Raw genomic sequence first — 51171 nt, 5'->3', positions numbered from 1 at the left:
CAGCAGGGCGCCGAAGCCGACGGCGCCCTCGGCGCTCTGCTGGCCGGTCTCGGCACCGAGCGGGCCGAAGCCGGTGGCACCGACGCGTTGCACGGTCATCGCTCTCCTCGCAGGTCGGCCATGATCGCGGCCACGTAGTTCTGGGTCTCCCGGTACGGCGGGATGCCGTCATGGCGCAGCACCGCACCCGGTCCGGCGTTGTAGGCGGCCAGGGCGAGGTCGGTGCGCCCGAAGCGGTCCAGCAGGTCCGACATCAGCCGGGCGGCGCCGTCCACGGCCTGCTTCGGGTCGAACGAGTCGCTGACGCCGAGGCCGCGGGCGGTGGCCGGCATCAGCTGCATCAGGCCTTGGGCGCCGGCGGAGCTCACCGCACGCGGGTCGTAGCCGGACTCCTGGCGGGCGACGGCGGCGAGCAGCTCGGGGCTGACCCCGTACTTGGCGCCCGCGGAGTTGAACAGGTGCGCGTACGGGGTCCCGAACGCGACCTGGTCGGTGCCGGTGGTGCGGGCCAGCGCCGAGGTGGCGCCGACGGCGGAGTCCGGCAGGATCCGGCGGATCACGTCCGGCGTGCTCGGCACGTCCACGACCCGCACGTCGAGACCCGTGCGCGGCGCCTCGATCATCTTGCCGTCGCCGATGTAGATGGCGATGTGGTCGACGCCGTTGTTGCGGCTGGAGTTGTCCCAGGCGATCAGGTCGCCGGGCTGGGCCTCGGCCATGCTGGCCACCGGGCGACCGGCGGTCGCCTGCTGGTTGGAGACCCGCGGCAGGTCGTAGCCCAGGTTCTTGTAGACCAGCTGCACCAGGCCGGAGCAGTCGAGGCCCTTGGCCGGGTCGGTGCCGCCCCACACGTACGGCAGGCCGAGGTACTTCTTCGCCTCGTTGACGACGTCCTGGCCGCGCACCGTGCCGTCGCCGGAGCCGAGCTCGGCGCTCGCCGTCTGCAACGCGGCGCTGAACTCGGTGCCGGAGGTGGTGGCGGTGCTGTTGTAGCGGGCGTCCAGCGCACTGAGCTGCTTGAGCTGCAGCTGGATGTGGCTGATCCGCTCGGTGACCTCGCTGATGCTCATGCCGGCTCACCTCCTCGGCGGAACTGCCAGAGCCGGGCCGCGACGTCGTCGAGCTCGCGCTCCTCGCGGCGGGCCAGCTCGGCGCGACGCTCCTCGGCGCGACGCTCGATCAGCGACTCCACCGCGGAGAGCCGGGAGTGGTCGAGCTGCCAGTGGGCGCGGGCAGCGTCGGCCACCACGCGTGCGGAGTCGGTGGCCTGCTCGCGCTGGCTCAACGTCTGGCACCAGGCGGAGAGCACCGAGCGCTGGTAGACGAAGTCGCGGGCCGTTGCGGTGCCGGGCGCCGGTGTGGTGGCCAGCAGGGTGCGGGCCTCGTCGACGGCCTGCGCGCAGGCACGCTGCTCGGCGAGCGCGGTGCTCAGGCCGAGCCGGCTGTCGCGCTCGCGGACCTCGCGCACCCGGGCCACGGCCTGCATCGGGTCGCGGCTCATGCGGCCTCATCTCCGACCAGCGTGGCCAGCGAGCTCCAGCCTTCGGCCAGCGTGCTGGTCTGCTCGATCGGCTGGCACAGGAACGTCTCGATCGCGTCGAGCCGGGCCAGTGCTCGGTCGGCGTCACGGTCGGCGCCGCTGACGTAGGCACCGATCTCGACCAGCTCGCGGACGTCGCGGTGCGCGGCCAGCATCCGCCGCAGCGCGACCGCATCGGTGCGCTGCTCGGTGGTGGTGACCGCGGAGGTGACCCGGGAGATGGACTCCAGCACGTCGATCGCCGGGAAGTGCCCGGCCGTGGCCAGCCGACGGCTCAGCACGACGTGGCCGTCCAGGATCGAGCGCGCGGTGTCGCCGACCGGGTCCTGCAGGTCGTCGCCCTCCACCAGCACGGTGTAGAGGCCGGTGATGCTGCCGACCGGGCTGGTGCCGGCCCGCTCCAACAGCTGGGGGAGCAGGGCGAAGGCGCTCGGCGGGTAGCCCCGGGTGGCGGGCGGCTCGCCGGCGGAGAGCCCGATCTCGCGCTGGGCCATCGCGACCCGGGTCAGGCTGTCCATCATCAGCACCACGTGGCGACCGGCGTCGCGGAACCACTCCGCGATCCGGGTGGCCACGAAGGCGGCGCGCAGCCGCTCCACCGGCGGTGCGTCTGAGGTCGCGACGACGACCACCGAGCGGGCCAGGCCCTCGGGGCCGAGGTCGCCCTCGATGAACTCGTTGACCTCGCGGCCACGCTCGCCGACCAGGCAGATCACCGAGACCTCGGCCTCGGTGCCGCGAGCGATCTGCGAGAGCAGGCTCGACTTGCCGACGCCGGAGCCGGCCATGATGCCCAGGCGCTGGCCGCGCCCGGCGGGGATCAGGGTGTCCAGGGCGCGCACGCCGAGACCGAGCTGCTGGGTGATCCGCGGCCGCTGCAGGGCGGCGGGCGGGGTGTTCGAGACGGGCACCTGCGGCAGGTCGAGGGCCGGGCCGCCGTCGACCGGGCGGCCGATGCCGTCCAGCACGCGGCCGAGCAGCGCCTCGCCGACGCCGATCCGCAGCGGGCCTCCGGTGTGCCGGACGCCGGCTCCGACGACCAGGCCCTCGGTGCTGCCCAACGGCAGGCAGACCACGTGGTCGGGGTGGGTGGCGACCACCTCGGCGGGCACCAGAGGCTCGCTCTGGATCTCCAGCAGGTCGCCGACGGCGGCGCTCAGCCCGGTCACGGACAGGCGCAGGCCGACCACCTCGGAGATCCTGCCGAGGAAGCGGGGAGCGGCCGCGGCGTGCGCGCGCTCGATCAGCGCAGGGGTGAGGCGGCTCATCGCAGCACCGCCTCGATCCGGGCCATCGCGGCCGAGATCCGCAGGTCGAGGACCTGGGTGTCGGTCTCCACCACGGCGTCGCCGGGGTGCAGCGCGGGGTCGGCGACGATCCGCACCCCGCGCGCCGCGAGGTCGGTGACCACGGGCTCGGAGGCCAGGCTCGGAGCCAGCCGGACCTGGGCGGTCGGGTCCTCGGGCATCACCGCCAGGACGCGGCGCACCGTGTCCACTGCCGGTGTCGCAGCCAGCTCGCGCTCCATCAGCTGACGGGTCAGCGCGACGGCGAGCTCGGTCGCCTGCTGCTCGATCCGCTCGCAGCTGGCGGCGATCTGGGCGCGGAGGTCGTCGGCGGCCTGGGCCAGCGTGGCCAGGGCGGCGCAGTGCTGTGCCTCCCGGCGCGCCTCGGCGATCTGGCTGCGCTCGGTGGTGGCGGCGGCCTCGACGGCGGCCTCCTCGGCTGCGCGTCGCCGTCCCTCGGCCCAGCCCACGCTGTAGCCCTGCGCCTGCGCGGCGGCCGTGGCGGAGGTGGTCAGTGCGGCCAGGGTGTGCTCGGTGACGGTGTCGCCGAGTGCGGCGCTGGCGCCGTAGCGGGTCCAGTCGCCGGCCCGGAAGTCGGGGGCCGGGAGCGCGGCGACCTCGTCGGCCGCACCGCCGCGCAGCACCACGGCCTCAGTCGACGAACTCATCGTCGTTCCCTCGCCGGACCAGGATCTGGCCCTGCTCCTCCAGCTGGCGGATGGTGCGGATGATCGACTGCTGGGCCTCCTCCACCTGGGTCAGGCGGACGGCGCCCAGGAGGTCGACCTCCTCCATCAGGTTCTCGGCGGCACGCTCGGAGAGGTTCTTGGTGATCTTGGTGCGCACCAGATCGCCGACGCCCTTGAGGGCGAGGGCGAGCTCGGCGGTCTCGACCTGGCGCAGCACCTGCTGCACCGAGCGGTCGTCGAGCATGACGATGTCCTCGAACATGAACATCCGGCTCTTGACCTCGTCGGCGAGCGCGGAGTCGAAGGCCTCGAGGCCCTCCACGATCTGGCGCTCGGTGGAGCGGTCGGAGCGGTTGATGATGTTGACCAGGGGGTCCACGCCGCCGACCCGGGAGAGCTCGGCGGGCTGCAGCATCGAGGAGAACTTGCGCTCCAGGGTGCTCTCGACCATCCGCACGATCTCCGGTGAGGTGCGGTCCATCACCGCGATCCTGTGCGCGACCCGGGCCTGCAGGTCCGAGGGCAGGCCGGAGAGCAGCAGGGAGGCCTTGTCCGGGGTCATGTGCGCCAGCACCAGGGCGATCACCTGCGGGTGCTCGCCGACGATGAAGGAGCGCAGCTGGGCGGGGTCGGCGCGGTGCAGGAACTGGAACGGCAGCTGGACCGCGGCGGCGTTGAGGCGCTCCATGATCTCGGCGGCGCGCTCGGGGCCGAGCGACTGCTCCAGCAGCTGCTGGGCGAAGGTCAGGCCGCCCTGGGCGATGTGCGCACGGGCGCTGACCATCGCATGGAACTCGGTGAGCACGGCGTCGCTCTCCGAGGCGCTGATCGACTCGAGGCGGGCCACCTCGGCGGAGACCCGCTCGACGTCGGTCTCGCTCATGTGGGCCATCACCTGGGCGGCGCGGTCCTTGCCGAGCTGGATCAGCAGGATCGCGGCCTTGCGGATGCCGGCGGTGGAGGTCAGGGTGCTCACTTGGGTGCCACCAGCCATCCACGCAGCAGGGCCGCGACCTCTTCGGGTTGACGCTCCACCAGATCCACCAGTTCGTTGTGCAGGCGCTCGGCCTCGTTCTGCTCGGTGCTCTCCAGGGCCAGCAGCGCGGTGCTCGGCTCGACGGCCGGGACGGCGGCACGGGCCGCGGCGTCCTCACGCAGCTGCTCGACGACGTAGGAGGTCGCCTCGGCGCGGGCCCGGGCCCGGCGGCGCTGCTGCCACCAGGCGAAGAGCACCAGCAGGGCGACGAAGAGGACCAGGCCGACGTCGCGGATCAGCTCGTTGCGCTTGTCGGCGGCGGCGGCGTCCTCGGCGGCCTTCAGCTCCGCGTCCATCGCCTCCTCGGCACTGCGGTCGAAGGGCATCGTGGAGACCCGGAGCTTGTCGCCGCGCTGCCGGTTCAGGCCGGCCAGTGCGGAGATGTTGCGGCCCAGCTCGGCGGTGTCGAGGGCACCCGCGGCACGGGAGTCCAGCATCACGCCGACGTTCACCGACTTCACGCCGCCGGGAGCCACGACCCGCTTCTCCACGGTCTGGTTGACGGCGTTGTCGCGGGTGGTGGACTCCTTGTTGTAGGAGGAGTCGGCGCCGGGCGCGGCGCCGAAGTCGTCCATCTGGCCGTCCGGGCCGACCACGCCGTTGGTGCCGGTGGCGTCGCCGGGGCCGGTGTAGGTCTCGGTGTTGTTGGTCTCCGACAGCGGCGGGGTGTCCTCGCCGGAGGAGGTGAAGGTGCGGGTCTCGGACTGTGCCTCGTCGAAGTCGAGCTCGGCGGTGACCTCGACGGTCGCGTTGTTGGGTCCGACCACGCGGTCCAGGGTGGCCTGGATCTTGTTGCGCATCTTCGCGGTGAACGCGTCGCGCTGCTCGGCACGCGTGTTCGCCGCACCGGAGGCGTCGTCGTTGGTGGTCAGCAGCTTGCCGGAGGCGTCGGTGATGGTGACGTCCTCGGGCTTGAGGTTGTCGATGCTGGAGGCGACCAGGTGCACGATCGCCTGGACCTGGTCGGAGCTGAGCGTCTCACCGGGGCCGGTGCGCAGCAGCACCGAGGCGGTCGGCGGCGCCTGCTCGTCGGCGAAGACCTCCTTCTCCGGCAGCGCGAGGTGCACGACGGCGTCCGAGACCGGGTCCATCGCGGAGATGGTCTTGGCGAGCTCGCCCTCCATCGCGCGCTTGAAGGCGGTCTGCTCCCCGAACTTCGAGGTGGTCAGGTCCTGGCCGTCGAGGATGTCGTAGCCGGTGTCGCCACCGGTCGGGATGCCCTGGCCGCTCAAGGAGATCCGGGTCGCGTAGACCTCGTCCTTGGGCACCATCACCGTGCCGCCGTTGTCGGCGAGCTGGTACTTCACGCCCTGGGTCTCCAGCTCGTCGACCACCGCCGAGGCGTCCTCGGCGGTCAGGTTGCTGTAGAGCGGCGAGTAGTCCGGCGTGGACGCCCAGCGGAAGACCATGAAGCCGGCCAGCAGCAGCGCCAGCGAGCCGATCACCGCGACCACCTTCTGGCCGACGGTGAACTCGGTGAAGGTGTCGCGCAGCCGCGTCCAGACGTTGGTGAGTCCTTGACGCATCAGAGGGGCATCCGCATGATCTCGGTGAACGCCTCGACCGCCTTGTTGCGCAGGGCGACGGTGAGCTGGGTGGTCACCGCAGCCTCACTGGCGGCGATCGTGTAGTCGTGGATGTTCTCCAGGTCGCCGGTCGCGGCCTGCACCGCCAGGGAGTCGGCGCGGTTCTGCACCGCCTCGAGCCGGTCGAGTCCGTCCAGCACCAGGTCGGCGAAGCCGCTGGTGCCGTTGACGCTCGCACCGGGGTCGGCGGTGGCGACGGGCGGGACGTAGGGGGTGAAACCGAGTGCTTCGATTCCCGAGACGCTCATCAGGCGCGGCCGATCTGCAGTGCGCTGGCGTAGTTCTCCTGCGCGTTCTTGGTGGTCTGGACGGAGGCCTGGTAGCCGCGCTGGGCCATGATCAGCTGGCTCATCTGGCTGGACATGTCGATCTCCGGCATCCGCACGTAGCCGTTCTCGTCGGCCAGCGGGTGGCTGGGGTTGTGCACCATCCGGCCCTCGGGGTCGCTCTTGGCGAGGCCGCTGACCTCGACGCCGCCGCCGGCCCGGGAGCTGGTGATCAGCATCTGGGCCTGGAAGGCGTCCTGGTCGGTCGAACGGGCGGTGTTCACGTTCGCGATGTTGTGGGCCAGGGTGTCCAGCCAGGTCTGGTGGACGCCGAGGCTGGAGCCGGCGATCCGCAGCGTGTCGAAGGCGCCCATCACATGCCGCCCGCAGCGATCTTGATCAGCGAGTGGTGGTCGGTGACCGAGCGGGTGACGACCTGGTACTGGTACTGCGACTGCATGGCCGCCAGGACCTCCTTGCGCAGGTCCACGTTGTTGCCGTTGGCGCCGACCGGGGTGTCGGTCGCGGTGGCGCTGATCGCCAGCCCCTCGAAGCCGCCGTCCGCGAGCGCGCTGCGCAGCGAGGACTCGAAGTCCACGCTGGTGGCGATGTAGTTCGGGGTGTCGACATTGGCGATGTTGTCGGCGATCACGTTCTGTCGAACGGAGATGCCGGTAGCCGCGGCGTGCAGCAGAGTGCTCACCGCGTCTGACACTGAGAGTGACATGACGGCGCGACCTTTCGCGGGGCTGCCAATCCATCGGCGGTGTCGAGCCATCCATTGCTCGATGGACCTGTTCGGCAGGCGCGGAGGGCAGTTGAGACTTTTTCGGCGAAAGCCCTTGTCAGACAAGGGCTTTCGCCGCAGTTGCCCGGCGAGCGGACTAGACCAGGACGATCGAGACGCGGCCCGATCCGTAGCCGGCGATCTCCAAGGTGGCGTCCTCGCGCTGGCCGAGGGTGAGGGCACGGGCCAGCAGATTGACGTCGAGGGGGCCGCCCGCGGGATGCAGGTCGTAGAGCCGCAGGTGGGTGGCACCCGGGGCGTTGAAGAGGGACGCCGCGATGTTCAACACCTCGTAGAGGTTCTCGCTCAGCGTCTCGCTCAGCCGACCGTCGGTGACGGCCTCCTGGGCGTTGCCCACCGGGATCAGGCCGAGCGCCGCGCCGGCGAAGGCGGAGAGCGACAGGTCGCAGACGATCAGCGCGCTGATCTCCAGCGAGTCATCGACGTAGACCGCGACGCTGCACGGGTTGGCCGGTCCGGGCGCCAGCGGGGGAGCGGTGGAGAACTCGACGTCGCGACCGAGTAGGTCGGTGAAGAGGTCCTTGATCTCCTTGGGCAGCGGCAGGTGCTTCACGAGGTGATTCCCACTGCGGCGAGGGCGTCGGCGAACGTCTCGGCGTTGAACGGCTTGGCGATCAGGAACGAGGCGCCGGCGGCGTTCGCCTTCTGCCGCATCTCGTCCGATCCCTCCGAGGTCACGAAGCCGAAGGTGATCTGCGAGCCCATGGCGCGCAGGTTGATCAGCAGGTCGATGCCGTTCATCTCCGGCATGTTCCAGTCCGACAGGATCAGGTCGGGCGTCTCCTGGGCGGCCAGCTCCAAGGCTTGGCGCCCGTTCTCGGCCTCCACGATGTCGTGGCCGCCGAAGCCGGCTTGGCGGAGTGTGCGCACCACGATCTGGCGCATCACCCTGCTGTCGTCGGCGATCAGGATCTTCATGCTCGCTGGTACTCCCTAGTTGCTGGCGATGAGTTGGACGTGAACGGTGACCGGCTCGCCCTGCCAGGCCAGGTCGAGTCGGCAACGGGGGGCGGCGTCGTCGGCGGGTGCGGCGGGGCTGTGCTCGACGACGGGCAGCGAGAGCACGCTCGGCTCGGGCATCAGGCTCTTCAGGTTGCCGCCGAGGATGTTGGCGAGCTCGCCGATCGCGTCGCGCAGGTCCTCCTCGGCGAGCGCCGCCGGTGCGGCGGGGTCGGCGGCGATCACGCTGGCCAGCATCCGGCCGGCGATCAGCTGCGCGCCGGCGTCGCTGAGGTACAGGGTGATCCGTCCGCTCCAGGCGCCGTCGACCGAGACCGACGTCGACCAGTCGTGGGCCGGCGCGGGGGCCGCAGGCAGTAGGGGCATCGGCGAGACGAAGGAGTCCCACATCTGCTCCAGCAGGGCCATCAGGTCGTCGGTCGACGGCAGCAGCTGCTCGCTCGACTCCAGGGTGCTCATGCGGGTGCTCCGTCCCGGACCAGCCCGAGCAGCTCGAGCTTCTCGATGATCGCCTCGGGCGTGAACGGCTTGATCACGTACTCGTGGGCGCCGGCCGCCAGGGCCTTGACGATGTTGTTGTGCGAGCTCTCGGTGGTCACCATCATCAGCGTGATGTTGCGCCACTCGGGGATCGCGCGGACCCGGGTCACGAACGTGTAGCCGTCCATCACCGGCATGTTCCAGTCGATCAGGCAGATCGCGGGGGTCGGTCCGTCGGCCAGGGCGTCGAGCGCCTGCTGGCCGTCGCCGGCCTCGGCGACCTCGAAGCCGACGTCGGTGAGCACCCGTCGCAGGATGCTCCGCATGGTGCGGGAATCGTCGATGACCAGCGCACGCATGGCTCAGGCTCCTGTCAAGGTGGTGGCGGGGACGGCTGGGGGGATTCGGGTGGCACTCGGTGCCGGACGCAGCAGCTGCATCCGGCCCACGCTCTCGCGGCCCCAGTGCTGCTCGGCCTCGAGGCCGGTCTCGGCGGTGCCGAGCATCAGGTAGCCGTCAGGTGCGGTGACGGCGTGCACCCGGCGCAGGATGTCGCGCTTGGTGTCGAGGTCGAAGTAGATGAGCACGTTCCGCAGCAGCACCAGGTCGAAGCGGGGCAGCGGTGGGAACGGCGCGGCCAGGTTCATCGTGCGCGCCTGCACCATGTCGCGCAGTCGCGGCGAGATCTCCCACTGTGCGCCGACCCGGGTGAAGTGCTTGATCAGCTGGGTGGCGGGCAGGCCGCGGTTCATCTCGACCTGGCTGTAGCGGCCGGCGGTGACCCGGGCGACCATCTCGGTGGAGACGTCGGTCGCGGTGATCCGGGCGGTCCAGCCGCCCGGCAGGTGCTGGTCGAGCAGCATCGCGAGGCTGTATGCCTCCTGGCCGCTGGAGCAGGCGGCAGACCAGATCGAGATCTGCCGGGTCGCAGCGCGTGCCTTCAGCAGCTCCGGCAGGATCACGTCGGTGAACGCCTGGTACGGCGTGTTGTCGCGGAACCACGAGGTCTCGTTGATGGTCAGCGCATCGAGGGCGCGCTGCCGTTCGAGGTGGTCGCTGAAGATCCGGGGCAGGTAGGAGTCGACGTCGGCGTAGCCGGCCGCCCGCGCGAGCGGGAGCAGCCGTGCCTCCATCAGGTACTCCTTGCCGGGCTCGTAGAGCATCGCGGTCTCGCGGCGTGCGAGATCAGCGACGCGCTGAAAGCTCTGAGCGGAGATGGGCACGTAGCGACCATCGGAACCTGGGGCGCGAATCTGAGGCAACGCCGCGGTTTTCTCACGGTGAGCCTGCTCTCGCGGCCGACCTGGTCGAGATCGTCTGGACATTCCCCTCAGCGCTGGGTGGCTGGTGCCGATGGGTCTGCAGTGATCAGGGTTCTTCTTGTGGACGACTCGGCCTTGGTGCGACGCCTGGTCACCACGGCGCTGCAGGCCGACGCGGAGATCAGTGTCGTCGGCGTCGCGGTCAACGGGCGTGACGGCGTCGAGCAGGTCAAGGCGCTCGACCCCGACCTGGTCGTGCTCGACATCGAGATGCCGGAGATGGACGGGCTGACCGCGCTGGACCGGATCCGTGAGGACCGCCCGCGGCTGCCGGTGATCATGTTCAGCACCTTGACCGCGCGCGGTGCTCGGCAGACGCTCGACGCCCTGGGGCGCGGCGCCTCCGACTACCTCGCGAAGCCGTCCGGCGCCGGCAGCCTGGGCGCCTCGATCGCCGCGGTGCGCGACGAGCTGGTCCCGAAGATCAAGGCGCTGGTCGGCGCCCGCCGGGTCGCCGGGCTCCCGTCGGCGAGGCCGGCCCCGGTGACGCAGCCGGTGCGGCGCCGGCTGGTGCGCACCGCCCCGGATGCGCTGCTGATCGGCTGCTCCACCGGCGGCCCCGATGCGCTCGCCCAGGTGCTGAGCCAGCTGCCGGCCGCCTTCGGCCTGCCGATCGCGGTGGTCCAGCACATGCCGCCGGTCTTCACCGGCATGCTCGCCCAGCGCCTCGATGGCGTGAGCGCGCTGCGGGTGCGCGAGGCCGCCGAGGGCGACGTGATGGAGCCCGGCCAGGTGCTGGTGGCCCCGGGGGACCGGCACCTGCGGCTGCGCAGGGTGGGCGCCAAGGTCAGCGTGCGGCTCACCGAGGAGCCGCCGGAGAACTTCTGCCGACCGGCCGTCGACGTGCTCTTCCGCTCGGCGCTGGAGGTCTACGGCGGCAACGTGATCGCGGTGATCCTGACCGGGATGGGACAGGACGGCCTGCGCGGCACCGAGGCGCTGGCCGCGCGCGGTGCCCAGGTGCTCGCCCAGGACCAGGCCAGCTCCGTGGTCTGGGGGATGCCCGGTGCCGTCGTCGGCGCGGGCCTGGCGAACGAAGTGCTTGCGCTGCCGGCGATCCCGGCCCGGCTGCGCGGCCTGGCCGAGGGCTGAGCGCCGAAGGCTGAGAGCCGCGGGCCGAGGGCCGAGCTAGGCCTGGATGTCGAGGTAGACGGGGCGCTTCGGGCCGCCGTCGAGGAGCTTCACCACGGCCTGCTGGCTGCGTGCGCTGCGCATCCGCTGCACGATCGCGGTCTGCGCCGCGAGCTGACGCTCGGCGACCAGCTCGGCGCGCTCGCGCAGCTCGGTCGGGACCGGACCGCTGACCTGGGGCACCGACCAGGCCCGTTCGACGTCGTCGGGCAGCGCATCGCTGCCGCCGTCCAGCACGGCCTCGACCGCGGCGAGGTCACGCTCGAACTGCTCGAGCACGGCCAGCCACTCGACGACCGGGTCGAGCTGTGCGCTCGCGTCGGCGCTCATCCGGCGACGGCCTGACCGGTCGCCGTCGCGGCCTGGCGCCAGGTGGTGGCCAGGTCGCGGGCCAGCGCCAGGCAGTGCCGGGTCGCCTCGACGTCGCGGTGGATGTTCGCCTGCACCAGCTGCGTGTGCAGGTGGGAGTAGAGCGCCTGCAGCGCCGCTGCGCCCTCCCACAGGTCGACGCGCAGGCTGGAGCTCAGCTCGCTGACCACGTCCTGCGCGTGCACCAGGTGGTGGTGGGCGTCGGTGAACTCCGCACCCTCCTGGAGACCGAGGGCGCGCTCGATGTCGAGCACCATCCGGTCGCACAGCATCACCAACAGCCGTCCGGGGCTGGCGGTGCCGATCGAGGAGGAGAGGTAGGTGTTGCGGGCGTCATTGAACATGGTGGGTTCCCTTCGGCACTCAGCTCGACGACGAGGAGCTGAGCGAGCTGAGCTGGCTGGCCAGCCAGTTGGACTGGCTCTGCATCTTGCCGAGCGCGGTCTCCAAGGCGGTGTACTGGCGCTCGAGCGAGGTGCGCCGGAGCTCGAGGCGCTGGTCCCAGGCCTCGATGCTGTCGGTGAGGCGGGTGATCGAGCTGTTGCGACCGTTGACCGATGCGGTCAGCGTGCCCTTGACCGAGTCGCTGGCGGTCTCCGCGACCTTCTGCACCCGCGACGCGAAGCCGCCCGGGCCGGTGATCGCGGCGGCGACCGCGGCCGGGTCGGCGGCGAGCTCCTTGGCGAAGACCTCCTCGTCGAAGGTCACCTTGCCGTAGCGGTCGGTCTGGATGCCGAACTTCGCCAGGCTGGTCAGGTCGGTGGGGTAGACGGCCTCCTGCAGCGAAGAGCCGACGCCGCGCACCGTCGGGTCGCCGGCGAGCAGGCCGGCTCCGGTGGAGCTGCTGCTGTAGGTGGTCAACGACTGGGTCTGCCCGATCACGTTGTTGAGGGCGTCGACCAGTGCCTTCACCGAGGCCTTGGTGGAGGTGGCGTCGTTGGTCGAGGAGACCTCCACCGAGCTGCCCGCGACAGCGGCCGAGACGGTCATCGTCAGGCCGGGGAGCACGTCGGTGAAGGTGTTGGAGGCCGAGTGGATCGTGCGGCCCTCGATGGTGATCGCGGCGTCCTGGGCCGTGGTGACCGCGGCACTGCCGAGCAGGGCGGAGCCGTCGCCCTGGGTGAGCGTGAACTGGTTCGCCTGACCGGTGTCGGCCGACGAGACGAGCAGCGCGAAGGTGCCGTCGTCCAGCTTGAGGGTGGAGGCGCGCAGGCCGGTGCCGCTCGCGTTGAGGGCGTCGACGACGCCGCGCAGGGTTCCGTCGCCGGTCTCGATGGTGGTGGTCTGGCCGCCCCGGGTCAGCGAGAGCGTGGTGCCGCCGGTGACCACGACGTCGTTCATCGCCGCGGAGTCGGCGAAGTTCAGCCGGTGATGGGTGGCGACGGCGTCGACCTGGACCTGCCAGGAGCCGGCCACGCCGCCCTTGCCGAGGGCCACCGTGAGACCGGTGTGGGAGCTCGTCGCCTTGAGCGCGTTCCAGTCGGTGCCGTCGGCCAGGGCCTTCGCCTTGGTCGCGAGGCCGGCCACCTGGCTGTTCAGGGTCTGCAGACTGCTCAGCGCGGTCTTGGCGCTGCTGAGCTGGGTCTTCAGCTTGGTCTGGCTCGCGGCCTCCAGCTGCATCAGCTGGTTGATGATCGTGGCGGTCTCCAGTCCGCTGGAAAGGCCACTGATGCTCGAGCTCGGCACTTGCTACTCCGTTTCGGTCCTCGGCGAGAAGGGTGATGAACGCACGAAGGGCGGCTCCGGTAGACCGGAGCCGCCCTCCGGACGGGGTGGATCAGCCGCGGAGCAGCTGCAGCACGCCCTGCGGGGCGGAGTTCGCCTGCGCGAGCATCGCGGTACCGGCCTGCGACAGGATCTGAGCGCGCGTGAAGCTCATCATCTCCTGGGCCATGTCGGTGTCGCGGATCCGGCTCTCGGAGGCCGACAGGTTCTCGACGGCCACGTTGAGGTTGTTGATGGTGTGCTCGAAGCGGTTCTGCAGAGCACCCAGGTTGGCGCGAGCGGTCGAGATCGTCTGGATCTGCGCGTCGATCGAGCCGATCGCGGCCTGAGCCGAGGTGTGGCTGGCGAACGAGATGCCACCGGCCACGGCAGCGCCGGCAGCGGCGCCGGTGCCCGGAGCGGTCACGGCCAGGGTGCCACCGTTGGTCGCGTTCACGACAAGCTCGTTGCTGTCGTTGACCGTGGCCTGGAAGTTGGCCGAGAAGGCAGCGTCCGAGTTCAGCTTGTCGGCAGCCTGCTGCACGGTGGTGATGGAGCCGGCGGCACCCATGTCCACGGTGACGCTGGCGGTCGCGGAGCCGGTGGTGGAGAACGCCCAGTTGCCGGCGACCAGGGTCGGGGTGGCAACCGCGTAGGAGTTGCCGCCACCGGCGGTCAGGGCGGTGGCCACGGCGTCCACGTTCGCGGTCGACATGTTGACGTCGATGCGGCTGTCCGCGTTGCCGTCGGCGCCGACCTGGAACGACAGGGTGCCGGCGGAGCCGTCGAGCAGCTTGGTGCCGTTGAAGTTGGTCGACTCGGCGATCCGCGAGAGCTCCGACTGCAGCTGGTTGGCCTCGGCGGTGATGTTCGCCCGCGCGTTGCCGTTGTTGCTGTCGTTGGAAGCCTGGACGGCCAGGTCACGCATGCGCTGGAGGATCGAGTGGACCTCGGTCAGGGCGCCTTCTGCGGTCTGCACGACCGAGATGCCGTCCTGTGCGTTGCGGGCAGCGATCTTGAGGCCGCCGACCTGGGAGCGCAGGCCCTCAGAGATCGCGAGACCAGCGGCGTCGTCAGCGGCACGGTTGATGCGGAAGCCGCTGGACAGCTTCTCCAGCGACTTGCTCATCTGGCCCTGCGTGACCGACAGGTTGCGGTACGAGTTGAAGGCGTCGATGTTCTGGTTGATGCGAAGACTCATGATGTCCCTCCTGGATGTGAGTCTGAGGACTGAAACCCGTCCCTGGGCTTCGTGTCAGTCGGATCGGCGGGTGCCGAGACGACCTGAGGCAAAACCGTGAAGATTTTCAGGCGGTGGCGTCGATCGGCGCGGCGCCGCGCGGCCGCGGCGGGGTCGAGAGCGTGGCCTGGCGGCTGGCGACGGCGGCGAAGTACGTCTCGCGGCGCCGGTCGGCACAGCCACCCGGGCGACGGTGAGCCGGCACCAGGTCGGGGTCGAGGTGCGTGTTCAGCGCATCGCGCAGCAGGACCAGCGCCTGCGCGCGGAGCTGGGAGATCCGCGACTCCGAGACGTCGAGCTGGGCGGCGATCTGGGCCATCGGCCGCTCGTGGATGAAGTACTCCTCGACCACCGTGCGCAGCCGCTCGGGCAGCTCGCTGATCGCGGCACGCAGATAGCTGAGCCGCTCGGCGTGCTCGAGCTGGGCGGCCGGTCCGGCGGTGGGGTCGGTGGCCGGCTCGTGCAGGGCACCCTCGACGGCGACGTCGAGCGACAGCACCTGGGCTCGGGCCAGGTCGTCGTCGTTGCCGATGACCTCCTCCAGAGAGATGCCCAGGGCGGAGGCGACCTCGGCGGCCGAGGGGATCCGGCCCAGGGACGCCGCCAGGCGGTTGCGGGTCTCGTCGAGCTGGCGGGCGCGGCGGCGCACCGAGCGCGAGGCCCAGTCGACCGCGCGCAGCTCATCGAGGATGGCACCGCGGATCCGGGTGGCGGCGTAGCGCCCGAACGGAACGCCGCGCTCGGCGTCGAAGGAGCGCGCGGCCTGGACCAGTGCGGCCAGGCCGGCGGAGGTCAGGTCGTCGCGGTCGACGTGCGAGGGGACGCGTCCCATGGTCTCGCGGACGATGTGTCCAACGAGTGGGATGTTGACGGTGATCAGCTCATCCGTCGCTTCCGAGAGGGTGCCCGGGTGATCGGTCATGGCGTGAACCTTGGACCGTCGAAGGCTCGCCAGGGAAGGCGAAACCTGCGTGTCTGGCCGATTGATCGAGAAGAGGGGACCAACGTCCCGGACTAGTCAACCCCTTTTAGTTGGACCATCTGGTCGGAAAACCTCAGGTGGGCCATCCGTCGGCCGAACCTGGGGGAGTCAAGGTTCCGACGGCCGACGGGGAGGAAGCACCATGGAGAAGCTCTCGCTGATCTTGTGGCGCGAGCGCGAGCTGCTGGAGACCCTGCTCTTCAAGCTGGAGACCGAGCAGCTCGTCCTTGCCTCGGCGCGCACGCGCTGGCTGGCCCGGGCCTCGGCCGAGGTCGAAGAGGTGGTCCAGCAGATCCGGGAGACCGAGGTGCTGCGGGCCACCGCGTCCGACGAGGCCGCGCAGGACGCCGGACTGGCGCCGTCCGCGAGCCTGCTGGCGCTGGCGGAGGCAGCCCCCGAGCCGTGGGCGACCATCCTGCTCGAGCATCGCCAGGCCTTCGTGACCCTGACGACCGAGGTGAACGCATTGGCGGGCACCAACCGAGAGCTGATCACCGCCGGCTATCGATCCGCGCGCGAGGCGATGCTCGCGCTGGAGGCTGAGGGCGCCGGCGGCTACACGCCGGACGGCCAGGCGGTCACCGGGACCCGTGGTCCCGTCTTCGTGGACAGGAGCTTGTGATGGCAGGGACCTTCGGATCGTTCGGGATCGCGATGAGCGGCCTGCGCTACAGCCAGGTCGCCATCGACGTCGCGAGCAACAACGTCTCCAACGTGGGCACCGAGGGCTACGTGCGACGCCGCGTGGTCGGCGAGTCCGTGGCATCGGATGCCAATCCTGGCCTCTGGTCGCGCGGCACCGGCATCGGCGACGGCGTCCAGGTCGGCGGCGTCAACCGGATGGTGGACCAGCTGCTCGACGTGCGCGCCCGCAAGGAGCACGGCACGCAGTCGGCGCTCAACGCCAGCCTGGAGATCATGAACCGGATCGAGGCCGGGCTCGGCGAGCCCGGCGACAAGGGCATCAACGCCGCGCTGGCCGACTTCCGTGCCTCCTGGCAGAACCTCTCGAACAACCCGGGCAACGCGGCCGCCCGCGAGCAGGTGCTGGCCAGCGCCAACACCCTGGTCGACACCGTCCGCCAGCAGGGCAGCCACCTCAGCTCCGAGGAGTCCGCCGTCCGCCAGCGGCTGCTGGTCGACGTCGGCGAGGTGAACACGTTGGCCGCGGACCTGGCGGCCACCAACCGCAGCATCGCCGCCGCCAAGCTGGCTGGCGTCGAGGCGGGAACCCTGCTCGACCAGCGCGACCGGCTCGCGATGAGCCTCTCCGAGCTGACCGGTGGCACCGCGACGATCCGGCCCGACGGTGGCTTCGACTTCGCCGTGGGCGGCGTCAACCTGGTCACCGGTCGCGACGCGGGCACCCTCGACATGGTCACCGGGGTCAACCCCGACGGCACCGGCGACGGCAACCCGGTCACCTTCCAGATCACCACCTCCGCCGGCGTCACGCCGCTGGCCGGCGTCGCCGGCTCGATCGGCTCGCAGGCCGATGCGGTGGACCGGGTGATCCCGAACTATCGCGCCGGGCTCAACGACGTGATCACCACGCTGGCCAACGAGATCAACACCCGGCACCAGGGCGGCTTCGACCTGGCCGGCAACCCCGGTGGCGCGCTGTTCTCCTTCAACCCCGCCGACCCCGTCGGCTCGCTGGCCGTCGCGATCACCGACGGCTCGCTGGTGGCGGCCTCCTCGATCGCCGGTGGTGGCCTGGACGGCGGCAACGCCGATCTCCTGGCGACCACCTCGACCGTGGAGACCAGCTACCAGCGTCTGGTCGCCGTCTTCGGCACCGAGGTCGCCTCCGCGAAGCGGCTGGCGGGCAACCAGGCGGTGCTCACCGCGCAGATCGACAACACCCGTGAGTCGCTCTCCGGCGTCAGCATCGACGAGGAGATGGTCAACCTGATGGCGGCCCAGCGCTCCTACGAGGCGGCGTCGCGGGTGATCACCACCTTGGACTCCGTGCTCGACACGCTGATCAACCGGACCGGACTGGTGCGCTGAGATGGCCATCGGACGCGTCACCCAGAACATGATGGTGCGGCAGTCGCTGAGCGCCATCGAGACCAACGCATCGCGGCTCGCGCAGAGCCAGGAGCAGCTCTCCACCGGACGCCGGCTCAACCGGCCCTCGGACTCGCCCGGCGACACGATCGCGGCGATGCGGGTGCGTGGGGAGCAGGCTGCGCTGGCCCAGCACACCCGCAACGCCGAGGACGGCATGGGCTGGCTCAACCAGCTCGACGGTGCGCTCTCCTCGATCACCAGCCAGGTGCGCCGGGCCCGCGACCTCGCCTTGCAGGGCGCCAACGAGGGCATGTCCAGTGCCTCGGCCCGTGAGGCGCTCGCGGTCGAGGTGGACCAGCTGCGCGAGTCGCTGATCGCGACCGCGAACTCCCAGTACCTCGGCCGCCCGGTCTTCGGCGGGATCACCGCCGGTGCCAGCGCCTACGACGCCAGCGGCGCGTGGGTGGGGCAGGCCGGCGCGGTGAACCGGACGATCGGCAACGGCGTCAGCATCGCGGTGAACGTGAACGGCCCGGATGTCTTCGGCGTCGACGGCGCCTCGCTCTTCGACGAGCTGGAGTCGCTGTCGAACTCGCTGCGCGCCGGCGACACGGCGGGCATCCAGACCAGCATCACCGAGCTGAACACCCGCCAGGACGCGATCATCACCACCCAGGCCGGCGTCGGCATCCGGGCCAAGCGAGTGGAGCAGGTGTTGACCGATGCGACCAGCTCGGACCTGAGCCTCACCTCGCGGCTCTCCGACCTGGAGGACGCGGACCTGATCAAGGCCGCCATCGACGTGAAGCTGCAAGAGGTCGCCTACCAGTCGGCCCTGGCCACCTCTGCCCGCGTCCTGTCGAACTCCCTGCTGGACTATCTGCGATGATCGCCACGCTGGCGGCGGACGTGGAGCCGGGGGCGGTGAGAGGGGCGGAGATGGAGATTCCAGAGATTCCGGTGATCGAGCTGGTGCGGCCGATGCCGGGCTTCAGCGACGATCTGAGCTTCACCCTGGTCCGGCTCGACGACGACGGCACGCTCTGTGAGCTGCGCTCGCTCGCGAACCCGGACCTGCGCTTCCTGGTGGTGAGCGCCGGCCTCTTCTTCGCCGACTACGCTCCCGAGATCAGCGACGACGACGCGCAGGCCCTCGAGCTGACCCGTGCCGAGGACGCCTTGGTGCTGGTGCTGCTCAACCCCGGCGAAAGCCTGGAGAGCACCACCGCGAACCTGCTTGCTCCGGTCGTGGTCAACACGACCTCGCTGCGCGCCGCGCAGATCGTGCTCGACGACCGGCGGCATCCTCTGGCTGCCCCGTTGGTGCGATGACCCGGCCGATCGGCACGCGGGCTGTTCCAACAGATAGCGTGTGTCCATGCTGGTGTTGAGCCGCAAGGCGGGCGAGAGCGTCCTGGTCGGGGACGACATCGAGGTGACCATCCTCGAGATCCGCGGGGACGTCGTCCGCGTGGGCATCGCTGCGCCCCGCTCGGTCAGCGTGCAGCGCTCGGAGCTGATCGCCCAGGTCAGCGACAGCAACCGTGCCGCCGCCTCGCCCAGCGCGAACGCGGTGGCCTCGCTGGCTGCCGCCCTCCGCAAGCCCTGATCAGGGCCGCTTCGGGCCGATTGGTGGGTCCACGGGCTGCTTGCGTCGCCCTGGCGTGACGGGCCGGGTTAACGCCCGATCACGTCACGTCCGAATTGTTCTCAGGTGACTTTCGCCGAGGCCGATTCTCCTGGTGTTGACGGGAGGAGGCGCCGGTGGACGAAGACACCGAGATCATCGCCGAGTTTCTCGTGGAGAGCCATGAGAACCTCGACCAACTGGACCGCGACCTGGTCGCGCTCGAGCAGGACCCGACATCGCGCGAGCTGCTGTCGAGCATCTTCCGCGCGATCCATACGATCAAGGGAACCAGCGGGTTCCTGGCGTTCGGCCGGCTCGAGGAGCTGGCCCACGTCGGGGAGAACCTGCTGGCCCGGCTGCGTGATGGCGACCTGCTCCTGACCGGTGACCTCACCGGCGTGCTGCTGCGGATGGTGGACACCACCCGCGCCCTGCTCGCGCTGATCGAGGAGACCGCCAGCGACGCCGACCCCGGCACCGCTTCGGGCACGCCTTCGGGAACCGGCACCGTGGACGTCGCCTCGGTGGTCGCCGAGCTCCGCGCCGCCCTCACCCCCGAAAGCGCACCAATGTCCCCTGAGGGCGCACGAGTAGTTGCCGAGGGCGCACCAATGGCGGCCGAGAGCGACTCGCCGTCGGATCCCCCGCATGCTGCGGCGAGCCCTCTGCCACCCACCGTTCTCGTACTGCCACCTGCCGAGCCTGAAGCTTTGATCGCACCTGCGGCTTCTGCGCCCTCGGCGGCTACTACTGCGCCTTCGGCGACCATTGCTGCGCCCTCGGGGGCCATTGCTGCGCCCTCGGGGGAGGAGGAGACGGGGAAGCGCGGGGTCGTGGACGCCACCGTGCGGGTGGACGTGGACCTGCTCGACAACCTGGTGCAGCTGGTCGGGGAGCTGGTGCTCACCCGCAACCAGATCCTGCAGCGCAGCGACTCCGGCGACGACATCGAGCTCACCCGCGCGGCCCAGCGCCTCGACCTGGTGGCCAGCGAGCTGCAGGAGAGCGTGATGCAGACCCGGATGCAGCCGATCGGCCAGGTCTGGGCCAAGATGCCGCGGATCGTGCGCGACCTCGCCAACCAGCTCGGGCGCGAGGTCACGCTGCTCACCGAGGGCCACGACACCGAGCTGGACCGCTCCCTGCTCGAAGCGCTCAAGGGTCCCCTCACGCACCTGGTCCGCAACGCGCTCGACCACGGCATCGAGCCGCCGCAGCAGCGTCTCGCGGCGGGCAAGAGCGCCACCGGGACGCTCTCCCTGCGGGCCCGCCACGAGAGCGGCCAGGTCGTCGTCGAGATCGCGGACGACGGGCGCGGACTCGACCACGCCAAGATCGCCGAGACTGCCGTCCGCCGGGGCGTGATCACCTCCGAGGAGGCGAGCCGGATGGACGCCAAGGAGCTGACCGGGCTGCTCTTCCGGCCGGGCTTCTCCACCGCCGAGACGGTCACCAACGTCTCGGGGCGCGGTGTCGGCATGGACGTCGTGCGGACCAACATCGAGCGGATCGGCGGCACCGTCGACATCACCAGCCAGCCCGGCCACGGCACCACCTGCCGGGTCCGGATCCCGCTGACCCTGGCCATCATCCCGGCGCTGATCGTGGAGCAGGGCGGGCAGCGCTATGCACTCCCGCAGGCCAACCTGGTCGAGCTGGTCCGCGTCGACGACCTGGCCGGCCAGGTGCACGAGCTGGCCGGTGCGCCGGTGCTCCGCCTGCGCGGACACCTGCTGCCGCTGGTCGACCTCGGCGGGGTGCTCCGGCTGGGTCCTGCCCACGATCCGGAGCAACAGACCGCGCTCACCGTGGTCGTGGTCCAGGCCGACGACGTCCGCTTCGGGCTGTGCGTGGGCGACGTCCACGACACCCAGGAGATCGTGGTCAAGCCGATCGGCCGCCAGCTCAAGCCGTTGGCGGTCTACGCCGGCGCCACGATCATGGGCGACGGCAGCGTCGCCCTGATCCTCGACGTCGGCGGTATCGCGCAGACCCACGGGCTCGGCGCGACCCCGGTCGCCGAGGATGCCGCCGAGGCCGTCACCGAGGACGGCACCGCCCTGTTGGTGCTGGAGGTCGGCTCCGGCCGCCGCGCGGCGCTGCCGCTTGCCGCGATCTCGAGGCTGGAGGAGTTCGCGCTGAGCCAGATCGAGCACTCCGGCAGGGACGAGGTCGTCCAGTACCGCGACGGCATCCTGCCGTTGGTCCGGCTCGCGCCGGCGATCGGGCTGGCCGAGACCCGGTCCGAGGAGCCGCTGGTCTCCGTCGTCGTGCACGATCGCGGCGGCGAGCGGGTCGGCATCGTCATCGACCGGGTGCTCGACATCGTCGAGGCGACCAGTCAACGCAGTGAGGTCGGGCGCCGTCCGGGGGTGCTCGGCTCGCTGGTCCTGCAGGACCGGGTCACCGACCTGGTCGATCTGGACGCCGTGATCGGAGCGGCGCGATGAGCGCCCGCGCGCGCAGCCAGTACTGCACCTTCTGGGTGCGTGGCCTCTACTTCGGCGTCGCGGTCGGCGACGTCCAGGAGGTGCTGCGCGCTCAGGGCATGACGCCGGTCCCGTTGGCCTCGGACGCGATCCGCGGACTGATCAACCTGCGCGGCCAGATCGTCACCGCGCTCGACCTGCGTCGCCGGCTCGAGCTCGACGACGACGATGAGCGGCCCGAGCCGATGAACGTGATCGTGCGGGGTGGGGGAGAGGCGGTGAGCCTGCTGGTCGACGAGATCGGCGACGTCATCGACACCGGCGAGCGGGAGCTGCATCCCACGCCGTCCAACCTGCCCGAGGCCGTCCAGTCCGTGCTGCACGGCGTGATCCCCCTACCCGAGGCGATTCTCCTCGTCCTCGACCCCGATCAGGCAGTTGAGGTCACTGCCGCCCACCCCACCGGAGGAAAGTCATGACCGACATCGAGATCGCCCCCAGCCCCAACGGCACCCACGCCCGCGACCCGCAGCCTGCGGCGTCGCCGTCCCCCGAGAGTGTCGACCTGTCCCGGCTCCCGGGCGTTCTCGACAGTCTCAGCACCCGGGTGATGCTGGCTGACCGCGACTACCGGATCACCTACGTCAACCGGGCTGCGCTCGAGGGTCTGCGAGTGCTCGCCGACTGGATCCCGGTCTCGCCGGAGAACGTGGTCGGCGCCAGCCTCGACCTCTTCCACCGCGACCCCGGCCACCAGCACCGGCTGATGGATGACGGCGGCGCCGGGCTCCCGCGTCGTGCGCTGATCGAGGTCGGTCCGCAGACCCTCGACCTGAACGTGGTCGCGCTGCATGACGCCGACGGCGCCTACGTGGGCGCGATGGCGACCTGGGAGAACGTCACCGACCAGCTCGAGCTCGAGCGCCGGGTCGCCCGGATCACCTCGATGATGGAGAACTCGCCGACGAACATGATGTTCGCCGACCGCGACCTCACCATCACCTACATGAACCCCGCGTCGCTGACGACGCTGACCCGCCTCGAGGAGCACCTGCCGGTCAAGGCCGCCGACGTGGTCGGCTCCAGCCTCGACATCTTCCACAAGACGCCGTCCTACCAGCGCGGGCTGATGGCCGACCCCGGCAACCTGCCGCGGCGCGCCAACATCGCCGTCGGTCCCGAGACGCTGGACCTGCTGGTCTCCGCGATCCGCGACGACGCCGGCACCTACATCGGCGCGATGGCCACCTGGGACGTGATCACCGACCAGTTGCGCCTCGAGCGTGAGCAGGAGGAGAGCGCCGCCGACACCGCGGCGGTCAACAAGGTGCTGGCCGGTCTGGCGAACGCGGACACCCCCGAGGTCGCGGTGCGGGTCGCGCTGGACACGGTGCGCTCCGAGTTCGGCTGGGCCTACGGCTCGGTGTGGAAGGTCGACCCGAGCGACCACCTGCTCAAGTTCGCGGTCGAGTCCGGTGACGCCGGGCCGGAGTTCCGGGAGGTGACCCTGGCCGCCTCCTTCGCCGAGGGCGTGGGCCTGTCGGGCCGCGCCTGGGCGCTGCGCGACCTCTTCTTCACCGCCGACATCGGCGAGATGACCGACTGCGTGCGGGCCCCCGTCGCGCAGCGCGTCGGCGTCCGCTCGGGCGTCTGCTTCCCGCTGCTGGTCGGCGGCGAGGTGGTCGGCACCATGGACTTCTTCGCCACCGAGACGCTGAGCCCGTCGGCTGAGCGGCTGGAGGCGTTGCGCAACGTCGGGCGCCTGGTCTCCCAGGCACTGGAGCGGATCGAGCGCGACACCGCCGCCCGGGTCGCGGCCGCCGAGCTCGCGCACAAGGTCGACCTGGTCCTCGACGTGGTGCGCTCCGCCGCCCAGGGCGACCTCACCCGCGAGATCGAGGTCACCGGCGAGGACGCGATCGGCCAGCTGGCGCAGGGCCTCACCGCCCTGCTGGGCACCCTGCGCGGCAGCCTCGGCGAGATCGGCCGCACCGCGGACACGCTCGCCGTCTCCTCCGAGCAGCTGACCATCCTGTCGCAGGGCATGGGCGAGGGCGCCACCCTCACCTCGGACCGCGCCGCCAGCGCCTCGAGCGCCTCGGTCCAGGTCTCGGCGAGCATCCAGACCGTGGCCAGCGCTGCGGAGGAGATGACCGCGAGCATCCGCGAGATCGCCAAGAACGCCACGGATGCGGCGACCGTGGCGACCGGTGCGGTCGGGGTGGCCAGCTCCGCCCAGGAGACCGTCGCCAGCCTGGGCGAGTCCTCGGCCGAGATCGGCCAGGTGATCAAGGTGATCACCTCGATCGCTCAGCAGACCAACCTGCTCGCGCTCAACGCCACCATCGAGGCGGCCCGCGCCGGCGACGCCGGCAAGGGCTTCGCGGTGGTCGCCAACGAGGTCAAGGAGCTCGCCAAGGAGACCGCGAAGGCCACCGAGGACATCGGCCAGCGGATCGAGGCGATCCAGAGCGGCACCCAGGGCGCGGTCGCCGCGATCAGCGAGATCGCCGAGGTGATCGGACGGATCAACGACATCCAGACCTCGATCGCCTCCGCCGTCGAGGAGCAGACCGCGACCACCAACGAGATCGCGCGCAGCGTGACCGAGGCCGCCACCGGCGCCAACGGGATCGCCGCTGACGTGACCCAGGTGGCCACCGCTGCCGACGACACCCGTCAGGGCGCGCAGAACACCCTGCAGTCGGCGACCGACCTGGCCGCGATGGCCAGCGAGCTCAAGGGCCTGGTCGGCCAGTTCCAGGTCTGAGGCTCAGCCTGCGGAGCTGGCCGGGGCGCCCGTCGTCCCGGCCGGCCCGGAGGCGCCGTCGGCCGCACCCGTGGCGCCGGTCGCTCCGGAGGCACCCGAGGCACCTGCCGCCTCGGCGGCCTTCTTCTCCGAGACCAGCAGCGCTGCCTGGGTGCGCCGCTCGACGCCGAGCTTGGCCAGGATGTTGGTGACGTGGTTCTTGACGGTCTTCTCCGCCAGGTGCAGCTGGACGCCGATCTGCCGGTTGGTCTTGCCCTCCGCGATCGCGGTCAGCACCCGCCGCTCCTGCGGGGTGAGGTGCGAGAACTCGTCGTCGTCCTCGTCGGTGGAGCGCTGCACCAGGCGCAGTGCCGCGCCCGGGTCGATCAGCGAGTGGCCGCTGGCGACGAGCCGGGTGCCGGAGAGCAGCGAGGTGCCCTCGATCTGCTTCAGCACGTAGCCGGAGGCACCGGCCAGGATCGAGGCGTACATCGCCTCGTCGTCGTCGTAGCTGGTGAGGATCAAGGCCTTGATCTCGGCGTTGGCCGAGCGCACGTCGCGGCACACGTCGACGCCGGAGCCGTCCGGAAGCCGCGCATCCAGGACGGCGACGTCCGGCTCGAGCGCCAGGATCTTGGCGGCCGTGCCCTCGACCCTGTTGGCCTCGCCGACCACCGTGATGTCGCCGTCGGACTCGAGCAGTGCACGCAGTCCGCGCCGCACGATCTCGTGGTCGTCGAGCAGAAAGACGGTGATGGCCTTCTTCATGCTTGCATTCTCGCAGCAGCGGGAGCAGTGCGCAGGCGGAGGTGCGAATCCCCTGCAAACAAAGGCCGATCGGTCAGAAATGGGGACGACCCGCAGGCGGTGTGCGACGAGGTTTCACAGCGCCCCGCGGGGCGGGACCTTCGTCGACGTCTCCGGCGGACTTGGACCGGAGCGCCTGCGGGCCGGGTGACTGCCCTGGGATTGCTGCAGCTTCCACGCTGCGGCATCTGCCGGACAGCGGAGCTGCTAGCGAGCAGCCACCTCACGAGTCCTCAAAGCATTCATTCTCTGGACCACCTCCTTTCCCGTGTTCCTTCACGCTACGCCCGCGCCTGCGGCCGGACAAGGCATTTAAATCCGAGGGCTCGCGGGCGGGGCGGGTCAGGAGAAGGCGGCCGGATCGATCTCGAACCAGACGTGCTCGGCCCGGCCGACGACGCGTCGATCGGCGTCGTAGAGGGTGCTCGCGGTGTGCCACTTGCGGCCGTCGCGGCCGAGCTGCGCGCCCACGACGACGTGCTCCTCGCCGATCCGCGGCAGCGCGTCCAGGACGGCGGTGATCCGCCCGAGCACGATCGTGCGTCCGGCCAGGTCGACGCTCCAGGCACCGGGACAGTCCAGGGCCGCCCAGGCCACCGGGGCGTCGACCAGCTCGGGATCGGACCCGGCCAGGGACGGGTCCGGGGTCCAGGTGCAGGCCACCCGGGGCCGAGCGTCGACGTCGTCGACCGTGCCGGGGAAGAGCCGCAGGCCGTCGCCCTCGGCGCGCTGCGGACCGCAGGCGAAGCAGTGCGGAAAGGGGTGATCGACCAGCCCCGGGTAGCGGCTCTCGGCGGCGCGAGCGATCTCGGCGGCGACGCCGGGCACCGGCGTGGGGCAGTCCACGACGGCGCGTGCGGTGGCCACCACGTCATCGCCGTCGAGCAGCGTGGCGACGTCGTCGAAGGTGCACACGCGCAGTGCGTGCTCGAGCGGCGGGGGCCGGTGGAGTGTGACTTCGCTCGCGGTGCCGAGGCCGCGTTCGGGGACGTGGGAGGCCAGCGCTCCTGCGCTCCAACCACCGTTTCCCGAGGAGTTGGGGCCGCAGAAGCGGGCCGAGATCAGCAGCGGGTCCATGCCTTCCATCCTGGAGGAGTCCATCCCAGATCTCCACCAAGGAGACTCCGGTAGGTGTTGTGGGGTAAGAATGGCTGCGTGAGCGATCTGATCGACACTACCGAGATGTACCTCCGCACCATCTACGAGCTGGTGGAGGAGGGAATTGTGCCGTTGCGGGCTCGCATCGCCGAGCGTCTGCACCAGAGTGGCCCGACGGTCTCCCAGACCGTGGCCCGGATGGAGCGCGACGGCCTGCTGACGGTCGAGGGCGACCGTCACCTGGAGCTCACCGAGGAGGGCCAGCGCCTGGCCACCCGGGTGATGCGCAAGCACCGCCTGGCCGAGCGCCTGCTGACCGACGTGATCGGTCTGGAGTGGGAGCTCGTGCATGCCGAGGCCTGCCGCTGGGAGCACGTGATCTCCGAGGGCGTCGAGCGCCGGCTGATCGAGCTGCTGGGCAACCCCACCGAGTCGCCCTACGGCAACCCGATCCCCGGGCTCTCCGAGCTCGGTCAGAGCACCCCGGGTGAGGACTTCATGGAGGGCGTCGAGCCGCTCTCCGAGGTCGCCACGCTGCCGACCGAGCAGCGGGTGCTGGTGCGCCGCATCTCCGAGGAGATGCAGAAGGACGAGCACCTGATGAGCGCGCTGCGGCGCGTCGGCGCGGTCCCGGACAAGGTGGTCCTGGTGGCCGCCACAGCGGACGGCGTCCTGGTCGGCTCGGGCGGCGAGACCGCCGAGATCACCCCGGAGGCCGCGGACCACATCTTCGTGCGTCGCAGCTGACGAGTCGCTGTACAGCAGGGGCGGGCCGATCGGCTCGCCCCTGCTGCCATTTCTGCGCCCTGGGCGGATATTTCTGCGCCTTCGGCTAGGTGGCGAGCGCGGTGAGGAACTCGCTGCAGCCGGCGTCGACGAGCAGGGTGGCCCACTCGTCGCCGCGGGTGGCGCCGCGGTTCACGATCACCACCGGCACGTGCAGCTTGGCGGCCCGCTTCACGAAGCGGAGCCCGGACATCACGGTCAACGAGGAGCCCGCCACCAGCAGCGCGCCGTCGCACTCGGCCAGCTCCTCGACGGCGTCGTAGGCCCGCTGCACGCGCTCCTTGGGCACGTTCTCGCCGAAGAAGACGACGTGCGGCTTGAAGACGCCGCCACAGCCGCAGCGCGGCACCACGAACCCGGCGGTCTCCTCCAGGTCGACGTCGCCGTCGGGCCGGCTGGCGACCGCCTGGTGCGCCTCGACGTAGCCGGGGTTGAGCAGGTCCAGGTCAGCGGCGAAGGCACGGCGTGACGTCGTCGCGTGGCACCCCAGGCAGATCACCTCGGCGACCCGGCCGTGCAGCGCGAGCGCCGCGGAGCCGGCCGCCTCGTGCAGGCCGTCGACGTTCTGGGTGATCAGCAGCCGCACCCGGCCACGGGCCTCCAGCGCGGCCAGCGCCCGGTGACCGGCGTTGGGCGAGGCCCGATGCATCCGGCCCCAGCCGACGTGGCTGCGCGCCCAGTAGCGCTGTTGCGCCTGCGGCCCGGAGACGAACTCCTGGTAGGTCATCGGCATCCGCTCCGGAGCGCCGGGGCCCCGGTAGTCGGGGATCCCGGAGTCGGTGGAGAGACCGGCCCCGGTCAACGCCACCAGTGGCCGCTCGCCGAGCAGTGCCAACGCCTCGGCCTGGCTGGCGCGGGTGCCCGGCGACGGGCGGGTGAGGGTCATCGCGGCACTCTCACCGCGCGTAGCGGACGGCGGCCCGGGCGCGGGCCTTCTCCGCCTCCACCTCGCGGTTCTTCGGCGGCGCTGCGGTGACCAGGTGGTCGAGCAGGTGCTGGGTGATCGCCGCGATCTCGGCCACCGCGGCGTCGAACGCCTCCTGGTTGGCCTGCGACGGCTTGGTGGCGCCGCTGACCTTGCGCACGTACTGCAGCGCCGCGGCGGTGACCTCGGAGCGGGTGGCCGGCGGCTCGAAGTTGTTCAGCGGACGAATGTTGCGGCACATGGAGCCAACCTACGCCCGGCCGCCTCACCACTCCAGGTACCTGGTGCTGCGCTGGGTGGACAGCACCACCCTGCCGTCGGGCAGCGGCAGGGTCCGGGCCCGGTAGCCGTCCTCCCACGAGCCGAGCGGGATCTCGGTGCTCGACAGGGCGCCGTCCGCACCGACCTCGAGCGCCACGACCGAGACGGTGGAGCGACCGCGCCACCGCTCCAGCACGGCCAGCGCGGTGCGCTGCTCGGGCAGCCAGGTCACCTGGCGCGGCTCCCACTCGGCGGTGAACGAGCTGTCCCGGAAGGCCCGGGCGGCGACCCGGCGCGGGTCGGTGGGCTCGGCGATGTCGAAGACCGCCGCCTGGGCGCCGCGGGTCCGCCCGCGCAGGGTGGCGTCCGTGCCGAGGCCGAGCAGCCGCTCCTCGCCGATCGGGTGCAGGTAGGAGGAGAAGCCGGGGATCTTCAGCTCACCGAGCAGCACCGGGCTCGCGGGGTCGCCCAGGTCGATCGCATAGAGCGGGTCGACCTGGCGGAAGGTGACCACGATGGCGAGGTCGTCGAACCAGCGCACCGACTGGATCGACTCGTTGATCCCCATGCCGTCCACGGATCCGAGCTCGACCAGCTCGCCGCCGCGCTCGCCAAGCGTGACCACGGAGTGCGAGCTGAGCTGCCGCCGCGCCTTGCCCTTGCCGCGCTCGATGGTGGTGGAGACGGCGACCCGCAGCACGCCGTCGGCCGAGTCCATCGCCCACCGGTCGGCGATCGATCCCTCGACCTCGCCGCTGGCCAGGTAGTCGGCGCGGATCCCGTCCAGGGCGAAGGCGTGCAGCTCGGTGGTGTCGTCGCCCGTGGTGCGGCCCGAGAACCGGGGCATCGCCCAGTCCTCCATCACGCAGCACCACCTGCTGCCTCCGGTCGCCAGGTAGAGCCGGTCGGTGCTGGTGTAGACGATGCGGCTGTCGGTGAGCACGCTGGTGGCGTGGTAGCCGGCGGGATCGGTGGCCGCGAAGCCCACGACGTTCAGGAAGCCCAGGCCCTCGATCGTCTCCGGCACCTCCACCTGACCGCAGTCGATCAGGTTCTGGCGCTCGTTGCCGATCCGCAGCTGCGGCAGCCACTGCTCGATGGTGCTGGTCGCCAGCAGCTCGCGGTTGCGTGCCTTGGCCTCCTTGCGGGTCAGGCCCTTGCGGCGCGGGTACACGAAGTCGAGATCCGGCAGGCCGGTGGCGGTGACCAGGCGGACGTCGTCGCCGGTGACCCGAGCGGAGAGAAGCTCGCCGTCCAGGCGGCGGCGCTCCACGATCCGGGGCTGGGCCGGATCGCTGACGTCGATGCTGAGCACGCTGGTGTGGTTGCCGGCGCGGGTCCACGCGTTGCCGAGCGCCAGCAGGCGGTCGCCGACCAGCAGGAGCTCGGTCTCGTGCTGCATGCTGCGCGGCAGCTCGACGGTGGCGATCCGCTTCAGTGCGGCCGCCTTGGTGTCGCTGACGGCGAAGATGCTGATCCGGCGGCGGTCCGCGCGCACCACGATCTCGCCGTCGGTCTTGGCGATGTCGGGCTCGTCGATCCCGTTCTCCTGGACGTTGGTGCCGGTCTGGCTCGACGACTGCTCATCGACCGCCGTGTTCGCGCCCTTCGCCGCGGAGAGGTCCCCGGCCGCCGTCCGCTCGGCGACGAAGGCGCCGTCGTAGGCGAGGCCGTGCCGGGGGTACTCCCACCCCCACGCGCCGACCAGGTCCTTGGTCTGGGCGATCAGGGTGTCCATCAGGTCGGCGCAGGAGGTGGCGGTGGTGAGCCGGCCGGCGCCGGCTGCCGCCGCGGTGCCCCCGCCGGGTGCCGCCGCGGCCTGGACCGGATCGCGGTCGGGACCGGGGGCGGCGTCGTCGAGCAGCGCATGGCCGATCGGGAAGGCAGCGACGAACAGGGTGACGGCGAGGGTGGCGACCCCGAGCGGTGCCAGTCGTGAACGGCTCATGTGCGTTCGGACGGCGTCCGCGCCGGATCGGTTCCCGGACCGGCTCGCGCCGATCCGGATCGGGGCAGGAAGGCGCGGCTCGGGCCGAGGTGGCCGAGCCGGGTTTCGCCGATGCGCCCCCGGCTCAGGGCCGGTGCGGCAGAGTGGGGCGCATGGCTGAGCGATCCCTCGACATCGTCCTGTTCGGCGCCACCGGCTTCACCGGCGGACTGACCGCCGACTATCTGGCCCGGCATGCCCCGGCACGGCTGCGCTGGGCGCTCGCCGGGCGCTCCCAGGCGAAGCTGGAGAAGGTCCGTGACCGGCTGGCCGGGATCGACCCGCGGCTGGAGACGATGGAGCTGATCGTCGTCGACGCCGCCGACGGCGACGCACTGCGGGCGGTGGCCGAGCGCACCCGGCTGGTGATCACCACGGTCGGGCCGTACCTGGAGTTCGGCGAGCCGCTGGTCGCGGCCTGCGCCGCCGCCGGCACCGACTACGTGGACCTGACCGGTGAGCCGGAGTTCGTGGACCGGATGTGGCTCGCGCACCACGAGACCGCGGTGGCCTCCGGAGCCCGGCTGGTGCACGCCTGCGGGTTCGACTCGGTGCCGCACGACATCGGCGTCTTCCATGCCCTGCAGCAGGTGGACACCACGGTGCCGGTCTCGGTGCGTGGCGTGGTCCGCTCCAACGCCACCTTCTCGGGTGGCACCTTCCACTCCGCGATGGGCGTGATGGCGCGGGCCAAGCAGATGAAGGAGGCGTTCGCCGAGCGCCGCCGGCGCGAGCCGAAGCCCGAGGGGCGCAGCAGCCGCGCGGTCGCGGGCAAGCCGGGACGCGACAAGCGGCTCGGCTACTGGCTGCTGCCGCTGCCCACGATCGACCCGCAGGTGGTGCAGCGCAGCGGTGCCGCGATGGCCGAGTACGGCCCGCGGTTCACCTACTCGCACTTCGCCGGCACCAAGACGCTGCGCTACGCCGTCGGCGGTGCCGCCGCGATGGGCGGCGTGGTGATCGGTGCCCAGGTGCCGCCGGTGCGCAACGCGCTCAAGGGCCGGATCAAGCAGGGCGAGGGGCCCTCGCTGGAGCGGCGCAAGAAGTCCTGGTTCACCGTCGACTTCCTCACCGAGGCCGGCGGCAAGACCGTGCACACCCGGGTCTCGGGCGGCGACCCCGGCTACACCGAGACCGCCAAGATGCTCGCCGAGTCCGCGCTGTGCCTGGTCTTCGACGTCAACCCGCCGACCTCGGGTCAGGTCACCACCGCCACAGCGATGGGCGCCAATCTGCTCAGCCGTCTCCAGGGTGCTGGGATGAGGTTCGAGGTGCTCTGACTCAGCCGCGCTCGGCGTTGGCCGCGTCCAGCAGGGCCTGGATGTCGTCGGTGCTGACGGCGCCGCCGGACATCCGCACCACCCGGCCGATCGGGAAGCTCATCATCATCTGACCGACGCCCTCGACGTCGTCGGCGGAGTCGGCTCCCTGCTCGGCCAGCCCGGCGGCGACCAGCGGGCCGGCGATCGGGTCGGCGATCACCTCGGCGATGGTCGACTCCAGGTGCAGCGGCTCGGTGAGGTCGTCGCCGGCGATCGAGATGTGCGTGTGCCCGGTGAGCGCGCGGCTCGAGGTGCCGACCGCGACGTGGTACTCGCCGTCCTCGACGGCCCAGCCGCGGCCGGTGAACCAGGCGGCGAGCTGCCCGGTGGGCACCCGCACCTCGGCGATGCTGGACTCGCCGGGCTCCAGGTCGACGACGGCGACCCCGACCAGCTCGCGCGGCGCGCGCGCCAGTTGTGAGCTCGGCTTGCCGACGTAGACCTGGACGATGTCGCGCCCGGCCCGGTCGCCGGTGTTGGTGACCAGGACCCGCACCGTGAAGCCGCTGGGGTCGCCGCTCACCAGCAGGTCGTCGTGGGCGAAGGTCGTGTAGGAGAGCCCGTGGCCGAACGGGAAGGCGACGTCGAGGTCGCGGGCGTCGTACCAGCGGTAGCCGACGAAGACGCCCTCGCCGTAGCGGACGTGGCCGCGCTCGCCGGGGAAGTCGAGGTAGGCGGGGGAGTCCGCGAGACGCAGCGGCATCGTCTCCGCGAGTCGCCCCGATGGGTTGACCCGCCCGGTCAGCACGTCGGCGAGCGCACCGCCGCCGGCCTGGCCGAGCAGGTAGCCCTGGACCAGGGCCGGCACCCGCTGCGCGAACGGCACGGTGACGACGCCCCCTCCCGAGAGCACGACCACCGTGCGCGGCTGGACCGCGAGCACCGCCTCGAGCATGGCGAGCTGATCCGGCGGCAGGTTCAGGTCCGTGCGGTCGAACCCCTCGGACTCCGCCTCGGGCGGCAGCCCGAGGAAGACCACCGCGACGTCGGACGCGTGGGCCAGCGCGACCGCCTCGGTGAGGTCGTCGCCGGCGAAGGTGACGTCGTCGTGCAGGGCGCTGAGCTCGCTGAGCGCATCCTCGAGCCGGGTCGGGTTGATCCGTGAGCTGCCGGCGCCCTGGTAGCGCGGGGTGCGGGCGAACTCGCCGATCACGGCGACCCGGCTGCCGGGCTCCAGCGGCAGCAGTGGTGCGTCGCCCACCGGCTCGTTGCGCAGCAGCACCACGCAGCGGGCGGCGATCTCGCGCGCGGCGGCGTGGTTCTCGGCGTGGACGGTGGCCGGGTCGCGGGGCGCGCCGGCCGTGGCGGCCCGCTGGATCAGCGCCAGCACCCGCTCGGCGGCGCGGTCCACCGCCGCCTCGTCGAGGCGTCCGTCGGTGACCGCGGCGACCAGCTCGGCGTCGGTGACGCCGCCGTTGCCGGGCATCTCCAGATCGAGCCCCGCGCGCAGCGCGGCGACCCGGTCCTTGACCGCGCCCCAATCGGAGACCACCAGTCCGGTGTAGCCCCACTCCTCACGGAGCACGGTGCGCAACAGCCACGGGTTCTCGCTGGCGTGCAGGCCGTTGATCCGGTTGTAGGAGCACATCACCGTCCACGGGTCGGCGTGGGTGACCACGTGCTCGAAGGCGCGCAGGTAGATCTCCCGCAGCGGCCGCTCGTCGACGTCGGCGCTGACCCGGAGCCGGTCATGCTCCTGGTTGTTGACCGCGAAGTGCTTGAGCGAGGCGCCGACCCCGCCGGACTGGATGCCCTCCACCCAGGCACGGCCGAGCGCGCCGGAGAGCCACGGGTCCTCGGAGAAGTACTCGAAGTTGCGCCCGCACAACGGGGAGCGCTTGATGTTGATGCCCGGGCCGAGCACCACCGCCACCTGCTCGGCGCGCGCCTCGGCGGCGATCCGGACGCCGACCTCGTGCACCAGGTCGACGTCGAAGGAGGAGGCCAGTGCGACGGCCGGCGGGAAGCAGGTGGCCGGGCGCGAGTCGCCGATGCCGAGGTGGTCGCCGGAACCGCCCTGCTTGCGCAGCCCGTGGGGACCGTCGGTGAGCATCACGGACTCCGCGACGCCCTCGATGGCCTGGGTGTGCCAGAAGTCCTGGCCGGAGAGCAGCGAGGCCTTCTCCTCCAAGGTGAGGCGGGCGACGATCTCGTGAGGGGTGGGCATGGGACCTCCAAGAGCGAAGAGCGCTGGGCAGACGTCTCGACCCTAGATCCCGAAGCGCGCGAAGGCCCCCACATCCGCAGAGGTGGGGGCCTTCGGTAGCGGCCGGCGGGTCAGGCTTCGATCGCCTCCGGCTGCTCGGTGGGTGCCGAGTTGATCTGGATCTTGCGGGGCTTCGCCTTCTCGGCGACCGGCACGACCAGGCGCAGCACGCCGTTGTCGTAGCTGGCCTCGATCGCCTCGAGGTCCAGGTTGTCGCCGAGGACGAGCTGGCGGGTGAACTGACCGTGGGTGCGCTCGGCGGCCAGGTGCTGCCAGTCGCCGTTGCGCGCGACGCGCTCCGCCTTGACCGTCAGGACGTTCCGTTCGACGTCGAGCTCGATGTTCTCCGGGTTCACTCCGGGCAGGTCGAACTCGAGAACGAAGCGGTCGCCTTGGCGCCAGGCGTCGAGAGGCATCACGGCGGGCCGGTTGGTGGTTCCGCCCAGCAGCTGGGAGGTGAGCCGGTCGAAGTCGCGGAAGGGGTCAGCAGTGCGCAGCAACATGGTTCCTCCTTGGGGGATTCGGGGTTTAAAACCTGTAACAGCAGTTATAGATGATCTGTTCCCAAGATTTCAAGTACCCTGGACTTGCGAGGCAAAGGGGAGACCATGAAGGCCAGTGTTGGCGTCTACGCCATCTCGGTGGCTGCCGAGATGACGCAGATGGAGATCCAGAATCTGCGGGTCTATGAGAGGCGCGGCCTGGTCGAGCCTGACCGGACCGCAGGTGGCACGCGGCGCTACAGCCCCGACGACATCGAGCGACTGCACCGGATCCGCCAACTCCTGGCCGCAGGCCTGAACCTGACCGGGATCGCCTTGGTGCTGGAGTTGGAGAGTGAGGTGTCCCGGCTGCGGTCGGACAACGCGAGCCTGCGCCACGCTCTGCGGGAGTGACTCCTGGTCCCCGCTCACCGGAAGTCGCGGGAACGGTGCCGGTCATGCAGCGCGCGGCCGGCGTCGGGGCTGACGCTCTCCAAGGGGAGGAGCTCGTCCGCGACCAGGTTGGTGACGCCGTCCTGGCGCTCGACCATGCCGCGCACCACCATGCTGGCCGCCGAGCGGGCGGTGCTGCGGTAGCGACGCCACAGGCCCTCGGAGCAGACCACGTTGAGCATCCCGGTCTCGTCCTCGACGTTGAGGAAGGTGACCCCGCCGGCGGTGCTGGGGCGTTGCCGATGGGTGATCAGCCCGGCCACCTTGAGGCGTCGTCCGGCCGGTGCCCGGTGCACCGCGCTGACGGCATGGATCCCCGCGCGCAGCAACGCCTCGCGCAGGTGGCTGAACGGATGCGCGTCGGGGGTGATCCCGGTGGCCCAGAGGTCGGCCAGGGTCTCCTCGACCACGTTCATCTCGGGCAGCGGCGGGGCGCTGATGCCGGGACGGGTGCCGTCGAGGTGCCCCTCGTGCTCGACGTAGCCGGCGTTCCACAGCGCCTCGCGCCGGGTCAGCCCGAAGGCGTCCAGTGCGCCGGCGGTGGCCAGTGCCTCCAGTTGGCGCGAGTCGAGCCGGGCCCGGCGCGACAGGTCGACCATGTCGGCGAACGGGCGCTCGTCGCGGGCCGCGACGATCCGCGTCGCCAGCTCGGTGCTGATCCCGTGCACCGCATCGAGGCCGAGCCGCACGCTCCAGCCGGTGTCGCGGCGGTGGCGTGGGGTGGGGTCGGGGGTGCCCTCGACGAACTCGGTCCGCTCGGGGTGGTCGAGGCGGCAGGCGTCGAGACCGCTCGGCCGCGGTGCGACGTCGTCCTCGAGGGGCTCCAGGTCGGCGGTGGGGGCGGAGCGGACGATGTCGGGGCCGCGTACCTCGACGCCGTGCCGGCGCGCGTCGTGCACCAGTGACTGCGGGGAGTAGAAGCCCATCGGCTGGGCACGCAGCAGCGCGGCGAGGAAGGCAGCGGGGTAGTGCAGCCGGCACCAGGAGCTGGCGTAGACGAGCTTGGCGAAGGAGAGCGCATGGGACTCGGCGAAGCCGAAGTTGGCGAAGGAGAGGATCTGGGCGTAGATCGCGTCGGCCTTCTCGCCGACCAGGCCGCGGCTCTTCATGCCCGCGTACAGCTTCTCCCGGATGCTCTCGATCCGCTCGATGCCGCGCTTGGAGCCCATCGCCCGGCGGAGCAGGTCGGCCTCGTCCTCGGTGCAGTCGCCGAGGGTGCGCGCCATGTCCATCAGCTGCTCCTGGAAGAGCGGGATGCCCTTGGTGCGCTTGAGAACGGGCTTCAGGTCGGGGTGGTCGTAGCGGACCTCCTCGCGCCCGGTGGCGCGGCGGATGTAGGGGTGCACGGCGCCGCCCTGGATCGGGCCGGGGCGGATCAGCGCGATCTCGATCGCGAGGTCGTAGAACTCGCGCGGCCGTAGCCGGGGCAGGGTGCCGATCTGGGCGCGGCTCTCCACCTGGAAGACGCCGACCGAGTCGGCGCGACAGAGCATGTCGTAGACGGCCGGCTCCTCCTTGGGGAGGGTGGTCAGCGTCCAGTGCTCGTCGAGGTGGGTGGCCACGATGGTGAACATGTGGTCGAGCGCGGAGAGCATGCCGAGGCCGAGCAGGTCGAACTTCACCAGGCCCATCCACTCGCAGGAGTCCTTGTCCCACTGCAGGATGGTCCGCTTCTCCATCCGGGCGCGCTCGATCGGGCAGACCTCGCCGATCGGCTGCTCGGTGAGGATCATCCCGCCGGAGTGGATGCCCAGATGCCGTGGTGCGGTGAGCATCTGCTGGGCGAGCTCGACGACGGGAGCGGGGATCTCGTGCTCGCAGTGCGGGTCGTCGGGGTGGATGATCGTGCTCCACGAGTTGATCTGCTTGGACCAGGCGTCCTGCTGGCCGGGGGCGTGCCCGAGCGCCTTGGCGGCGTCGCGGATGGCGAGCTTGGGCCGGTAGGTGATCACGTTGGCGACCTGGGCGGCGTTGCGGCGTCCGTAGGTCTCATAGACCCACTGGATCACCTCCTCACGGCGGTTGGAGTCGAAGTCGACGTCGATGTCGGGCTCCTCGTCGCGGTGCTCGGAGATGAAGCGGGCGAAGGGGAGCCGGTAGAAGACCGGGTCGATCGAGGTGATGCCGAGCGCGTAGCAGACCGCGGAGGAGGCGGCCGATCCCCTGCCCTGGCAGAGGATCCCCTGCGAGCGGGCGAAGGCGACGATGTCGTGCATGATCACGAAGTAGCCGGAGAAGTCCTTGCGCTCGATGGTCTCCATCTCGCGCTCGATCCGGGCATGCGCCTTCTCGACCTCGGGGTAGTCGGCCGGATAGTGCTCCGCGGTGCCGCGCGCCAGCAGCACGCGCAGCCAGCTGCGGGCGGTGTGGCCGTCGGGGATGCCGCGCTTGGGCAGGTCCGGGGTGGCCTTGCGCAGGTCGAAGGCGATCTCGTCGGCGATGGTGACGCTGCGCGCGACGGCGCCGGGGTAGCGGGCGAAGCGGGCCGCCATCTCCTCGCCGCTGCGCAGGTGCCGACCGCCCCAGGCGGGGAGGTAGCCGTCCATCTCGGCCATGCTGCGCCGGGCGCGCAGCGCGGCCATCGCGGTGGCCAGCTGGTGGTGCGACGGCGAGGCGTGGTGCACGTTGTTGGTGGCGACGACGGGGAGCCGGCGGTCGGCGGCGAGGGCGGCCAGCAGGTCGTTGGTGACCGAGTCGGTGGGCAGCCCGTGGTGGGTCAGCTCGACGACCACGTTGTCGTGCCCGAACCGGGTGGTGAGATCGTCCAGGACGGCGGCGGCCGCTGCCGGGCCGGCCTCGGCGAGGGCGCGGTGCAGGCTGCCCTTGCGGCAGCCGGTGAGGATCAGCCAGTGGCCGCGGCCGTAGTCGGTGAGCTCGTCGAGGTCGTGCACCGGACGGCCCTTCTCGTCACCGCGCAGGTTGGCCTCGGTGATCGCCGCGGAGAGCCGGTGGTAGCCGGTGACGTCGCGGGCCAGCACCAGCAGGTGCTCGCCCTCGGGGTCGGCGATGCCGAGCTGTGGCCGGCTCAGCCCGAGCGAGAGCTCGGAGCCGTAGAGCGTGCGCAGCTCGTGCCCGGCGGCGACCTCGGCGAAGAGGGGCGCGCCGGCGAAGCCGTCGTGGTCGGTCAGGGCGAGCGCGTGCAGGCCGAGACGGACGGCCTCCTCGACCAGGTCGCGGGGGCTGCTCGCGCCGTCGAGGAAGGAGTAGTGGCTGTGGCAGTGCAGCTCGGCGTAGGGGACCGCCGTCGTCTCGGGGCGGTGCACGCTCGCGGGGGCGCGGTAGGGCTTGCGACGCCGGGAGCCGGGGCCGTCGTCGGGGCGCGGGTCGGGGCGGCCCGACAGCTTGCGCTCCAGCTCGGACCAGGGGATCGGTGGGTTGCTCCAGCCCATCAGCGGGCCTGCTCAGGGCGCTCAGTCATAGCTGGCCTCGGTGAACCACTGGTCGCCGACGCAGGCCATCAGCCAGGCGCGGCCGTCCATGCCGACCACCTGGAACCGGCTGAGCCGGGTGCGGCCGGCCTCCCACCAGGTCTCCTCGACCGGCCAGGGGCCGGCCCAGGCGGCGACCTCGGCCAGATGCGGGGTGTGGTTGACCTCGACCCGGGGGTGGAAGAGCGCGGGCTCGCTGGTGACCACGCCACGCTCGGTGACCTGGGTGGGGTGGCCGTCGGCGCCGAGCACCACGGCCGGCCAGGGCTCGGCGAAGACCCGGGCCGGGGCCGGCGGCGGGATGCTGCCCGGCCAGGGCAGGTCGCGGGGACGGAGGTGGTCGGCGCGCTCGCCCCAGGGCACGCCGGCCTGGCGGGCCGCGGGGGAGCGGCCGCCCTGGAGGACCGGGGTGAGCACGGCCTCGTAGCCGAGCAGCGCCTGCACCTTGGCCACGCCGCGCTCGACCTGGGAGGTGTCGGCGTTGCCCCACAGTCCGTCGGCGTGGATGACGTCGGGCTCCAGCGCCTCGGGGATCAGGCGCACCGCGGAGACCGGGCCGGGCAGGCTGGACTCGCCGGCGCGGGCACCGAGCTGCCAGTGCACGCGGTCGACGAGGTCGTCGGCTCGGAACCAGCGGGCATGCGCCCAGAGGCGTGAGGAGACCACCTCGCCGTTGCTCTCGGCCTCGATCACGACGCGGGTGCAGACCAGGTTGCGGGACCCGACCTGATCGACGAACCGCTCGGTGAGCCGGCGCACCGAGAAGGCGACCGCCTCGGTGGACTCCAACGGCGGCTCGAAGTCGGCCTGGCAGATCAGGTCGGGCGGTGGCTGGCGGACGGCGAGCCGGGCGTCGTCACGACCAGCGGCGAGCCGGTGCAGCCGGGCGCCGTCGGCCCCGAAGCGGGCGAGCACGTCGCCGGCCGGGAGCGCGGCGAGGCCGCCGAGGGTGCGCACGCCCATCCGCCAGAGCAGGTCGGTGAGCTCGGGGTTGTCGAGGGTGCGGATGTCGAAGTCGTGCAGGAAGGCGGGAGCGCCGCCCTCGGGCACGATCAGGCAGTCCTGTTGGGGTGCGCGCCGGGCAGCCTGCTCGGCGGTGAAGAGGTTGTCGGCGACGCCGAAGCGACAGTCCCAGATGCCGCTGCCGACGAGCTTCTCGGCGATCACCGCCGCGGCCTCGGCCTCGCCGCCGTAGAAGCGGGCGGGGGAATGCAGGGCGATCAGGCCCGGGCGCAGCGGGGCGACGCCGGGGCTCAGCTCCTCGACGCAGGCCAGGACGGGCTCGAAGTCGCGGGCCTCGCGCTCGGTGTTGCCGCTCAGCAGGTGCAGGGCGGGGCAACGGGCCTGGGCGTCGCGACGCCGCATGCCGCGGCGGACCCCGTCGGCACGGGCCGCCTCGTTGCAGGCGATGACCTTGTTGGCGCTGATCACCGCGGCCGGCTCGTGCGGGGGAAGCTGGGCCTCGGCGATGCCGGAGATCACCGGCCAGTCCGGCACCCAGGCGACCAGCATGCGGCGCGCCATCAGCCGACCTCGCGCAGGATCGGCCGGGCCACGGCGGTGAGCGGGGCTGCCTCGAGCGGGGTGCCGGGCAGGCTCAGGGTGGTGGTGCGCCCGGGACCGGAGCCGCGCCGGACGTCGAGCATGAGGCGGCGGGAGCGCAGGTGCCCCTCGCCGTGACCGACGCCCTGCCACTGCTGGCGCTCGACGGACAGGTACGCCTCGCACTGCGGCCAGGGGCCCTGCACGACGAGGGCGGCGGAGCGCTTGCGGAGCCGGGCGCTGATCCGGCTGGCGGTGTGCGCGTCGACCTGGGCGGGCGGGCGCAGCAGCAGCACCGAGGTGACGTCGAGCAGGGCGGCGGTGACCTCGGGCCAGTGGCCGCCCGGGTCGGGGACCAGCAGGGTGCGGCTGAGGTCGATGCCGAGCTCGGCGGCCGCCTCGGCGCCGAAGTCGTCGACGCCGATCGCGGCCACCCACTGGCCTTCGCGCGAGGGACCGGCCAGCAGCGCCAGGCCGAGGGTGGCGGAGTCGGTGCGGTAGCTCGCGCCGGGGTAGAGCTGGACCAGGCCCGCAAGGGTGGGGTGGATCGGCATCGGGTCGCGCAGCGTCGTGCCACGCGGGCTGTTCTGCATCTGGGCAACCCGCGTGCGAAGCTGCTGGACCAGCTCGGGATCTGGATTCTTGGAAGGTCGCCGCACCCCTCCATGATCGAACATTTGTTCGAACTAGGCAACTGCGGCCCCGCTCCGCCGAGGGCGCGGAAATATCCCCCGAGGTTGCAGAAGTGGTGGCCCGGGTGGGCGCCGTGGGCGGCCTCGCTAGGCGGCGGCGATCAGGCCGACCCCGGCACTGATCACGCCGGTGACGAGGCAGGCCGCGCCGACCCAGATCAGCGCGACGAGCGGGTTGGGGCGCTGGGGGTCGCGGCCGATGACGGAGAGGAAGAAGCCGGCGGGCATCGCGATCGCGGCGACGAGGATCAACAGGGAGAGTCCGCGTGCTGCGTCGCCGACGTCGGCGAGGTCGACGAAGAGCTGGACGAGCAGGCCGAGGATCACCAGGACGCCGGCGTGTGCATGGCCGGCGCGGAAGAAGGAGGTCTGCAGGGCGTTCGCCGGCTGCTTGCCGGTGACGACGCGGAGCAGGAAGGTGCCGCCGAAGGCGATCGTCGCCACGGTGAGCAGCACGATGCCTGCGGTCAAGGAGGTGGCGGAGTCGATCTGCATGGCGTTGCCTCTCTCGGAAGTGTGAAGAACTTTCCAATGGAAAGATAGATCCGGCATCCGGGATCTGTCCACTGGTAAGATCGCGCCGTGAGCTACCACCACGGAGACCTGCGCCAGGCGGTCCTGCAGGCCGCTGCCGAGCGGATCGCGGCCGACGGCGTCGCGGCGCTCAACCTGCGCTCGCTGGCGCGCGACCTGGGGGTCGCGCATACCGCCCCGCGGCACCACTTCGGCGACAAGCGCGGGGTGCTCACCGCGCTGGCTGCGCAGGGGTACCGGCAGATGGCGGAGCGGATCGCCGTCCAGCGTGGCGGGGATCTGCTGGATGCCGGCGTCGCCTACGTGCAGTTCGCCGTGGAGCATCCCGGGCACTTCGCGGTGATGTTCAGGCCGGACCTGGTCGACGAGAGCGAGCCCGAGCTGCAGGAGGCCGTCGGCGCACTGGGGAGATCGTTGATCGCCGCCGTCGCGGCGTTCCGTGGCGAACCGGTGGCCGAGGCCTCGTCGGGGGATCCGCGCGAGCAGAGCGGCACCCTCGCCGCCTGGAGCATCGCCCACGGGCTCGCCCACCTGATGCTGGCCGGCGTCGCAGCGCCGGCCGAGGGGGAGTCGCGGGCCGAGTTCATCCGCCGGACCCTGGCGCACATCGCCGTGTGAGGCGGTCCGGAGTCCTCCGCTACCGGCGGGGGGAGTTTTCGTGACCGGGGCTCGCCTGACAAGATGACGCCCGAAGCCCCAGTAGCTCAGTGGATAGAGCAGCCGCCTCCTAAGCGAAAGGTCGCAAGTTCGACTCTTGCCTGGGGCACCAGCAACGGCCGCCGGATTTTGGCGAAATCACGCGTCGGACCGCACAATTCGAACACGTCCCGCAGTTTGGTCCGGTGCCGTAGCCTGCGAGCGCTTGAGTCCCCCGATCGACTGTGAGTTCCCGTGAGTGATGTTGAGTCCGGCCGGCACCGCGCTGCGCCCCGGTCGCGCCACCGCATCGCCAAGGCCTTCGGGTACGGAATCCTCGCGCTCACGCTCGCCATCGGGCTGTTCGGCGTCTACACGTACCGGATGCTCAACGACAACATCCACACGATCAACGTGGACAAGCAGCTCGGTGCGGACCGGCCCGAAGAGGTCGACGTCGAGGGCCCCAAGGAGCCGATGAACGTCCTGGTCATGGGCTCCGACACCCGTGACGGCGAGGGCAACGCCATCGACCAGCACACCGGCGGCGGCTACGGGCTCTCCGACACCACGATCCTGATGCACCTCTCCGCGGACCGCGAGTTCGCCTACGGCGTCAGCCTGCCGCGTGATGCGATGGTCCAGCGGCCCACCTGCTTCAAGGAGGACGGCACCGAGATCCCCGGCGGCTTCGCGATGTGGAACGCCGCCTTCTCGCTCGGTGGCCCGGCCTGCACGATCCGCCAGTTCGAGCAGCTCAGCGGGATCCGCGTGGACCACTTCGTCGTCGTCGACTTCAACGGCTTCCGGGACATGGTCAACGCCATCGACGGCGTCGAGATCTGCCTGCCCGAGGACGTCAACGACCCGGTCGGCAACATCTACCTCAAGGCCGGCACCCGCAAGGTGAAGGGCCAGGAGGCGCTCGACTACGTGCGGGTGCGCCACAACATCTCCAGCAATGGCGACATCGGCCGGATGAAGCGCCAGCAGGAGTTCATCGCCGCGATGGCGAACAAGGTGATGTCGATGGGCGTCCTCGGCCGCCCGGACCGCCTGCTGAAGTTCCTCACCGCCGCGACCAAGTCGCTGACCCTCGACCACAAGCTCAACTCGCCGCTGAAGATCGCCGACATCGGCTCGCAGTTCTCCGGCATCGGCCTGGACAACATCAAGTTCATCACCGTGCCGTGGGACTTCTACGAGCCGGACCCGAACCGCCTGGTCTGGGCCGAGGACGCCAACGCGCTGTGGAAGAAGGTCAAGTTCGACAAGCCGCTGAGCAAGCGGCTCAGCTCCGAGGTGGTCAGCGCCGCCCGTCGTCCCGGATCGACCGCCTCGGCCGACCCGGACGCCGGCTCCAGCGAGTCGCCCTCGGCGGAGGAGACCGAGAGCTCCGAGTCGCCGTCGCTCAGCCCGGACGACGCCGACCGCGAGGCCACTGCGGCCGCCAACGGCCTCTGCGCCTGATCGCCCGCCCCGGCGTAGGCTCGGAAGCGATGAACGACCGCACCGCTGACTCCTCCCCGAACGCCGAGACCGCGTGGCAGCGCCGCAAGCGGCTCGCCGAGATCTTCGGCGACTCCGCGCCGTCCTCGACCAAGGACGACCGCGACCCCGAGGAGTCGCGCCGCAGCGACGCCCGGGCGAGCGAGGAGTGGCTCAAGCGCCAGGTCCCGCCACACCACGGCTCGATGTGACCTCTCGGCACCTCTGACGGCGAGAATTGCGCGCTGAGGTCGCATTGAATGCGACGACGCCCGCCCCGCCGAAGCGGAACGGGCGTCGATGCGGTGCGAGGTGGCGGGTCAGAGTTGACCGCCCGGACGCTGCGAGAGCAGGTCGCGGATCTCCTCCAGCAGGATGATGTCGTCCGGCTTCGCGGCCGGACCGTCCTGGAAGAAGCGCTCCTTGGCCATGTTGTAGGGCGTCACCACGAAGTAGAAGACGACCGCAGCCAGGATCAGGAACGAGACCAGCGCGGTGAGGAACAGACCGACGTTGACGTCGGCGATCTCGACGCTGTCGAAGTTCGGCTCGCCGCCGATCTTGCCGATGAAGCCGAGCAGCACACCGGTGAAGGTCTCGACGACCTTGGCGAACGCCGTGGCCATGATGAAGGCAACGGCGAGCTCCACCAGATTGCCCTTGAGTACGAACTCCTTGAAGCCCTTCAGGTTCATTGAGCACTCCTTAATGGGTCGGAGCACCCCGAGGACCCCCGACCACGCAGTTTTTGACAGCGCCACACGTTAACGCGAAATCGATGCCGTCAGGAACATCGACGCCGCGGCGCCCGCGATCTCCCGTGCCTGCGCGTCGCCGACCGCGAGCACCACCAGAGCGCCCGTCTCGGTGCCGCCGGCTCCCGACCGCGGGGCCGGCACGGTGATCACGCTGACGGCGTCCGCGACCTGATGCACGCTGCCGTCGGTGGGCCGGGTGGCGATCAGGTCGATCCGGTCGCCCGGGCGCAACAGCGCCGCGACCCCGGCATCGGTGAGTCGCACCGGCAGCGCCACCTTGCCCGGATGCCCGCTCAGCAGCGGGGCTGCGACCAGGTCGGCGTCGGTCAGCGGGGTGCCGCGGCGCAGCGGCCCGGCCAGTGTCCGCCCCGCCCCCGCGGACGGCGACAGCGCGCCGTACGGGGCCAGCTCCGGCGGTGCCTGGAGGCGGGTCAGATCGCTGCGGGAGAGCGTGTGCCCGGCCGGCAGGTCGCGAGCCGCGACGGTGACCGCCACGGTGGCCGGAGCGGGCGGGGTGAGCGCCCGCAGCCCGCTGACCACGGCACCGGCCAGGCAGAGCGCGACGAGCAGCCGGCGGTGGCGCAGCAGTGCCCGGCGCGTCCGCAGGCCCGCGGCGCGCAGGTGCTGGAGCAGCGGAGGGGGAGCAGTGGCCGAGTCCATGGATCGAGGCTAGGGAGAACGTTCCGCATTGTGAGCGCTATCCACAGGTGCCGTACGATTGGCAGTCGGCGGTGGCGAGTGCCAGCGCCGGAACGGACCGAGAACACAGGAGGGGTGCGGCGGTGCCGACCTACCAGTACGCGTGCACCGAGTGCGGTCACGCCTTCGAGATCGTGCAGAGCTTCAGCGACGACTCGCTCACCGTCTGCCCCGAGTGCGAGGGCCGGCTGCGCAAGGTCTTCAACGCCGTGGGCGTCGTCTTCAAGGGCTCGGGCTTCTACCGCACCGACTCCCGTTCGGGCTCCTCGTCGTCGGTGCCGGCGGCCAGCGACTCCTCGTCGAGCAGCAGCACCTCGACCTCGACCTCGACCTCGAGCACCAGCACCAGCACCTCAAGCACCAGCAGCTCGAGCACCGCGGCCAGCACCTCCGCGTGAGGTGACGCGCCGGGCCCGCACGCTCGGGTCCCGGCGCCGCACAGCCCGCCACCTACGCTGATCGGGTGTCGAAGCTCTCCGAAGCCTGGCAGGCGTTCCGGCAGTGGCCCTGGGCCGCGCGCTGGGCGGTGCACGTCTGCGCCCTGCTGGTCCTGGTGCTCGTCAGCACGCTGTTGACCGGCGTCGCGCTCGTCCGCCGGCCCTTCCCCCAGACCGAGGGCACCATCGACGTGCCCGGCCTGAGCGCCGCCGTCGACGTGGTCCGTGACGAGCACGGCATCCCGCAGATCTACGCCGACACCCTGGACGATCTGATGCGCGCGCAGGGCTTCGTGCATGCCCAGGACCGGTTCTACGAGATGGACGTGCGCCGGCACGCCACCGCCGGCCGTCTCTCCGAGCTCTTCGGCGCGACCACGCTGGAGACCGACAAGGCCGTGCGCACCATGGGTTGGCGTCGCGTCGCCGAGCGCGAGCTCACTCTGCTCAAGCCCGAGACCCGGGCCGCGCTGGAGGCGTACGCGGCCGGCGTCAACGCCTGGATGGCGGACCGGTCGCCGTCGCAGATGTCCGTGGAGTACAGCCTGCTGCGCCTGGACGGGCTGGACTACGAGCCGGAGCCGTGGACGCCGGTGGACTCGCTGGCCTGGCTGAAGGCGATGGCCTGGGACCTGCGCGGCAACATGCAGGAGGAGGTGAACCGGGCGCTGGCGCTGGTCGAGGTCGGCAAGGAGCAGGTCGCCGACCTCTATCCCGACTACCCGTATGCGACGCACCGCCCGATCGTCGGTCAGGGCGCCCTGGTCGACGGGCGCTACGAGCCCGAGGCCAGCAAGGCCGGCACCCGCGACCCGGCGCGTCCGCCGTTCACCGCCGACCAGGCCGACGCGCTGCGCGGGGTGCAGCGGGCCCTGGACGCGGTGCCGGCGCTGATCGGTCAGGGCGACGGCATCGGCAGCAACTCCTGGGTGGTCTCCGGCGAGCACACCACCACCGGCAAGCCCCTGCTGGCCAACGACCCGCACCTCGGCACCAGTCTTCCGGGCGTGTGGACCCAGGTCGGCCTGCACTGCCGCTCGTTGAGCAGTGCCTGCCCGATCGACGTCTCCGGGTTCAGCTTCTCCGGCGTGCCCGGGGTGGTGATCGGGCACAACCAGAGCATCGCCTGGGGCTTCACCAACCTCGGCCCGGACGTCTCCGACCTCTACCTGGAGCGGATCTCCGGTGACGACTGGCTCTACGACGGCACCTATCGCCCGATGATCACCCGTCAGGAGGCGATCGAGGTGCGCGGCGAGGACGACTTCGAGCTGACGGTGCGCGAGACCGCGCATGGGCCGCTGCTCTCCGATGTCTCCGACGAGCTCAGCACGGTCGCCGCCAACGCCGCGGCGGCCGACGGCGCCGACAGCTACGCCGTCGCCCTGCAGTGGACGGCGCTCCAGCCGAACACCACCGCGGATGCGATCCTCGCCCTCAACCGGGCCACCGACTGGACCCAGTTCCGCGAGGCGGCCTCCGCGTTCGCGGTGCCGGCCCAGAACCTGGTCTACGCCGACACCGCGGGGAACATCGGCTACCAGGCGCCCGGCCGGATCCCGATCCGGGCGTCGGGCAACGACGGATCCCTGCCCAGCAAGGGCTGGCTGCCCGAGAACGACTGGACCGGCAGCTACCTCGACTTCGATGCGCTGCCCCAGGTGCTGAATCCGGCCGACGGGTTCGTGGTGACCGCCAACCAGGCCGTGGTCGGGCCGGAGTACCCCGCCTACCTCACCGACGACTTCGACCCCGGCTACCGCTCGCAGCGGATCCGGGACCTGATCGAGATCGCCATCGCGGACGGCGGCACGGTGGACGTCGGCGCGATGACGAGGATGCAGCTCGACGAGCACGTCGAGCTGGCCGACGCGCTGGTGCCGCGGCTGCTGGCGATCCCGCTGCCCGGGGGCTATCGCAGCCAGGGTCGTGAGGTGCTGCGCAGCTGGGACCGGGTCGCCGACGTGGACTCCGCCGGTGCCGCCTACTTCCAGGTGGTCTGGCGCAATCTGCTGGAGCTCACCTTCCACGACGAGCTGCGCGAGAGCCTGTGGCCGGACGGCGGCGCCCGCTGGTGGCAGGTGGTCGCGAACCTGCTCGAGGATCCGGAGAACCCCTGGTGGGACGACCGCGACACCGAGGACGTCCGCGAGACCCGCGACGACATCCTGCGTGCCGCCCTGCTCGCCGCCAGCGACGAGATCGTGGTCAAGATGGCGCGCGACCCGCAGAAGTGGACCTGGGGGCACCTGCACCGCCTGGAGCTGAAGAACCAGAGCCTCGGCTCCTCGGGCAACCCGATGCTGGAGCGGCTGTTCAACCGCTCCTGGAAGATCGGCGGCGGCTCCTCGGTGGTCAATGCCACCGGGTGGGACGCCGCCGACGGGTACCAGGTCACTGCGGCGCCGTCGATGCGGATGGTGGTCTCGCTGGCCGATTTCGACGACTCGCGCTGGATCAACCTGACCGGCGTCTCCGGCCACGTCTTCCACGACAACTACACCGACCAGACCGACCTCTACGTCGCGGGCCGCACGCTGCCGTGGCGCTACAGCCAGGGTGCGGTGCGTCGCGCCGGGGAGCACACGCTCACCCTGGTGCCGGAGGACTGACCGGACCGCGGCTCAGGAGAAGCGCAGCACACCGCCCGACGGCGTCAACGCCGCGCTGACCCGGCGGTCGTGCGGCTCGGCGGGGACCTGCTCGCGAACCTCGCCGTCATGCAGCAGCACACAGGTGAAGGTGCCCACCGGGACCCGCGCGAGCGCCCGGTCGTAGGAGCCGCCGCCGCGCCCCAGCCGCAGGCCGGTGCGGTCCACTGCCAGCCCGGGCACCAGGACGACGTCCGCGGTGGCCACCGCCGCCGGCCCGAGCGGCTCGCCGGTCGGCTCCAACAGGCCGAACCGGGCCCGGCGCAGGTCGCCGGTGTAGGGCGCCCAGTCGAGGTCGTTGTCCGGCAGCAGGCAGGGGAGCAGCACCCGCTTGCCGGCGTCGGCCAGGGCGTCCAGCAGCAGCCCCGTGCCGGGCTCGCTGCCGATCGAGACGTAGGCGGCGAGGGTGGCTGCCCGGCGGACCTCGGGCAGCTGCAAGGCCTGTTCGGCGATCCGCTCCGCGGCGGCCACCAGCGCGGCCGGAGACAGCCGGTTGCGATGGGTGAGCAGCTGGTCGCGGACGCTGAGCTTGGCCTCGGACATGGGCCCAGTCTGGCCCACCCGCGGCCGTGCGCCGCACGGCGGCGCCGCGTGGGGCGTCCCACCGGGGGAGGGCAGCATTGGCCGCAGGGCGACACGGCGGCCTACGATCCCCCTCATGGGCAGTGAAGCGCTGAACAGGGCACTGGAGAAGATGGCCGACGCCGAGGTCGGCCCGGTCGCCAGGGAGGTGTTCGCGCACTACTTCCGTCTGCTCGAGGCGGGCGAGACCGGGATGATCCCTGAGTCGACGATCGACCCCCTCGACATGGAGTCGCTGGCGGACGTGGAGGTCGACGACGAGGTCGCGGCCGAGGCGATCCGGCGCACCGTGGTGATCAAGCTGAACGGTGGCCTGGGCACCTCGATGGGCATGGAGCGGGCCAAGTCGTTGCTCTGCGCACGACGCGGGCTCTCCTTCCTCGACATCATCGCCCGCCAGGTGCTCGACCTGCGCGAGCGCTATGACGCCAAGCTGCCGCTGATCTTCATGAACAGCTTCCGCACCTCCGCGGACACGATGGCCGCGCTCGCGCGCTACGAGAACCTGCCGGTCGCCGGCCTGCCGCTGGAGTTCCTGCAGAACAAGGAGCCCAAGCTCCTGGCCAGCAACCTCTCGCCGGTCTCCTGGCCCGACGACCCGGACCTCGAATGGTGTCCGCCGGGCCATGGCGACATCTACACCGCGCTCCTCGACACCGGCCTGCTGGACACCCTGCTGGAGCAGGGCTACCGGCACGTCTTCGTCTCCAACTCCGACAACCTCGGCGCGATCGCCGACCCGCGGGTGGCCGGCTGGTTCGCCGCCTCCGGCGCGCCGTTCGCGATCGAGGCCGTGCGCCGCACCGCCTCCGACCGCAAGGGCGGACACTTCGCGGTGCGCAAGGCCGACGGCCGGATCGTGCTGCGCGAGACCGCGCAGACCCTGGCCGAGGACAAGGAGGCGCTGGCCGATCTCAGCCGGCACCGCTTCACCAGCACCAACAACCTGTGGTTCGACATCGCCGAGGTGCGCCGCACCCTGGCCGAGCGCCAGGGCGTGCTCGGCCTGCCGCTGATCCGCAACCGCAAGCACGTCGACCCCTCCGACGCCTCCAGCCCGGAGGTGATCCAGATCGAGACCGCGATGGGCGCCGCGATCGAGGTCTTCGAGGGGGCGCGCACGATCGAGGTCGGTCGTGACCGCTTCGTCCCGGTGAAGACCACCGACGACCTGCTGGTGCTGCGCTCCGACGTCTACCAGCTCGGCAAGGACTTCGTGCTGGAGCAGCAGTCCGACGACCTTCCCTATGTGGCGCTCGATCCCGCCATCTACCGCCTGGTCGCGGAATTCGACAAGCGCTTCCCGCAGGGCGCGCCCTCGTTGCGCGACGCCGACTCGCTGCGGGTCGAGGGCGACTGGACCTTCGAGCCCGGGGTCGCGGTCAAGGGCGAGGTCCATCTCAGCGACTCCGACATGCCGCAACGTGTCGCGGAGGGCACGGTCCTCGGTGACTGAGCCGGTCGCGGTCGCCGATCACCTCGAGCGGATCCTGGCTGCGTTGACGCCACTGTCGACGCACAAGCTGAAGCTGCTCGATGCGCTCGACCTGACCGCGGCCGAGGACGTCGTCGCACCGGTGGGCCTGCCCGGCTTCGACAACTCCGCGATGGACGGGTACGCCGTCCGCTTCCGTGACGTCGCCGACGCCCGCGCCGACCGGCCGATCCACCTGCCGGTGGTCGCCGAGTTCGGGGCCGGCCCGACGGCGGAGCACGTGCTGGAGCCGGGGACGGCGGTCAAGATCATGACCGGCGCACCGGTGCCGATCGGCTGCGACGCGGTGGTTCCCTACGAGTGGACCGACCGGGGCAGCGTCGAGGTGCTGATCGCGCAGCCGCCCACGCTGGGCCAGAACATCCGCCGGGCCGGCGAGGACGTCGAGCAGGGCGAGGTCGTGGTCTCGGCCGGCACCGTGCTCGGCCCGCGCCAGGTGGGGCTGCTCGCCGCGGTCGGCCGCAGTGAGGTGCTGACCCGGCCCCGGCCGCGGGTGGTCGTCGTCTCCACCGGCTCCGAGCTCCGCGACCCGGGTGGCCAGTTGGAGCCGGGCACGATCTTCGACGCGAACTCCTTCCTGCTCGCCGCCGCGGTGCGTGCGGCCGGCGGCATCGCCTACCGGGTGCCCGCGGTCTCCGACGACCCGCGCTCCTTCGCCGCAGCGCTGGAGGACGAGCTCACCCGGGCGGATCTGGTGATCACCAGCGGCGGGATCAGCGAGGGCGACTTCGACGTGGTCAAGGAGGCGCTCAGCGGCGACCTCTGGTTCGGCAAGCTGGCCATGCAGCCCGGCAAGCCGCAGGGCTTCGGGCTCTTCGGCGCCGCCCGCACCCCGGTGATCACGTTGCCGGGCAACCCGGTCTCGGCCTACGTCTCGTTCCGCGTCTTCGTGGTGCCGGCGATCCGCAAGCTGTTGGGCCGGAGCCCGATCGAGCAGCCGCTGCGCACCGCCGCGCTGAGCCACGGGCTCTCCTCGAGTGCCGGCCGCCAGCAGTACGTGCGGGCGTTCTGCGAGTCGTCGGTGGCCACGCCGGTCGGCGGCTCGGGCTCGCACCTGCTGGGGGACCTGGCCACTGCCAACGCACTGATCGTGGTGCCGCCCGAGACGACCTCCCTGGTGGCGGGCGATCCGGTGTCGGTCCTGATGCTCGATGAGGAGTACTGATGGCTGAGCGGCTGACCCATCTCGACAGCGCGGGCCACGCGCACATGGTCGACGTCACCGAGAAGGCGGTCACCGCACGCGAGGCGACGGCGTCGGGGCGGGTGCTGGTCTCGGCGGCGGTGATCGCCCTGCTGCGCGGCGACGGCGTCCCGAAGGGCGACGCGCTCGGGGTGGCGCGGCTGGCCGGGATCATGGGCGCCAAGCAGACGCCGCTGCTGATCCCGCTGTGTCATCCGCTGGCGATCTCCGGCGTCGAGGTGCAGCTCGAGGTGGCCGACGACGCGGTGGAGATCACCGCGACCGTGCGCACCACCGACCGCACCGGTGTCGAGATGGAGGCGCTGACGGCGGTCTCGGTGGCGGCGCTGACGGTGATCGACATGGTCAAGGCGGTGGACAAGGCCGCAGTGATCACCGACGTCCGGATCGAGGCCAAGTCCGGCGGCAAGTCGGGGGAGTGGCGGCGGTGACTCCGCTGCCCGCCCGGGTGGTGGTGGCCTCCAACCGGGCGGGC

At 71.4% G+C, this 51171-nt stretch carries 53 protein-coding genes and 1 tRNA gene; 21 read left to right on the top strand and 33 right to left on the bottom strand.

Features of this window, described 5'->3' with window-relative positions:
* Positions 1-95: 95 nt before the first annotated feature.
* The 14 genes from ABD151_RS09810 to ABD151_RS09745 all read right to left on the bottom strand — a co-directional run bounded on the left by ABD151_RS09810 (position 96) and on the right by ABD151_RS09745 (position 9874).
* Positions 96-1070: a transglycosylase SLT domain-containing protein gene (locus tag ABD151_RS09810; protein ID WP_343993773.1), complete on the bottom strand. Its 975-nt coding sequence runs from the start codon at positions 1068-1070 to the stop codon at positions 96-98.
* On the bottom strand, positions 1067-1501 hold the full coding sequence (locus ABD151_RS09805; protein WP_343993771.1) for a flagellar FliJ family protein: 435 nt from the start codon (positions 1499-1501) through the stop codon (positions 1067-1069). Before ABD151_RS09805 ends, ABD151_RS09810 begins: the two co-directional genes overlap by 4 nt.
* A complete protein-coding gene (locus ABD151_RS09800; protein WP_343993769.1) occupies positions 1498-2808 on the bottom strand; it encodes a FliI/YscN family ATPase in 1311 nt (436 codons plus the stop codon). Before ABD151_RS09800 ends, ABD151_RS09805 begins: the two co-directional genes overlap by 4 nt.
* Complete coding sequence (locus ABD151_RS09795; RefSeq protein ID WP_343993767.1) at positions 2805-3494, bottom strand: FliH/SctL family protein; 690 nt, start codon at positions 3492-3494, stop codon at positions 2805-2807. The genes ABD151_RS09800 and ABD151_RS09795 overlap by 4 nt, the downstream gene beginning before the upstream one ends.
* Complete coding sequence (gene fliG / locus ABD151_RS09790; protein WP_343993765.1) at positions 3478-4491, bottom strand: flagellar motor switch protein FliG; 1014 nt, start codon at positions 4489-4491, stop codon at positions 3478-3480. Before fliG ends, ABD151_RS09795 begins: the two co-directional genes overlap by 17 nt.
* Positions 4488-6077, bottom strand: a complete 1590-nt coding sequence (fliF, locus tag ABD151_RS09785) for a flagellar basal-body MS-ring/collar protein FliF (RefSeq protein ID WP_343993763.1) — start codon at positions 6075-6077, stop codon at positions 4488-4490. Before fliF ends, fliG begins: the two co-directional genes overlap by 4 nt.
* Positions 6077-6385, bottom strand: coding sequence for a flagellar hook-basal body complex protein FliE (gene fliE / locus ABD151_RS09780; protein WP_343993761.1), 309 nt, complete (start codon positions 6383-6385; stop codon positions 6077-6079). Before fliE ends, fliF begins: the two co-directional genes overlap by 1 nt.
* Complete coding sequence (locus tag ABD151_RS09775) at positions 6385-6777, bottom strand: flagellar basal body rod protein FlgC (RefSeq protein ID WP_343993759.1); 393 nt, start codon at positions 6775-6777, stop codon at positions 6385-6387. Before ABD151_RS09775 ends, fliE begins: the two co-directional genes overlap by 1 nt.
* Entirely contained in the window at positions 6777-7106 is a 330-nt protein-coding gene (locus ABD151_RS09770; RefSeq protein ID WP_343993757.1) for a flagellar basal body rod protein FlgB, read from the bottom strand. The genes ABD151_RS09775 and ABD151_RS09770 overlap by 1 nt, the downstream gene beginning before the upstream one ends.
* Before the next feature lie 181 nt (positions 7107-7287).
* Positions 7288-7764, bottom strand: coding sequence for a hypothetical protein (locus tag ABD151_RS09765; RefSeq protein ID WP_343993755.1), 477 nt, complete (start codon positions 7762-7764; stop codon positions 7288-7290).
* Positions 7761-8129 carry a response regulator gene (locus ABD151_RS09760; RefSeq protein ID WP_343993753.1) on the bottom strand — a complete coding sequence of 123 codons (369 nt, stop codon included), beginning with the start codon at positions 8127-8129 and terminating at the stop codon, positions 7761-7763. Before ABD151_RS09760 ends, ABD151_RS09765 begins: the two co-directional genes overlap by 4 nt.
* Positions 8130-8144: 15 nt before the next feature.
* Positions 8145-8630, bottom strand: a complete 486-nt coding sequence (locus ABD151_RS09755; RefSeq protein WP_343993751.1) for a chemotaxis protein CheX — start codon at positions 8628-8630, stop codon at positions 8145-8147.
* Complete coding sequence (locus ABD151_RS09750) at positions 8627-9010, bottom strand: response regulator (protein ID WP_343993749.1); 384 nt, start codon at positions 9008-9010, stop codon at positions 8627-8629. The genes ABD151_RS09755 and ABD151_RS09750 overlap by 4 nt, the downstream gene beginning before the upstream one ends.
* Positions 9011-9013: 3 nt before the next feature.
* A complete protein-coding gene (locus ABD151_RS09745) occupies positions 9014-9874 on the bottom strand; it encodes a CheR family methyltransferase (protein ID WP_343993747.1) in 861 nt (286 codons plus the stop codon).
* A 117-nt stretch (positions 9875-9991) separates the two neighbouring features.
* On the opposite strand from ABD151_RS09745, the gene ABD151_RS09740 reads away from it, so the two are divergent.
* Positions 9992-11065, top strand: coding sequence for a protein-glutamate methylesterase/protein-glutamine glutaminase (locus ABD151_RS09740; RefSeq protein ID WP_343993745.1), 1074 nt, complete (start codon positions 9992-9994; stop codon positions 11063-11065).
* Positions 11066-11101: 36 nt separating this feature from the next.
* On the opposite strand, the gene ABD151_RS09735 is transcribed toward ABD151_RS09740, so the two are convergent.
* The 5 genes from ABD151_RS09735 to ABD151_RS09715 form a co-directional block, all read right to left on the bottom strand.
* Positions 11102-11434 (bottom strand): hypothetical protein, encoded by a 333-nt coding sequence (locus ABD151_RS09735; RefSeq protein ID WP_343993743.1) that lies wholly within the window; start codon positions 11432-11434, stop codon positions 11102-11104.
* A complete protein-coding gene (fliS, locus tag ABD151_RS09730) occupies positions 11431-11817 on the bottom strand; it encodes a flagellar export chaperone FliS (RefSeq protein WP_343993741.1) in 387 nt (128 codons plus the stop codon). Before fliS ends, ABD151_RS09735 begins: the two co-directional genes overlap by 4 nt.
* A 19-nt stretch (positions 11818-11836) precedes the next feature.
* Positions 11837-13159, bottom strand: a complete 1323-nt coding sequence (gene fliD / locus ABD151_RS09725; protein ID WP_343993739.1) for a flagellar filament capping protein FliD — start codon at positions 13157-13159, stop codon at positions 11837-11839.
* A gap of 91 nt (positions 13160-13250) precedes the next feature.
* Positions 13251-14378: a flagellin N-terminal helical domain-containing protein gene (locus ABD151_RS09720; RefSeq protein ID WP_343993737.1), complete on the bottom strand. Its 1128-nt coding sequence runs from the start codon at positions 14376-14378 to the stop codon at positions 13251-13253.
* 106 nt (positions 14379-14484) lie between these two features.
* A complete protein-coding gene (locus ABD151_RS09715; RefSeq protein WP_343993735.1) occupies positions 14485-15339 on the bottom strand; it encodes a sigma-70 family RNA polymerase sigma factor in 855 nt (284 codons plus the stop codon).
* 202 nt (positions 15340-15541) lie between these two features.
* Here ABD151_RS09715 and ABD151_RS09710 point away from each other — a divergent pair, with 202 nt between their 5' ends.
* From ABD151_RS09710 to ABD151_RS09675, 8 genes are all read left to right on the top strand, one after another.
* Positions 15542-16021 (top strand): flagellar protein FlgN, encoded by a 480-nt coding sequence (locus tag ABD151_RS09710; RefSeq protein ID WP_343993733.1) that lies wholly within the window; start codon positions 15542-15544, stop codon positions 16019-16021.
* Positions 16021-17412, top strand: coding sequence for a flagellar hook-associated protein FlgK (flgK, locus tag ABD151_RS09705; RefSeq protein WP_343993731.1), 1392 nt, complete (start codon positions 16021-16023; stop codon positions 17410-17412). The genes ABD151_RS09710 and flgK overlap by 1 nt, the downstream gene beginning before the upstream one ends.
* Before the next feature lies 1 nt (position 17413).
* Positions 17414-18304 (top strand): flagellar hook-associated protein FlgL, encoded by an 891-nt coding sequence (flgL, locus tag ABD151_RS09700; RefSeq protein ID WP_343993729.1) that lies wholly within the window; start codon positions 17414-17416, stop codon positions 18302-18304.
* A 50-nt stretch (positions 18305-18354) separates the two neighbouring features.
* A complete protein-coding gene (gene fliW / locus ABD151_RS09695; RefSeq protein ID WP_343993727.1) occupies positions 18355-18747 on the top strand; it encodes a flagellar assembly protein FliW in 393 nt (130 codons plus the stop codon).
* A 46-nt stretch (positions 18748-18793) separates the two neighbouring features.
* Positions 18794-19024 (top strand): carbon storage regulator CsrA, encoded by a 231-nt coding sequence (gene csrA / locus ABD151_RS09690; RefSeq protein WP_343993725.1) that lies wholly within the window; start codon positions 18794-18796, stop codon positions 19022-19024.
* A gap of 155 nt (positions 19025-19179) precedes the next feature.
* On the top strand, positions 19180-21495 hold the full coding sequence (locus tag ABD151_RS09685) for a chemotaxis protein CheA (RefSeq protein ID WP_343993723.1): 2316 nt from the start codon (positions 19180-19182) through the stop codon (positions 21493-21495).
* Positions 21492-21953 carry a chemotaxis protein CheW gene (locus ABD151_RS09680; RefSeq protein WP_343993721.1) on the top strand — a complete coding sequence of 154 codons (462 nt, stop codon included), beginning with the start codon at positions 21492-21494 and terminating at the stop codon, positions 21951-21953. Before ABD151_RS09685 ends, ABD151_RS09680 begins: the two co-directional genes overlap by 4 nt.
* Entirely contained in the window at positions 21950-24244 is a 2295-nt protein-coding gene (locus ABD151_RS09675; protein WP_343993719.1) for a methyl-accepting chemotaxis protein, read from the top strand. Before ABD151_RS09680 ends, ABD151_RS09675 begins: the two co-directional genes overlap by 4 nt.
* Positions 24245-24247: 3 nt before the next feature.
* Here the strand turns inward: ABD151_RS09675 and ABD151_RS09670 are convergent, their stop codons facing one another.
* Both ABD151_RS09670 and ABD151_RS09665 read right to left on the bottom strand, forming a co-directional pair.
* Positions 24248-24991 (bottom strand): LuxR C-terminal-related transcriptional regulator, encoded by a 744-nt coding sequence (locus ABD151_RS09670; RefSeq protein ID WP_343993717.1) that lies wholly within the window; start codon positions 24989-24991, stop codon positions 24248-24250.
* Between the two features lie 381 nt (positions 24992-25372).
* On the bottom strand, positions 25373-26107 hold the full coding sequence (locus ABD151_RS09665) for a hypothetical protein (RefSeq protein WP_343993715.1): 735 nt from the start codon (positions 26105-26107) through the stop codon (positions 25373-25375).
* A 78-nt stretch (positions 26108-26185) separates the two neighbouring features.
* Here ABD151_RS09665 and ABD151_RS09660 point away from each other — a divergent pair, with 78 nt between their 5' ends.
* Positions 26186-26875, top strand: coding sequence for an iron-dependent transcriptional repressor DtxR (locus ABD151_RS09660; protein ID WP_343993713.1), 690 nt, complete (start codon positions 26186-26188; stop codon positions 26873-26875).
* An 85-nt stretch (positions 26876-26960) separates the two neighbouring features.
* On the opposite strand, the gene ABD151_RS09655 is transcribed toward ABD151_RS09660, so the two are convergent.
* From ABD151_RS09655 to ABD151_RS09645, 3 genes are read right to left on the bottom strand one after another with little or no spacing between them, the layout of a single operon-like run.
* Positions 26961-27800: a Sir2 family NAD-dependent protein deacetylase gene (locus ABD151_RS09655; RefSeq protein ID WP_343993711.1), complete on the bottom strand. Its 840-nt coding sequence runs from the start codon at positions 27798-27800 to the stop codon at positions 26961-26963.
* Between the two features lie 10 nt (positions 27801-27810).
* Positions 27811-28080: a DUF2277 domain-containing protein gene (locus ABD151_RS09650; protein ID WP_343993709.1), complete on the bottom strand. Its 270-nt coding sequence runs from the start codon at positions 28078-28080 to the stop codon at positions 27811-27813.
* A gap of 24 nt (positions 28081-28104) precedes the next feature.
* Positions 28105-30048, bottom strand: coding sequence for a beta-propeller domain-containing protein (locus ABD151_RS09645; RefSeq protein WP_343993707.1), 1944 nt, complete (start codon positions 30046-30048; stop codon positions 28105-28107).
* Between the two features lie 152 nt (positions 30049-30200).
* On the opposite strand from ABD151_RS09645, the gene ABD151_RS09640 reads away from it, so the two are divergent.
* Positions 30201-31367 carry a saccharopine dehydrogenase family protein gene (locus ABD151_RS09640; RefSeq protein WP_343993705.1) on the top strand — a complete coding sequence of 389 codons (1167 nt, stop codon included), beginning with the start codon at positions 30201-30203 and terminating at the stop codon, positions 31365-31367.
* A gap of 1 nt (position 31368) precedes the next feature.
* On the opposite strand, the gene ABD151_RS09635 is transcribed toward ABD151_RS09640, so the two are convergent.
* Together ABD151_RS09635 and ABD151_RS09630 are read right to left on the bottom strand one after the other, a co-directional pair.
* Positions 31369-33576 (bottom strand): glycoside hydrolase family 3 C-terminal domain-containing protein, encoded by a 2208-nt coding sequence (locus ABD151_RS09635; RefSeq protein ID WP_343993703.1) that lies wholly within the window; start codon positions 33574-33576, stop codon positions 31369-31371.
* Positions 33577-33686: 110 nt separating this feature from the next.
* Positions 33687-34118, bottom strand: coding sequence for an Hsp20/alpha crystallin family protein (locus ABD151_RS09630; protein WP_343993701.1), 432 nt, complete (start codon positions 34116-34118; stop codon positions 33687-33689).
* A gap of 105 nt (positions 34119-34223) precedes the next feature.
* Between ABD151_RS09630 and ABD151_RS09625 the strand changes: the two genes are divergently transcribed.
* The gene (locus ABD151_RS09625) at positions 34224-34511 is read left to right on the top strand and encodes a MerR family transcriptional regulator (protein ID WP_343993699.1); all 288 of its coding nucleotides are present in this window, start codon (positions 34224-34226) and stop codon (positions 34509-34511) included.
* Positions 34512-34525: 14 nt separating this feature from the next.
* Here the strand turns inward: ABD151_RS09625 and ABD151_RS09620 are convergent, their stop codons facing one another.
* The 4 genes from ABD151_RS09620 to ABD151_RS09605 all read right to left on the bottom strand — a co-directional run bounded on the left by ABD151_RS09620 (position 34526) and on the right by ABD151_RS09605 (position 40707).
* Positions 34526-37939, bottom strand: coding sequence for an error-prone DNA polymerase (locus tag ABD151_RS09620; RefSeq protein WP_343993698.1), 3414 nt, complete (start codon positions 37937-37939; stop codon positions 34526-34528).
* Positions 37940-37960: 21 nt separating this feature from the next.
* On the bottom strand, positions 37961-39502 hold the full coding sequence (locus ABD151_RS09615; protein WP_343993696.1) for a DNA polymerase Y family protein: 1542 nt from the start codon (positions 39500-39502) through the stop codon (positions 37961-37963).
* Entirely contained in the window at positions 39502-40113 is a 612-nt protein-coding gene (locus tag ABD151_RS09610; protein WP_343993694.1) for a hypothetical protein, read from the bottom strand. The genes ABD151_RS09615 and ABD151_RS09610 overlap by 1 nt, the downstream gene beginning before the upstream one ends.
* A 186-nt stretch (positions 40114-40299) precedes the next feature.
* Positions 40300-40707 (bottom strand): hypothetical protein, encoded by a 408-nt coding sequence (locus tag ABD151_RS09605; protein ID WP_343993692.1) that lies wholly within the window; start codon positions 40705-40707, stop codon positions 40300-40302.
* Between the two features lie 87 nt (positions 40708-40794).
* Here ABD151_RS09605 and ABD151_RS09600 point away from each other — a divergent pair, with 87 nt between their 5' ends.
* The 4 genes from ABD151_RS09600 (at position 40795) to ABD151_RS09585 (ending at position 43082) form a co-directional block, all read left to right on the top strand.
* On the top strand, positions 40795-41364 hold the full coding sequence (locus tag ABD151_RS09600) for a TetR/AcrR family transcriptional regulator (protein WP_343993690.1): 570 nt from the start codon (positions 40795-40797) through the stop codon (positions 41362-41364).
* Between the two features lie 75 nt (positions 41365-41439).
* Positions 41440-41515, top strand: a tRNA-Arg gene (locus ABD151_RS09595).
* A 122-nt stretch (positions 41516-41637) separates the two neighbouring features.
* Positions 41638-42852 (top strand): LCP family protein, encoded by a 1215-nt coding sequence (locus tag ABD151_RS09590; RefSeq protein WP_343993688.1) that lies wholly within the window; start codon positions 41638-41640, stop codon positions 42850-42852.
* A gap of 29 nt (positions 42853-42881) precedes the next feature.
* Positions 42882-43082 carry a hypothetical protein gene (locus tag ABD151_RS09585; protein ID WP_343993686.1) on the top strand — a complete coding sequence of 67 codons (201 nt, stop codon included), beginning with the start codon at positions 42882-42884 and terminating at the stop codon, positions 43080-43082.
* Between the two features lie 108 nt (positions 43083-43190).
* Here the strand turns inward: ABD151_RS09585 and ABD151_RS09580 are convergent, their stop codons facing one another.
* Positions 43191-43565: an MscL family protein gene (locus ABD151_RS09580; RefSeq protein WP_343993684.1), complete on the bottom strand. Its 375-nt coding sequence runs from the start codon at positions 43563-43565 to the stop codon at positions 43191-43193.
* Between the two features lie 69 nt (positions 43566-43634).
* Positions 43635-44288: an SAF domain-containing protein gene (locus ABD151_RS09575; protein WP_343993682.1), complete on the bottom strand. Its 654-nt coding sequence runs from the start codon at positions 44286-44288 to the stop codon at positions 43635-43637.
* Positions 44289-44410: 122 nt separating this feature from the next.
* Between ABD151_RS09575 and ABD151_RS09570 the strand changes: the two genes are divergently transcribed.
* Both ABD151_RS09570 and ABD151_RS09565 read left to right on the top strand, forming a co-directional pair.
* Positions 44411-44725: an FmdB family zinc ribbon protein gene (locus ABD151_RS09570; protein WP_343993680.1), complete on the top strand. Its 315-nt coding sequence runs from the start codon at positions 44411-44413 to the stop codon at positions 44723-44725.
* Between the two features lie 65 nt (positions 44726-44790).
* Positions 44791-47376, top strand: coding sequence for a penicillin acylase family protein (locus ABD151_RS09565; protein ID WP_343993678.1), 2586 nt, complete (start codon positions 44791-44793; stop codon positions 47374-47376).
* 12 nt (positions 47377-47388) lie between these two features.
* Here ABD151_RS09565 and ABD151_RS09560 read toward each other — a convergent pair whose 3' ends face one another.
* Positions 47389-47958 carry a 5-formyltetrahydrofolate cyclo-ligase gene (locus ABD151_RS09560; RefSeq protein WP_343993676.1) on the bottom strand — a complete coding sequence of 190 codons (570 nt, stop codon included), beginning with the start codon at positions 47956-47958 and terminating at the stop codon, positions 47389-47391.
* 115 nt (positions 47959-48073) lie between these two features.
* On the opposite strand from ABD151_RS09560, the gene ABD151_RS09555 reads away from it, so the two are divergent.
* The 3 genes from ABD151_RS09555 to moaC are packed head-to-tail and all read left to right on the top strand — an operon-like array spanning position 48074 to position 51127.
* Complete coding sequence (locus tag ABD151_RS09555) at positions 48074-49453, top strand: UTP--glucose-1-phosphate uridylyltransferase (RefSeq protein WP_343993674.1); 1380 nt, start codon at positions 48074-48076, stop codon at positions 49451-49453.
* Positions 49446-50657 (top strand): molybdotransferase-like divisome protein Glp, encoded by a 1212-nt coding sequence (gene glp / locus ABD151_RS09550; RefSeq protein ID WP_343993672.1) that lies wholly within the window; start codon positions 49446-49448, stop codon positions 50655-50657. The genes ABD151_RS09555 and glp overlap by 8 nt, the downstream gene beginning before the upstream one ends.
* Positions 50657-51127, top strand: coding sequence for a cyclic pyranopterin monophosphate synthase MoaC (gene moaC / locus ABD151_RS09545; protein ID WP_343993670.1), 471 nt, complete (start codon positions 50657-50659; stop codon positions 51125-51127). Before glp ends, moaC begins: the two co-directional genes overlap by 1 nt.
* Positions 51128-51171 lie beyond the last annotated feature (44 nt).

Origin of the sequence: Nocardioides dubius, from assembly GCF_039528155.1 — a bacterium.
GTDB classification, from domain to species: Bacteria; Actinomycetota; Actinomycetes; order Propionibacteriales; family Nocardioidaceae; genus Nocardioides; species Nocardioides dubius.
This window is presented reverse-complemented; position numbering and strand designations above follow the sequence as displayed.

Bases quoted from the DNA above. Each gene is read 5' to 3' on its own strand.
- ABD151_RS09810 (WP_343993773.1), bottom strand. From the start codon at position 1,070: ATGAGCATCAGCGAGGTCACCGAGCGGATCAGCCACATCCAGCTGCAG.
- ABD151_RS09805 (WP_343993771.1), bottom strand. From the start codon at position 1,501: ATGAGCCGCGACCCGATGCAGGCCGTGGCCCGGGTGCGCGAGGTCCGC.
- ABD151_RS09800 (WP_343993769.1), bottom strand. From the start codon at position 2,808: ATGAGCCGCCTCACCCCTGCGCTGATCGAGCGCGCGCACGCCGCGGCC.
- ABD151_RS09795 (WP_343993767.1), bottom strand. From the start codon at position 3,494: ATGAGTTCGTCGACTGAGGCCGTGGTGCTGCGCGGCGGTGCGGCCGAC.
- fliF (WP_343993763.1), bottom strand. From the start codon at position 6,077: ATGCGTCAAGGACTCACCAACGTCTGGACGCGGCTGCGCGACACCTTC.
- fliE (WP_343993761.1), bottom strand. From the start codon at position 6,385: ATGAGCGTCTCGGGAATCGAAGCACTCGGTTTCACCCCCTACGTCCCG.
- ABD151_RS09775 (WP_343993759.1), bottom strand. From the start codon at position 6,777: ATGGGCGCCTTCGACACGCTGCGGATCGCCGGCTCCAGCCTCGGCGTC.
- ABD151_RS09760 (WP_343993753.1), bottom strand. From the start codon at position 8,129: ATGAAGATCCTGATCGCCGACGACAGCAGGGTGATGCGCCAGATCGTG.
- ABD151_RS09755 (WP_343993751.1), bottom strand. From the start codon at position 8,630: ATGAGCACCCTGGAGTCGAGCGAGCAGCTGCTGCCGTCGACCGACGAC.
- ABD151_RS09750 (WP_343993749.1), bottom strand. From the start codon at position 9,010: ATGCGTGCGCTGGTCATCGACGATTCCCGCACCATGCGGAGCATCCTG.
- ABD151_RS09735 (WP_343993743.1), bottom strand. From the start codon at position 11,434: ATGAGCGCCGACGCGAGCGCACAGCTCGACCCGGTCGTCGAGTGGCTG.
- fliS (WP_343993741.1), bottom strand. From the start codon at position 11,817: ATGTTCAATGACGCCCGCAACACCTACCTCTCCTCCTCGATCGGCACC.
- ABD151_RS09720 (WP_343993737.1), bottom strand. From the start codon at position 14,378: ATGAGTCTTCGCATCAACCAGAACATCGACGCCTTCAACTCGTACCGC.
- ABD151_RS09715 (WP_343993735.1), bottom strand. From the start codon at position 15,339: ATGACCGATCACCCGGGCACCCTCTCGGAAGCGACGGATGAGCTGATC.
- ABD151_RS09710 (WP_343993733.1), top strand. From the start codon at position 15,542: ATGGAGAAGCTCTCGCTGATCTTGTGGCGCGAGCGCGAGCTGCTGGAG.
- flgK (WP_343993731.1), top strand. From the start codon at position 16,021: ATGGCAGGGACCTTCGGATCGTTCGGGATCGCGATGAGCGGCCTGCGC.
- flgL (WP_343993729.1), top strand. From the start codon at position 17,414: ATGGCCATCGGACGCGTCACCCAGAACATGATGGTGCGGCAGTCGCTG.
- fliW (WP_343993727.1), top strand. From the start codon at position 18,355: ATGGAGATTCCAGAGATTCCGGTGATCGAGCTGGTGCGGCCGATGCCG.
- csrA (WP_343993725.1), top strand. From the start codon at position 18,794: ATGCTGGTGTTGAGCCGCAAGGCGGGCGAGAGCGTCCTGGTCGGGGAC.
- ABD151_RS09680 (WP_343993721.1), top strand. From the start codon at position 21,492: ATGAGCGCCCGCGCGCGCAGCCAGTACTGCACCTTCTGGGTGCGTGGC.
- ABD151_RS09675 (WP_343993719.1), top strand. From the start codon at position 21,950: ATGACCGACATCGAGATCGCCCCCAGCCCCAACGGCACCCACGCCCGC.
- ABD151_RS09670 (WP_343993717.1), bottom strand. From the start codon at position 24,991: ATGAAGAAGGCCATCACCGTCTTTCTGCTCGACGACCACGAGATCGTG.
- ABD151_RS09665 (WP_343993715.1), bottom strand. From the start codon at position 26,107: ATGGACCCGCTGCTGATCTCGGCCCGCTTCTGCGGCCCCAACTCCTCG.
- ABD151_RS09655 (WP_343993711.1), bottom strand. From the start codon at position 27,800: ATGACCCTCACCCGCCCGTCGCCGGGCACCCGCGCCAGCCAGGCCGAG.
- ABD151_RS09650 (WP_343993709.1), bottom strand. From the start codon at position 28,080: ATGTGCCGCAACATTCGTCCGCTGAACAACTTCGAGCCGCCGGCCACC.
- ABD151_RS09645 (WP_343993707.1), bottom strand. From the start codon at position 30,048: ATGAGCCGTTCACGACTGGCACCGCTCGGGGTCGCCACCCTCGCCGTC.
- ABD151_RS09640 (WP_343993705.1), top strand. From the start codon at position 30,201: ATGGCTGAGCGATCCCTCGACATCGTCCTGTTCGGCGCCACCGGCTTC.
- ABD151_RS09635 (WP_343993703.1), bottom strand. From the start codon at position 33,576: ATGCCCACCCCTCACGAGATCGTCGCCCGCCTCACCTTGGAGGAGAAG.
- ABD151_RS09630 (WP_343993701.1), bottom strand. From the start codon at position 34,118: ATGTTGCTGCGCACTGCTGACCCCTTCCGCGACTTCGACCGGCTCACC.
- ABD151_RS09625 (WP_343993699.1), top strand. From the start codon at position 34,224: ATGAAGGCCAGTGTTGGCGTCTACGCCATCTCGGTGGCTGCCGAGATG.
- ABD151_RS09620 (WP_343993698.1), bottom strand. From the start codon at position 37,939: ATGGGCTGGAGCAACCCACCGATCCCCTGGTCCGAGCTGGAGCGCAAG.
- ABD151_RS09615 (WP_343993696.1), bottom strand. From the start codon at position 39,502: ATGGCGCGCCGCATGCTGGTCGCCTGGGTGCCGGACTGGCCGGTGATC.
- ABD151_RS09610 (WP_343993694.1), bottom strand. From the start codon at position 40,113: ATGCAGAACAGCCCGCGTGGCACGACGCTGCGCGACCCGATGCCGATC.
- ABD151_RS09605 (WP_343993692.1), bottom strand. From the start codon at position 40,707: ATGCAGATCGACTCCGCCACCTCCTTGACCGCAGGCATCGTGCTGCTC.
- ABD151_RS09585 (WP_343993686.1), top strand. From the start codon at position 42,882: ATGAACGACCGCACCGCTGACTCCTCCCCGAACGCCGAGACCGCGTGG.
- ABD151_RS09580 (WP_343993684.1), bottom strand. From the start codon at position 43,565: ATGAACCTGAAGGGCTTCAAGGAGTTCGTACTCAAGGGCAATCTGGTG.
- ABD151_RS09575 (WP_343993682.1), bottom strand. From the start codon at position 44,288: ATGGACTCGGCCACTGCTCCCCCTCCGCTGCTCCAGCACCTGCGCGCC.
- ABD151_RS09560 (WP_343993676.1), bottom strand. From the start codon at position 47,958: ATGTCCGAGGCCAAGCTCAGCGTCCGCGACCAGCTGCTCACCCATCGC.
- ABD151_RS09555 (WP_343993674.1), top strand. From the start codon at position 48,074: ATGGGCAGTGAAGCGCTGAACAGGGCACTGGAGAAGATGGCCGACGCC.
- moaC (WP_343993670.1), top strand. From the start codon at position 50,657: ATGGCTGAGCGGCTGACCCATCTCGACAGCGCGGGCCACGCGCACATG.